Below are 55184 nucleotides of genomic sequence, written 5' to 3'. Positions count from 1 at the left end.
AGCGACGAAACCACATTCCTTCCGGATTGTGGCGGGAGATGCCGTCGAAGATCGTCGCGAGCTGCTGCGTCTGCTCGAGCCCCATGTTCAGCATCACCTGGTTGACGACCATCTTGTGCATGGCGAGGTGACTCTTCGGCACGCCGGCAATCCGGCCTGCGAGCTTCATGGTGGCGGCATCCAGCTCGGCCGCCGGCACCGACTGGTTGGCGAGGCCCCATTCGGCCGCGGTACGGCCATCGATCATGTCGCCGGTGAACATCAGCTGCTTGGCCCGCACCGGCCCGAGCTTGAATGTCCACATCGCCGGCGTCGGACAGCCCCACACGCGCGTCGGCATGTAGCCGATGCGCGCATCGTCGGCCATGACGATGAGATCGCAGCACAGCGCGATGTCGCTGCCGCCGGCAACCGCAGCGCCGTGGACCTTGGCGATGGTCGGCTTCGAGCAGCGCCACAGGCTCATGAAGTCTTCGGTGTTCCGCTTCATGCCGGCATAGTCGACCATCGGGTCCCAGGGAAAGCCTTCCTGGGTGTACTTGTTTTTCGCGGCTCCTTCCGCATAGCGGACGAGATCGTAGCCGCCGCAAAATCCCTTGCCGGCGCCCTCGACGACGATGACGTGAATGTCGTCGTTGCGCTCGGCCCACTCCACGGCGGCGCGGATCTCGCGCGGCGTCTCGTCGTTGATGGCGTTCAGCCGTTCCGGTCGGTTCAGCAGCAGGCGCGCCACGCGCGGTGCGGCCGGATCGGCCGATATCTTCAGGGTCGAAAAGTCCGGCATCTCGCGATCTCCCGTTTCACTACAGTCAGTATTGACTGTAGCGGGATTGCCGTTACAGTCAATGCTGACTGTTGGAGAAGAAAGTCATGGCACCGAGGCGAAAGGCCGGCGCGGCGAGGGCCGATCGGGACGGCGCCGCCATGCGGCAAAGGCTGCTGGATGCGGCGGTTGGCTGCCTGATCGAGCTCGGCGTCGCGGCCACCACCACGCTCGCGGTGCAGCGCCGCGCCGGCGCCAGCCGCGGCGCGCTGCTGCATCACTTTCCGACCCATGCCGACCTTCTGGCCGCCAGCGTCGCCGAACTCGTCAAGCAGAACGAGCAGGCGGTGGCGTCATCGCGCGCCGCGGCGAGTGCGTCGCACGATCCGCTGCGGACCGCGGTGAACGCCCTGGCCTTCGCCGGCCGGCAGCCCGCCTATCTGGCGGAGCTGGAGCTCTGGGCGGTGGCGCGGACCGACCGGCCGCTGAAGCAGGCGCTGCTCGCGGCCGAACGCGCCGCCAAGCGCGAGATCGACCGCGTCTCCGCCGAACTGTTCGAAAACTGGGCCGGCTCGGAGGCCTATGCCGACGCGGTCGCACTGACGCAGCACTTCGTGCGCGGGCTGGCGATCTCGGAAAACCTGCGAAGCTCGCCGGCGCGGCGCGAGCGCCTGATCGCCGCCTGGACCGGGGCGATGCGGCTGATGCTGCAGCAACGTCCGGCAAGGCCCGCCGCAGCGGCACGCTGCGCCCGGCGCGGCCCGCGCCCCGGCCGGGTCTAGACGGCCGCCGGAGGCCGCAAGGCCGTGAACACGCTTCTGACCAGCCGGCCGAGGCGGCCACCGGAAGACCTGCGCGGCCGGAACGCCTCGAGCTTATGCACGAGATGCAGGTGGTCGCTGGGAATGCTGGCGATCTCGGCCTCGAGCGAGACATCGACCTCCTCTATCAGCCGGTCGAGGCGTTTGCCCCATTCGGAGCCGTCGAGATCGATATACTCCTTCATCGTCTCGTCGATCGCGCGTATCTCGGTGAGCAGCTCTTTCGCCTTGGACAATCGATTGTGCTTGAGCGCCTCGATCAGCAGCAGGCGTCTTGCGTCGATCTGATCGAGCACCATCGACACGACAACCGCAAAGGGCGAGGCCGCGATCCTGGCGACGGCCCTGCTCCCGGCGGGCTTCGTTGCAAGGCGAATCAGTTGCCAGGGCACGTCGAGGCGCCTGGCGGCGGCGACCAGCGCGAACGGCACCAGCTCGGCGCGCCTGGCGCGAATCCCATTGAGCAGATCGAGCATCCTGGCGAAGCGGTCGCCGTCCAGTTCCTCGATCTTCGCCGGCAGCGCGCGGGCGAACTCGGCGAGCTGCTGGCGGCCGTGCATCACGCACATCATCTTCCTGAGGCCATCGAAGGTGGCGTGCGAGCTGGTGTAGAAGTCGAGCCCGGATCGCACGGTGGCAACGCCCGCCTCGGTCGACAAAACGCCGTCCAGATAGGTCACGACCTTGTTCTGGAATCCGTCCGCCAGGCGCCGCGCCTCGACCTGATTATTGGCGGAGATGGCCTTCTTGGCGCTGGCGACGTAGCCGTCTGCCATGCTGGGCAGAAGCCTCTCGGTCACCAGGCTCCAGATCGGCCCCAGCGATCCGCGTGCAATCTGCCCGGCGTTGGCGCGCTCCGGCGCGCCGTCCACCAGAACGGGTTCCAGCGGCTCGAAGAAGTGGCGCGACGGATTTCCAACCCGGTAATGGCTCTGCCCGGTGTTGCGGAACTCGGCGCGCAGCGCGGCAATCAGCGCCTCCGAATGTGGAATGTCCTCGCCAAGAAGATGCAGCCGTTCCAGCTCGGCGAGCAGCCGAGCGCGCACCTGCGGCGTCAGCTGCTGCAGATACTGCGAGAGGTGTTCACTGTTGCCAGCGGAACCGGGCATGATGCGAATGGGTCTCAATAAAATTGCCGCGACCTTGGCGCGGCAGCGGTCAATCGGGACGTGGGCAATTACGACGGAATATTGAAGCACCGGAACCTTAAGTTGAGGTTAGGGCGGCGATTGCAATTACCCGGGAATCTACGGGCGATTGCGGCGCCAATGAACGGGCGGTTCCGCGCGAACATCGCCGACGATGAGGATCGGCGCCGAACCATCGGCCGGCGATGATCAGGCGAGCAGGTCGACCAGCAGGAGAAGGATGCAGGAAACAAGGGCCGCAAACGGCACCCAGCGCGGACAAACGAACGTTCCCGGCGCCGCGGCTTCGTTCCTGCTCTTGATCCGCATCAGCGCGAGGTTCACGATCGCGAAAATCGTAAGCGTGAGGCCCGCCGTCAGATCGGCGACGCCGGCGAGCGGAACGGCCAACGCAAGCACGAGAATCGCGCCGACCGCGATCGCGGTTGCCAGCAGCGGCGTGCGCGTCATCGGGTTGAGCCGCGTGAGGGCCTTCGGCAGGCTGCCGCGATCGGCCAGGCCATAGATCACCCGCGCAATCATGATCATGTGCACGATGACACCGTTGAGCGTCGCAACGATGGCGATCGCGCTCACGGTGATCAGCGGCAAGCCGGTGAGCCGTTCGAAGACCAGCGCAAGGGGAGCCGGCGAGCGGGCGAGCTCCTGCGGAGGCACGGCCGTAACCGCGATCCAGACAACCAGCCCGTAAAGAAGCGCGGTCATGCCCAGCGTCAGGAACAATGCGCGCGGCAGCGTGCGGTTCGGCTCCTTCATCTCCTCCGCGACGTTGACAAGATGCTCGAAGCCGATGAAGGCGAATACGGCCGTGAGCGCCGTCCCCCCGATTCCGATCCAGGCGGCCGTGTCGCCGGCGGAAGGCCACATCTCTGGAAGGCGGGTGACGACGTCGGAGCCTTGGCCGAGTCCGGCAACGATGATGAGGACGAGGCCGCCGACTTCAACGAGGGTCATGACGCCGGCGAAGGTGACCGACTGAACCGTGGCGAGGCACGCCACGGCGCCCATCGCAAGGACCGTTCCGGTAATTATCCACGGCGCGGGGATGGGCAGAAACACCGCGACATAGCCGGCGCTGCCGACGCTGATCGTCGCGGCCGAGACCATTGCCGTCGCAACCACGAGAAGCCCGACGCCGAGACTGAGCCAATCGAGCGGGAACGCCGCATGCACGTAGGCCGCCTCGCTGGCGCTGACCGGCATGCGCGTTCCCAGCTCGGCGAACGAAGCCGCACTGAGGCCCATCACGATTGCGGCTGCGATGAAGGCAAGGGGCGCGTGCATGCCGCTGCGCCCGGCGGCAAGACCGACGAGAACGTAGATGCCGGCGCCGATGGTTACACCGAGCCCGTAGAGCACCGCGTGCGTAAGCGTGAGCGCGCGAACCAGGCGCTGCGGCGCCTCCGGCGTTGCCGCGGACTGGACCGACATTCAATGCTCCTCGTCCGCTGCGGCCGGGCTGCCGCTCGGAAGATATCCGGCAAAGTATGGCATAGTTCGGCGACGGAACGGCAAATGGCGGCTCGCCGTCGCGAGCGGTGCCTGAAGCAGCCCGACGGCAGGTGGCGAGGCAGGTCTTTCCACGACATTCTCGTTCGCGGACGCATTTGATTCGCGTCGGGGACCTCATCTTGATGAACCAACTCGAGGGCGGACCACAGACGCGCGGGAAGCTGCAGGAAGCCATCATCGGGATGGCCACGGCATGGCTCCCCAGCCTGATGCGGCCTGTCCTTGGCTTCCGACGGACCTACCTGCCGCTGCTGATGGTCTATTTTGCCTACGGCGCGCTCGGCATCATCGACGTCAGCCGCGACATGTGGATCAAGGAGAGTCTGACGCTCACCCCGGCGGAGCTCGCCGGCATAGGCGTCTGGCTCAGCCTGCCCTGGACCGTGAAAATGGTGTTCGGTCAGCTCGTCGACAGCCTTCCGCTCTTCGGTTCGCAGCGGCGGTCCTACATCCTGATCGGCGCCACCTTCACCGCCTGCGGCATGCTGACGTTGGCCGGCGCGGCCGGCGGATGGATCGCGTTCGGCCGGACCGATCACCTCTACATTCTCGGTGCCATGCTGATCGTGGTCGGGACCGTCATTCAGGACGTCGTGGCGGATGCGATGTCGACCGAGGTCGTATCCCGCGTGGACACGGCGGGGAATGCACGCCCGCAGGACGATATCCGCGCCGAGCTGGGCATGGTCCAGGTTCTCGGCCGGCTCGCGCTCGGCATTGGGATCCTCGCGGTGGCGGGACTTTCCGGATGGCTCGCCCGGTTCTTCGCCCGGGAAACGGTTTTCCTGTTCGGTCTCGTCATTCCGGCGCTCTCGGCCCTCGGCGTGCTGTTGATCGAAGCCGAAAGCGGCGAGCGGCGGCCGATCGACTGGCGCATCCTCGGCGGCGGCATCGGCTTCGGCCTCATCGTCCTTGCCGTTGCTCTCGGCAGCGTGCCGTTTGCGCAAGAGCTGGTCTTCGTCCTTTCGATGCTGGTGATTTGCCCGATGCTGTTCTTCGTGACGCGCGAGCTCGACGCGAGAACCCGGCGCGCCATTCTGTTCGCCAGCATCATCATCTTCGCATTCCGCGCCACGCCGTCGGTCGGAGACGGCTATTTCTGGTGGACGCTCGACGCGCTCAAGTTCGACGAGGCGTTCTACGGCAGCCTGCGCCAGACTGCCGCAATCATCGCCATCGTCGCGATGTGGGCCTTCAGCAAGCAGTTGACGGAGTATTCCGTGACCCGCGTGCTGTTCTGGCTTGCCGTTGCCGGCGCAATCCTGTCGCTGCCCAATATCGGCCTGTTCTTCGGGCTCCACCACTGGACGGAGCAGACGTTCGGGTTCGGCGCGCGCACGATTGCCGTGATCGACGCGGCGGCCGCCTCTCCGTTCGCGCAGCTCAGCATGATCCCCCTGCTCACGCTGATCGCATACTACGCGCCGGAAGGCCACCGCGCGACGTGGTTCGCCTTGATGGCCTCCCTGATGAACCTGGCGCTCGTCGCGGGCCAGCTGCAGACCAAATATCTCAATCAGATTTTCATCGTCCAGCGCGGCGACTATTCCGAGCTCGGGCCGCTGCTGATCACGGCGGCCGTGCTCGGCTTCGTCCTTCCGGTTGGCGCGATCCTGTGCTTCGGCCGGCGCGCGTGACCGCGATGCGGAGGAACCGCGACCGACGCAATCCGCGTTTGCTAAGTCTTAGATCCCCAGCCGGTCGCGAACGCGGCCGGCGAGCACCGCGCCGCTGACCGCGAGCGGCCAGAAGGCGTGCATCGCCATCGGCTTGATCCCGGTAACCGGCATGTCGATCTCCGCGCTCTTGCCACCGTTCAGGCGACGGGCGAGCTGTGCGCCCATCGCGGTCGAGAGCGCCACGCCGCGGCCGTTGCAGCCGAGCGAGACGAGCAGGCCCTCCGCGGGCTCGTGCACATGCGGATAGTGATCCGGCGTGATGGCAAGCCGGCTGTTCCAGCCGTGCGTCCAGGCGACGCCCTTCAGCTGCGGCCACAGCCGCTCGGCATAGCGGGTGAGATAGGCGATGTCGGAAGCGTCCTTGATCCAGCGCATCGGGCCGCGCCCGCCCATCAAGAGGCGATTGTGCTGGTCGATGCGGTAGTAGACGGTGATGTGGCCGCTCTCGTAGAGCACGGAGCGCGTCGGCATGATCTCACGCACGACCGCGTCGGGCAGCGGCGCGGTGGCGGCAATGGACGAGAACACCGGCACGATGGTGCGGCGCAGGCCGGGCCAGAGGTCGTCGGTAAATCCGTTGGTGGCGAGCAGCACCTTTTCCGCCTGCACGACCGCACGCGGCGTCTCGATGCGCCAGCGTCCGCCTTCGCGGCGGAGCGACAATGCCGGCGTCTGGCCGTGCACGGCGGCGCCGGCGGAGATCGCGGCCCGCGCCAGGCCCCGCGCGTAGCTCAACGGATGCAGGTCGCCACCGCGAGCGTCCAGCATCGCGCCGAGATAACGGCCGGTTCCGGTCATCTCGCGCACTTTCGCCTGGTCGAGCAGCGTCACCGGCATGCCGCGGGCGATGCATTGCGCCGCGGTTGCATGGATACCCGAGACACCTGCTTCATTGTAGGCGGCGCGCAGCGTGCCGTTCTGCCGCGCCTCGCAGGCGATCTGGTAGCGGCGGATCAGATCGAAGGTGAAATTGGTGGTGCCGTAGGCGAACGCGATCATGCGCCGGCCGAGGTCGGGGCCGAAGTCGGCCTCGATCTTGTCGGGATCGTGCTTGAGGCCGGGATTGACCTGGCCGCCATTGTTGCCGGAGGCGCCCCAGCCCGGCTCGCGCGCTTCCAGCACCAGGGCCTGAACGCCCTGCTCGGCCAGGTGCAGCGCGGTCGACAGGCCGGTAAAGCCGCCGCCGACGATCGCGACCTTGACGTTGCTGTCCGCCTCGAGCGCGGGCGTCGGCAGCGGTGCAACGGCGGTGTCGGCATAGAGCGAGGGCGGCAGGCGTTCGGGGGCACTCATCATTGTCACTCGAGCGGATGCAGCACGCGATGCAAGAAATCCTGCGTGCGCGGATGCTGCGGCTGGTTGAGCACGGATTTCGCCGGCCCCTGTTCGACAATCACCCCGCCGTCGATGAACAGCACGCGATCGGCGACGTCCTTGGCGAATGCCATCTCATGGGTGACGACGACCATGGTCATGCCGTCATCGGCGAGCTTGCGCATCACCGAAAGGACGTCGCCGACCAGCTCGGGATCGAGCGCCGATGTCGGCTCGTCGAACAGGATCGCCTTCGGCTGCATGGCGAGCGCCCGCGCAATCGCGACGCGCTGTTGCTGCCCGCCGGAGAGCTGCGGCGGATAGGCGTCGGCCTTCTCCGCAAGGCCCACCTGCCCGAGCAGCGCGCGACCGCGATCGAGCGCGGCAGCGCGCGGCTCCTTCTTCACGAACACCGGGCCTTCGATGACGTTCTCCAGCGCCGTGCGATGCGGAAACAAATTGAAGCGCTGGAACACCATGGAGACCTGGGTACGGATCGATACGATCGATGCCGTGCTGCGATCGACCTTCACGCCCTCGACCAGGATGTCGCCGGAATCGTAGCTCTCCAGCCCGTTGATGCAGCGCAGGATGGTGGACTTGCCGGAGCCCGAGGGACCGATGATGCAGACCACCTCGCCCTTTTGCACGGAAGCGCTGATGCCCTTGAGCACCTCGTTGCTGCCAAAGCTCTTGTGGACATCGGCGAGCTCGATCATCGCTTGCCCGCCCGCTTCTCGAAGTGACGCACCAGCAGGATCAGCGGGATGCTCATGGTCAGATACATCAGCGCCACCAGCGTGAACACGCTCATGTTCTTGAAGGTGGAGGAGGCGATCAGCTTGCCCTGCAGCGCGAGCTCGGCAACCGTGATGGTGGAAGCTTGCGAGGAGTCCTTCAGCAGCATGATCATGATGTTGCCGTAGGGCGGCAGCACGATGCGCACCGCCTGCGGCAGCACCACGCGGCGCATGGTCAGCCACCAGCCCATCCCGATCGCCTGCGCCGCCTCGATCTGGCCCTTGTCGATCGCCTCGATGCCGGCGCGGAAATTTTCCGCCTGGTAGGCCGAATAGGCGATGCCGAGCCCGAGGATCGCCGCCTGCAGCGCCGTCAGCGTGATGCCGAGATCGGGCATGACGAAATAGAGGTAGAACAGCAGCACGATGATCGGGATGCCGCGTATGACGTTGATGAGCCCTGCGGACAGCTTTGAGAGCACTGCGACGCCGGACACCCGCATCAAGGCCCAGACCAGGCCCAGCACTGTCGAGAGGATCAGCGAGCCCAGCGTGACGACGATCGTCAGCGCCACGCCGTTCATCAGGATCGGCAGGAACTCGACCGCGTCACGCCAGAACTTTTCCATCGGACGTCTTTTCCGTCAGGAGCCGTTTCAGGTCCCTTGCGCCTTCAGGCCCCACTTATCGAGGATCTTCGTGGTGGTGCCGTTGGCCTTCAGCTTGGCGAGAGAGGCGTTGATCTTCTTCAGGAGCTCGGCATCGCCCTTGCGCACGCCGATACCGACCGCGCCGACGGTCGATGGCTTATAGCTCTCGACGATGCGCGCCTCGGGAAAGCCGCCCTGCTTCAGGTTGTAGGCAAGGATCGGATAGTCGGCGAAGCCGGCCTTCAGCCGCCCCGTATTCACGTCGCGCAGGATGTCGGGAATGGTGTCGTAGGCCTTCACCTCGGAGAACAGGCCGGTCTTCTTCAGCGCGTCGACAAAGGCGGTGCCGACCTGGGCGCCGACCACCTCGCCCTTGAGGTCCTGCTGGCTCGTGTAGTTCTTGCTGTCGCTCTTCGGCACCAGCAGGCCTTCTCCATAGGCGTAGAACGGCTCGGAGAAATCGATCACCTCCTTGCGCGCCGGGGTAATGAACATGGCCGCCGAGATGATGTCGATCTTGTTGGAAGTCAGCGCGGCGATCAGGGTCGAGAACTGCATCGGCTCGATCTGCACGGCAAAGCCGGCGTCCTTGCCGATCTCGGTGATCAGATCGACCATGATGCCCTGGATGCTGTTGGTCTTGGTGTCGAGGAAGGTGAAGGGCACCCCGGTCGGGGTCGAGCCCACTTTCAGCACCTGTTGCGCCGACACCGGCGAGGCGACGAGGGCAAGCGCCGCGATCGCGGCCTGGACGAGACGTGTGAGCAGCATCGCAACACCTCCTGGCTTCAGGCCTCCGGCCCGGCCGCCCCGCCGCTTCGTGACGAAAAATGGCTGAGCAGCCGACCTGACCTATTTTCACGGATATGAAATTGTGGTCACATCTGCCGGAACATTGCAAGCGATTTTCATGTACGTGAAAGACGGAAGGGTGACGTGACCGGCCGCAGGCGGATCAGAAAGCCCTCGCTGAGGGCGCAGGCAAAGCCACGCGAAAAGGCGCGGGCAAGGGCGTCGCAGAAGGCCGCCGAGCCCGCGATGGACATCGCCGTGGGCCAGCGGATCCGCGAGCTGCGGCACGACCGCAAGCTGTCGCTGGAGACCATCGCCGCCCGGACCAGGCTTTCCGTGGGCTTCCTCAGCCAGATCGAGCGCGGGCTATCCTCGCCGTCGCTGCGCGTGCTGGCAACGCTCGCCGACGTGCTCGGCGTCGGCATCGCCGGGCTGTTCGGCGCCAAGGCCGGCGATGGTGCCGCTGCCGGAGGCGTGGTGACGCGTGCGCCGGAACGCGCCGAGCTGAAGCTGTGGCGCACCGGGATTTCCAAGCAATTGCTCAGTCCGGCCGGAACGGACGGCCGGCTCAATCTGTTCATGGTCCAGCTGGAGCCAGGCGGCAGCACCGGCGACGAGCTCTATACCCATGACGGCGAGGAAGCAGGCCTCGTGCTCGAAGGCGAGATGAGACTCACCGTCGATACCGAGACATGGACGCTGAAGACCGGAGACAGCTTCCGCTTCGCCAGCCGGCGGCCGCACCGCTTCTCCAATCCGGCACGCGACGCCAGGGCCGTCGTGCTGTGGGTGAATTGCCTGTCGGCTAACGGTTAGGCGCCCGCCCGCGCGAATACGAGATCTACTTCGTCGAGATCGAGGTTCAGGCGTTGCCGCGGTCGCCAACCGCCGGCGATGCCGATGCCCGCCGTGGAAGGCCGCGATCGACGATCAGATCCGTCAGGCCGGCCCCGAGCCACATGCCGACGAGGACAATCCAGGCCGTGAGCGCAAACACCGAAGCGCCCGTAATGCCCGCACCGACGGCGCATCCGCCCGCCAGCATGGCGCCGAATCCCATCAGCACGGCGCCGATGAGATAGCGACGCATGCCGAGCCCATCGGAGAACCCCTCCAGGCGCAGCTCGCGCGCCCATGCGGCGGCGACGAGAGAGCCGAGGAATACGCCGGGCACTATGCCCAGATCGAAGTCGAGGCGGACATGGGGGCTGTTCAACACCAGCATCAGCACGTCGGCGGACGGGCCGCTGAAGGTGAGGCTCTTCAGCGTGACGGGCGAAAACGATGCCTCGGCAAGTTGATAGGTGAAGACCCAGCCTGCGACGACGGCCACGCCGGTCAAAAGCGCGGACCACAAGAGCCGCGGCGGCAGACGGCTGTGAAAGGCGAAGGCGAACCCGGCCAGCAGCCAGACCGCGCTGAAGGCGAGCTTCTCCGGCGTCGCGCCGCCCAGCAGGCTCATGATGTCGCGCGACGGCCCGCCATCGACCAGCCACAACCCGGTCAGCCACTCCCGCGCCGGCGACAACAGGCCGCGCCAGGCGGCCTGGGCTGTGACGGCGAATACGAGTCCCGACAACAATGCCCGCAGATTGCCGTTAGCCGAAAGCACCAGCAGCCGGCTGGCGCAGCCGCGCGCCAGCACCATGCCGCAACCGAACATCACGCCGCCGATCAGGGCGCCGGAAATGCTGCCCTGCTGCGCGAGCTGACGCGCATTGGAAACATCGAGCCAGCCGAGAGCGACGAACAGCTGTGTGCCCGTCAGGGCGGCGGCAAAGGTCAGCAGCCAAACCGCCAGGCGTTGTCCGGATACGCCCCGGGAAAACTCGATCGCGGCGGCCCGCAGGCAGAAACGGCTGCGCTGCGCGAAGAATCCGAACAGGCTGCCGACCGCGAGCCCGCCCAGCCACGACAGCAGGTCTTCACCCACGAGGTCGACAACAGACGTCAGCACGGCCGCATAGGCTCCTTGAGGCGGCGCCAGTCTACCGGGCTGGCGGCCTCACACGATGAGCCAGATCAAGGAACGAGCCTTTCCCTGCCGCGAACCGGCTATCCGAAAATGTCGGTCGTGATTCCCGAATACCAGCCGATGTTTTCTTCCTGGGTCTGCTTGCGCAGCTCCGCCGTCTCTCCGGTCTTCGAGACGAAGGTTTCGGCCGCACTGATCTTGCCATCCTTCGGCTCGTAGCGGCCGCCGACCTTGACCGCATTATCGGTCTCGATCAGGCTCCAGCAGGTGTTGTTGTAGCGCGGCGGGAAGGCACGGCTTCCCGTCAGCTCGTTGCGGATGATCATCGCGGCAACCTTGGCCTGGCTGTTCGCGGAGAACGCCGACTTCGGCATGTCGCCCGGGATGCAGGCGTCGCCGACGATGAAGAGGTTCGGGTCCTTGGCGGATTTCATCGTCGCCGGATCGATCGGACAGAACCCCGAAGCGTCGGCCAGACCGGCATCGCGCGCGATCTTGCCGGCCATTTGCGCGGGAATGACGTTGACCAGCGCGCAGTCCTTGTAGGTCTCGAAGCCCGTCACCACGGTGCCGGTCTTCGGGTCGACGGACTTCAATCCGTCGTGGACCTTGGGCCCCAGCCACTCGACCATGCCCTTGTAGAACGTCTCCCAGCCGTCCTGGAAAAGACCCTGCTTGGAGTAGGTTTCCTTGGGATCGACGATGAAGATCTTGCAGTTCGTCCGGCCGGTGGCCTTGAGCACATGCGCCATCATCGATGCGCGCTCGTAAGGTCCCGGCGGACAGCGATAGGGATTTGGCGGCGCGATCATGACGATGACGCCGCCGTTCTTGACCTCGTCGAGGCGTTTCTTCAGCAGTTGCGTCTGCGGACCCGCCTTCCACGCGTGGGGCATCACCTGCTCGTGCTCCTGACCCCAGCCGGGTACGGAATCGTATTTCAGGTCGATGCCCGGAGCGACCACGAGCTTGTCGTACGACAGGATGGTGTTGTCGGTGGTCCGGACGCGCTTCTCGTCGCGGTCGATGAATGCGGCGGTCTGCCGGATGTGGTTGACGCCGTATTTCCTGGTCAGGGCTTCGTAGCTATGGGTAATCTGCTCGAACGTCTTGTATCCGCCCAGATACAGATTCGAATGGAAACAGGTCACGAAGTTGGCCGAAGGCTCCACCAGCGAGACGCTGACGGCACCGGCGCTGTCGCGGGCGACGTATTTGGCAACCGTTGCACCGCCGGGCCCACCCCCGACGACGACAACGCGCGGCCGCGCCTGGCCGATAACGGCCGGCGCCGTCACTGCGGACGCGACTACGGCTGCGCCGGCGCCAAGCAAGCTTCTTCGAGTCAATCCAGACATGGTTTCCTCCCCGCTAAGTACGATAATCTGCCGCTTCACAGTCACGTTGCCGAGTCCGCCGCCTGCAAGCGCCGCATTCGCGGCCCGACGTTGCGGCCCCGGCGGTCATTTCTGCGCCTGTCCGGCCGGCTTGATACTGCCGAAGTAGGCGGCAAGCGCAGCAATCTCTTCGAGCGAAAGGCTGTGCGAGATCGTTCGCATCGTCTCGTTGTCGCGTTGTCCCTCCTTGTAGGAGGTAATCACGGCGATGAACTGGTCCTCGGGCCAGGCTACGATCGAGGGCACGCCGCCGACGCTTCGACCGGAAATCTGATGACAGGTCGTACACTGGGCCGAGAGGTATTCTCCAAGTTCCCTGTCGCCCTTGATCTCGGCGGATGCAGCGGCCTGCGCGAAGCCGGGCGCCGCAAGCAGCGTTGCCGCCAGCGACCCGGCCCTGGCAAGCCGTCCACTTCCGCCAGCCATCATCAGTCGACCTTCGGGCCCTTCTTCCCGTCCTCCGGCGTGACATCGAGAACCGAGGCACGCCCGGTGATCTTAACCTCCGCCTTGCAGTTCGTCATGCACGGCTTCGGATTCCAGAACTGCTTTTCGACCTTCTCGCGGTCATCGTCGTAGAACCCGCCGGCGTTCGGCAGCTTCACGCTCGCCAAGTTCTCCCTCGACAGCGTGAAATCCTCCTTGACGACGTCGTTCATGAACATCAGGTAGGCGACGATAGCATATACTTCATTCGGCTCGAGCGAGCGGGCATTGCCATACGGCATCGCGCGCTGAATGTAGTCGAACGCCGTCGACGCATAGGGCCAGAACGACCCGACGGTCTTTTCCGGGCTTTCCTTCCTGAGGCTTCCGGCGCCGCCTGCCAGAACCGGCCAGCGGCCGGCACCCTCGCCGAATTCGCCGTGACAGGACGCACAGCGTTCGAGGTAGAGCGGCTCGCCCTCCTTCACGCTGCCCTTGCCCGCGGGAAGCCCCTGGCCATCGGGGCGAACATCGCTGTCCCAGGCCGCGACCTCGTCGGGATGCGCTTCACGCCCGAGGTTCAGCTTTCCGGCCTCGGCCGGAAACGTGACGAGAAACAATCCGGCAAGTGCCGCAGCGATCCTAGGATACTTCGACATTTTCGGTTTCGCCATTTTCCTTGACCAGCCAGGTCTGGATGCCGTTGTTGTGATAGATCGAGTTGGTGCCGCGAACCTGTCTCAGTTCCGATTTCGTCGGCTGCACGTAGCCCGTGTCATCGATTGCGCGCGACTGCACGAGAAGCTCTTGTCCGCCCCAGTCGAAATCCACGTAGAAGCGCGTCAGCGACAGCGGCGTCGACGCGCCGTCGATCCGCGCCGACCGCCAGTTGCGTCCGCCGTCCAGCGAGACGTCGACGCGCCTGATCGCGCCCCGCCCGCTCCACGCCAGTCCGGAAAGCGTGTTCGGTCCCTTGAACCGCAACGGCGCCTGCGGGCTCGGATTGGTGACCACGGACTTGGCGTCCATGATGAAGGTGAAGCGGCGCGCGCGCCCGTCGGAAAGCAGGTCCGTGTATTTGGAGGTTTCTTCACGGTGCTGCCAGGGCTGATCGCCGACCTCGATGCGACGCAGCCACTTGACCCACATGTTGCCTTCCCATCCGGGAACGACGATGCGCAGCGGATATCCCTGCTCCGGCCGCAGGGCCTCGCCGTTCATGCCCCAGACGAGCAGGCAGTCGCCCAGCGCCTTTTCGATCGGGATCGATCGCGTCATCGCCGCGGCGTCCGCACCCTCGACGAGCAGCCACTTGGCGTTGTTCTTCAATCCGGCCTGGTCGAGAACCGTCTTGAGCGGGATGCCGGTGTAGACGACGTTGTGGACCATGCCGTGCGTGAACTGGCAGCCGTTCAACTGTGCGCCGCGCCATTCCATGCCGGAGTTCGCCGCGCATTCGAGGAAGTAGGTGCGATTGACCCGGCCCGGGAAGCGCTTGAGGTCCGCGAGCGTGAAGACCATCGGCTTGTCGACGAGCCCGTTGATCATGAGACGGTGCTTGCCGGGGTCGATTTCGGCGATGCCGCCATGATGGCGCTCGAAGCAGACCCCGCTGGGAGTGATCGTTCCATCGAGCTCGTGCAGCGGCGTGAAGCTGACCGACGATTCCCTTGACGCGGTCAGCCATTCCACATCGCGGCGGATGACATGCTTCTCGAACTTCGACGGGTTGCCGTAAGGCCTGGTAGCCACTCCATCGCCCAAATACCGTGCGGTGTCCTGAATCTCGGTGATCAACGGATCCGGCTTCTCCGGCGACGCCGCGCGACCGGCAGATGCCCCCAGCGCCAAACCGCCAGCCGCCATTCCCGCAGCCCTGATCAATTGACGCCGGTTCACCGAACGAAGTTGTCCTTCATCGCTCATGTGCGTCTTCTTTCCCTGCTCTCTCGACCGTCAAGTTCCGGATACCCGGACCGCCGTATTCTGCTTGAGCTGGATCGTCTTTTGCGCGCTGACATGGCTGCGCAAGACATCCCAGATCGGCGGCCCCTGCGTGGCTTCGTTGATGCTCGCCCAGCCCGCAACGACATACGACTTCTTCGCGTCGATCGGCTGGCCCGTCTTCAGATGGGTGAGATTCGAGATTCGATCGCCGGCAGGCTTCGCGACGTCGATGGCGTAGCCCATGCCGCCAACGCGGACCATGTCGCCGCCGCCCTGGAAATAGGGATCGGGATGGAAGATGTTGTCGGCGACGTCCTCGAGGATGAGCTTCAGCTGCTCGCCGGTCATTTGCTGGCGGTAGCACGCCGGATAGGTCATCGCCGTCGCATTGGTGATGGCTTCCCAGGTGATCGCATCGCCGGGAAGCAGCGTACCGCCCCAGCGAAAACCCGGCGACAGCGAGATCTCGGCGTCGCGCTGCGTCAGCATTGCCTCGCAAATCAGGTCGTCGAACGTGCCGTTGAAATTGCCGCGCCGGAACAGCAGGGAATCCGTTCGCCCGATGACGGCGCCGAGTTCGGCGGCATATGGCGCCCGAATCTTCTCCACCATTGCTTTCATGGCCGGATCGGGCGCGATGGCGTCCGAGAACACGGGCATCAGCTTGAAACGGATGTCCGTCACGCGCTTGTCCTTCACGGCGAGGTCGAGCCGCGAAACGAACTTGCCATGCGATCCGGAGGCGACGAGAACGGTGTTGCCGACCTTCACGAGTTCGGGCAGCGCATCGTGCGTATGGGACGTCAGGATGACGTCGATGCCCTTCACCCGGCTCGCAAGCTTGCGGTCGACGTCGAATCCGTTGTGCGACAGCAGCACGACCACATCCGCCCCTTCCGCGCGGGACTGGTCGACCTGCTTCTGCATGTCGTCCTCACGAATCCCGAACTCCCATTTCGGGAACATCCATCGCGGATTGGCGACGGCGGTTCGCGGCAGCGCCTGACCGATCACGGCGATCTTCGCGCCGCCCCGCTCGAACATCTTGCGCGCCTCGAAGACCGGCTCCTGCCACTCGCTGTCGCGGACGTTCTGGGCGAGGAATGCGAACGAAGCCTTGTCGGCGATTTCCTTGACCCGCTCCGCGCCGAGGGTGAACTCCCAATGCGCCGTCATCGCGTCGGTCCCGAGCGCGGACATGACGTCGACCATGTCCTGGCCCTTCGTTTGCAACGCGCTCCAGGAGCCCTGCCAGGTGTCGCCGCCGTCGAGAAGCAGCACCTTGTCGGCGCCGCGCTCCGCACGGACAGCCGCGACCAGCGTCGCGATACGGTCGAGCCCGCCCATTCGGCCATAGGTCCTCGCCAACGACGCGAAGTCGTCGGCCGTCAGCGCGTAAGCGCCCGCCGAACCGTTGGCGATCTTGTAGTAGCTCCGGAATGCCTGGTCAGTCAGATGCGGCGGCTGCGCCTTGACGTCGCCGACTCCGAGATTGATCGTGGGCTCGCGGAAGTAGAGCGGAACGAGCTGGGCGTGGATATCCGTCACGTGGAGAAGCGTGACCGTTCCGACCGGATCGAACCTGAGAATATCGGCCTGGGTCAGCTTCTGTTGCGCAGCGACCCGCCCCAACGGTCCAAGCCCCGAAGCCGTAACGATCGCGGAGGCAGCAGCCGTCGCTTGCAGGAAATCCCGCCTGGAGATCATGCGTTCCATCCCGATGCGCTCCCGGGAGCGCGCTTGATTGTCAAAAGTGCCGGTTGTCCGGCCGTCGCTGCGGTCGAAAGAGCTAGCCGACCGCTATCTTGTTCTTCGCGACGTATTCCGAGCCGTCGTCATCCTTCCAGACGAGCGTGAATTCGCCGGACTCGGTCGCCTTGTAGAAGAACGACTGATAGGGATTGGCGGAGATGGCGGGATGCCAGCTCGCCTCGAAGATCACCTTGTCGTTGAACTTCGCCGTGAACGTATTGATGATCTTGCGCGGTATCGCCTTGCCGGAGGCGTCCTTGCGCTGCCCCGACTCCATGTCGTGGGAGATCAGCGTCTTGATTTCGATGATTTCCCCGGCCTTTGCCTGAGCCGGGATGCGAACGCGCGGTTGACTCGCCATCTCTTGATCCTTGTCTGGTTCAGGTTGATTTCGGTCCCGGTCAGCCGCCGCAGCCGCCGATCGTCACCTTGACCTGGGACTTCGTCATGTAGAGGGAACCATTGGACATCTCCGCGATGCAGACGATGTCCTGGGTCTGCGCGAGCCGCATTCGCGTTGCGGCGAACGCCTTGCCGCAAGCGGGCGTGAATTTGTAGCTGACGACGTTGGGAAGCGGATTGCCTTCGGCAAAGACGTGGACGGCCTTGACGTAGTCGGCGTCCGTCATCGGGCTTTCGACCTCGACATTGATGGGAACGACGAGGCCGTTCTCGGCGATCTCGGGAACGTCGAGCTTGATCTTGCCGCTTCCGGGCTTCTTCTCGCCGTAGAGCTTGGCGATGGCGGAGGCCACTTCATCCGGCGTCGCATCGGCGCGGCCGGGCAGCACGATCAAGGCAAGGCCCGCAAGCCCGGCAAGTCTCAGCGCCTCGCGACGCGAATGTTCTGCCGTCATGACGTTCATCGCCATCTCCTTGAGTTTCCCTGAGGCGGGCCTTGCCGCACCAATCATTTCTCTTGACGGCCGTAACCGCAATTGATCATTATCTGCATATATCATTATATTGTTTTTTTTGAATGTAAAGGCGTTAACAACAAGACTCAACGGAAAAAAGGTCGCGAAAAGACGACCCGAAGGTGGAGGAAACCGATGAAACGCCCCGGATTCGGGCTTGCAGCCTGCATGGCCCTACTCGCGGCCCTGTGGACAGGAAGCAGTCACGCCCAAGATGAAGCCGAGAAGGAGATCGAGAAGTACCGGGCGATGATCTCCGACCCGATGTCGAATCCCGGCTATCTCGCCGTCGATCGCGGCGAGGCGCTCTGGCAGGAGAAGCGCGGAGCCAAGGGCGTCTCGCTCGAGGGCTGCGATCTCGGCCTCGGTGCAGGCAAGCTCGAAGGCGCGTTCGCGAAATTGCCGCGCTACTTCAAGGATACCGACCGCGTGATGGATCTCGAGCAGCGGCTTCTGTGGTGCATGCAGAACCTGCAGGGGCTCGACACCAAGGACATCGTGGCGCGGCGCTTCTCCGGTCCCGGAAGGGCTTCCGACATGGAGGACCTCGTCGCCTTCATCGCCAACAAGTCCAACGGCATGAAGATCGACATCCCCCTGGGCCATCCTAAGGAACAGGAAGTCGCCGCCGTCGGCGAGGAATTGTTCTACCGACGCGCCGGCGTCAACGATTTCTCATGCGCCACCTGTCATGCCGACGATGGCAAGCGCATCCGCCTGCAGGGATTGCCGAACTTCTCGAAGCCGGGAAAGCCGGCGCAGGAGACGATGGCGAGCTGGCCCACCTATCGCGTATCGCAGGGCGCGCTGCGCACGATGCAGCACCGCCTGTGGGACTGCTTCCGGCAGCAGCGCTGGCCGGTCCCCGAATATGGCTCCGATGCCATTACCGCGCTGACGGTGTTTCTGCAGAAGCAGGCCGCAGGCGGCGACATCAACGTTCCCTCGATCAAGCGGTGAGGACATTACGATGACACGCATGATTGCCCCCGCTCTCCTCGTCGCCGCGCTTTCCATTGCCCACGTCGCGACCGCCACTGCCCAGACCGCGGCAAAACCCGTCGATCCCGCGCTGGTCGAGAAATATCTCGAATCCACCTTCGGCAAGGCGCCGGCCGAGTGGCAGGCGCGCATCAAGCCGGATGAGACGCTGCAGGCCTGCAACAAGTTTCGCAACAACGTCCCCGCGGCCGAGGCCGACAAGATCACCGCGCGCGAGACGGCGCGCGTGGTGTATCCGGCCGACGGCCAGCTGCTCGGCAACTGGAAGGAAGGCAGGAAGGTCGCCAACAACGGCCGCGGCGGCCAGTTCTCCGACAAACCGGGAATCGCCAGCGGCGGCAACTGCTATGCCTGTCATCAGATGGAGAAGAGCGAACTCAGCTTCGGCACCATCGGCCCCAGCCTGACCAACTATGGCAAGGACCGTAACTACGCGCCCGATGCGATCAAGCTCGCCTGGGCCAAAGTGTACGACTCGCAGTCGCAGGCAGCGTGCTCGAACATGCCGAGGTTCGGGGCGAACCAGGTGCTCACCGAAGCGCAGATCAAGGACGTCTTGGCCTTGCTGTTCGACCCGGAATCCCCGATCAACAAATAAGCGAAAGGGTCGGCCGCGGCGATTACGACTCGCGGCTGAACAGGCGGCTGACACTGCGCGAGATCAGCATGCGCGGCGCTTCGTCCATCAGGAACGCGATGCCGAGTCGCGCGCCGGCGATGATGCCGATCACGGAAACCGGCCATGACAACGCGAGCATCGAGCCCGCCGTGATACCCTGGCCGATCGTGCAGCCGCCGGCGAGGACGCCGCCGACACCCATCAACCCGGCACCAACCAGATGACGCCGCATTTCGCGGTCGTCGTCGAACGCCTCCCAGCGGAACTCACGGGCGAAGAGCGCCGCGAGATGCGCGCCGAGCACGGTCCCGATCACGCTGCCGACGCCGAAGTCGGCGAAGGCCTGCGCGTTCAATAGACCGGCGAACACGGTCTTGCCGACCGTCGATATGAAGGTGAGGCTTTGCGGACGGGCCGGGCCCGAGAACTCGTCATGCAGGAACGAGGTGAGCATCCATCCGGCCGTCACCAGCAGCCCGAGCACCACGCCTGCCGCCAGCAGCCGCGGCGTCCGCCGCAGCCTCGCGTCGCGCATCGCAAGCAGGCACAGCGCGATACCGAACACCGCGGCGACAATCGGTCTGGTCTCGGCGCCTGCCGCGCGCGACACCAGCGCGGCGATGTCGGTGCCGGCTTCGGGAAGGCTCACCGAAACCCGCTCGAGAAACATGATGCGAAAATCGGCGAAGATCCCGCGCAGCATGGCATAGGCCGCCGCCCCCAGGATGACGACCACGACCAGACCGCGCAGATCGCCCGTTCCGAGCCGCACCAGCGAGCCCATGCCGCAGGTGCCGACCAGCGCCATGCCGACACCGAACGCCACGCTTCCGATCGCGATCGAGAGCAGCGGCAGCGCCGCGGGGGCGTAGGTCGTGTCGGCCGGGCTGACGATCCCGGCGAGCACGAGGGCCTGCGTGCCCAGCAGCGCAATGCCGAGCGCCAGCGCGAACACGCGCAGGCGGCGGCTGTCGCCGCCGATGAGAAAATCCTCGATCGCACCGAAGCTGCACAGTCTCGACCGCTGGATGGCAAAGCCGAGAGCCGCGCCCACCGCAAGTCCGCTCAGTGCCTGCATCCAGGCAGACGTCAGCTGCACGGATTCCTCCATCGCGATGCAGAGGCAGCGGCGCGCCGCACCATGGCCGCGCTATTTCTTCTGCGGATCGGGATCGATCGCGCAGAAGATATCGTAGATCACGGCGATGAGCCGGCGAACATCGTCGTTGGCGAGGCTGTAATAGATCGTCTTGCCGTCGCGGCGGGTATCCACCATGCCGTCATAGCGAAGCCTTGCGAGCTGCTGCGACACCGCCGATTGCCGTAGCGACAGGATGTTCTCGAGCTCGGTGACACTCCGCTCGCGTTCGGCGAGCAGGCAAAGCAGCAGCAGCCGGCTTTCATGCGAGAGCGCCTTCAGGAAGTTGCTGGCCTTCCGCGCCTTGCGCATCAGCATATCGAGCTCGGCCGAATATTCGGCGCCCTCCCTCAGCTCCGTCTCGATTTCCGATGAGAGAATAGAGGTCATAGTGTCTCTTCGCGTTTGCGGGCCGGCAGGATTCCGCGCCCGGCAAACGCATATATACATGAATTCGCATATGTAAGAAAGGGGCTGTCCGGCGGGGCCCTCATTTCTCCGGACCGCGTCGCAACAGCTTGGCGAGGTCTTCCTTGGTCGTCAGGTCGCGCTCGGCGTCGAAGACGTCGTTCATCAGCGATTCCGCCGGCCGGTCGCGTCCCGACGTGTAGGTGTAGGACTTCGTGCCGTAGCGCAGGATGCCGAGCTTCGAAAGCAGGAGAAGCAGCGCATTCCACCAGGAGCCCTTGCCTTCATTGCCGGGTTGCATGGAAACCTCCTCCGTTGCCGGTCGGGATCGTTCATCGGGGATGGCTCGCCGTTCTCGACATTGGAGCCGCGGCGGGCCCGGAATCAACTCGGTGACATCTTTCCGAAAAGCCTTTCCGAAAAGCCAAGTGTGTTCGCTAGCCGGCACGATTGCGCGGTGCGGCGATCCGGGCCTTGACCCGCATCTACGTGTCCCCGATACAGCCAACCTACTTGCTGTATCGCAACGATCGGAAAGTCCGCGATGGCGACGTTTCAGTTGAGCCTGACCTCTCCGGAGAAACTGCTGTTCGAGGAGCAGGTCGATCAAGTCGACCTACCGGGCGCCGAGGGCGACCTTGGCGTGCTCGCGGGCCATGCGCCGATCGTCGCGCTGCTGCGCCCGGGGCTCGTCACTGCGAGCAGCGGCGCCGAGCGCGAGACATTCGTGGTGCTCGGCGGCATCGCGGAATTTTCCAACGAGAAACTGACCATCCTCGCCGAATTTGCCTCGCACATCGCGGAGTTCGACGTCGCCGAATTGCAGGCCCGGATCGCCGAGATGGAGGAAGGCCTCGCCGGGATGCCGGTCAGCGAAGAGCTCGATCGCGCGGTTGCCAGGCTCGATCACTTCAAGTCGATCGAGGCCAGCCTGGCCGCAGCCACGGCGTTCTAACTCGCCAGCTCTTCGAACCGTCATCGCCCTCCCACTTCTTAACGGGCTCTACTCCGGATGATGATGCCCGGAAGCAGGACGGCCGAGCCGCTTTCTCCCGCGCGCCAGTAGCGCGCGCGAACATCGCCAACGCGAACGAAGCGATCCTGATGCTCGCCCGTCATGCTCTGGAAAGCAGGATGTCCGCCATCCGCTCGCCGATAACGACTGTGGGCGCCATGGTATTTCCTGTCGACACCCGCGGCATGATCGAGGCGTCCGCGATCGACAGTCCTTCCACGCCGCGCACCCCGAGCTTGCCGTCGACGACCGACATTTCGTCGCGGCCCATTTTGCAAGTGCAGCTCTCGTGGAAATAGGTTCCGGCCGCGTTGCGCAGGAAATCGGTCATCGCCGCCTTGTCGAGCTTGCCCGGCATGATCTCGCGCTTGACGAACTCCTTCATCGCAGCGGCGTTGCCGATCTCCCGGCAGAGTTCGATGCCACGCAGCAGCGCCGTCACGTCGTCCGGGTGGGACAGGAAGGCGCCGTCGACCCTGGCCTTGTCGGCGGGATTGGCTGATGCAAGCATCACACGCCCGCGGCTCTTCGGCCGCACCAGCCCCGGCGCAATCGACCAGGCGCCCGGTACGACGTTGAACTGCTTGCCCGTTACCTCCGAAGCGTAGGGGACCTCGATCTGGAAGGGTTGCAGGTCGGGCGTGTCGAGCGCGCTGTCGCTCTTCCAGAAGAAGGTCGCTTCCGCGAGGTTGTTCGCAGGCGGCAGCGCATTGTTGTACTCCCAGATACAGCCGGCCACGAGCACATGGTCCTGGAAATTCCGCCCCACGCCGGGCAGCGCGACAACGGTCTTGATGCCGTGCCTGCCGAGGTCCTGCGGATCGCCGATGCCGGACAGCATGAGGATCTTCGGGCTGTTGATGGCGCCCGCGCAAAGGATCACCTGCTTGGCCGCCATCACCGTCTGCACCGCGCCGTCCCTGACGAGATCGACGCCGGTGACCTTGGAGCCGCTCATCACGAGGCGCGTGACTTCCGCGCCCGTCAGCAGCGTGACGTTGGGCTTGGCGAGAACGCCATGGAGATAGTCCGACGGCAGGTTGCGCCGCTGCCCGTCCTTGATGCGCAGATTGGCGATGGCGACCCCGCCTGCGCCTTCCATCATGACGCCGTTCTGATCGTCGAAGGCCGGGATGCCGACCGAGGCGGCGGCCTTCACCATCGCAGGCGCGATCGGATTGGGATTTTGCGCGGGCGTGACCCAGAGCCGTCCGCCCTTGCCACGGCGCTGCGGGTCCGCCGCGCCCTGCCAGTCCTCGATGCGGCGGTAGATATTCAGCACATTCCGGTAGTTCCAGCCGTCGTGGCCGGATTCCGACGCCCAGTAGTCGAAATCGTTCTTGTGCCCGCGCGCCCAGACGGTCGCGTTGATCGAGGAGCCGCCGCCAACCACCTTGCCCATCGGCAGGATCAGCGCGCGCCCGTTCACGTTCGGGCTCGGATCGGCGCTGTGGCCCCAATCGCGCTCGGAGCGGATGTTGGTCGGCCACATCGCGGGGACCTTGACGTTGTCGACCTGGTCGGAGCCGCCGGCTTCCAGCACCAGCACCTCGGCGTTGCTCTCGGCCGCAAGGCGTCCGGCCACCACGCTGCCGCCGCTGCCGCAACCGATCACGATGAAGTCATAGGACTTCTTCAGGTTCTTGTTGTTGTAGAGCTGGTTGGAGGCGGCCTGCGTGCCGGCCTGCGCCATCGCTTCGGCCGCGTAAGGCGCAAGCCCCGCGGCGATCGCCATCTTGATGAAGGCGCGGCGGCCGACGCGGCCGCGGTAGAGCGCATCTTCCAGACTGTTGATCTGGTCGCCTTTCTTGAGCTTATCGGATTCACCGTACATCTCGTTCCCCTTCCCTGCGTTGTTTGTTGTTCGGCGACGTTGCCCGATCAGAATGGGTATTGGCGCGCGGCGACTTGCGTCGAGATCCATTGCTGGTCGGTGAAGACCTCGATGGCTCCGGCGCCGCCCCACTTTCCGACCCAGCCGGAAGCCTTCATGCCGCCGAAGGGACAATGTGGCTCGTCATGTACGGGTGAATCGTTGACATGAACCATGCCGGCCTGAATGCGCGGCGCGATCGCCTGTCCGCGCATGGCATTACCGGTCACGATCGCAGCCGAAAGGCCGTATTGGGTATCGTTGGCGATGCGGATCGCCTCTTCCTCGCTCTCGGCTGGCATCACCAGCGCGACCGGACCGAAAATCTCTTCGCCGTAGATCGCCATGTCGGGCGTGACGCCGGTGACGACGGTGGGCTGGTAGAACGGTCCCTGCTTCCTGCCGCCGATATGAATCTTCGCGCCTTGCGCTGTCGCCTGCGACACCAGGCGGTCGATGCGATCGAGTTGGCGGTCGTTGATGATAGGCCCGATCACGCACATCTGGCTGTCGGGCTCGAGCGGCCGGAAATGCTCGACCTTGGCGACGAGCTTCTGCAAGAAGGTATCATACAGCGGACGGGCGACGATGATCTTGTCGGCCGACATGCAGATCTGGCCCTGATGCAGGAAGGCGCCGAAGAACGCGACATTGACGGCATAATCGACATCGGCGTCGTCGAGCACGAGGATCGGGTTCTTGCCGCCCATCTCCAGGATGACGCGCTTGAGCTGGGCGGCGCAGGCCTTGGCCACTTCCCGCCCCACCGCGGTCGATCCGGTGAAGCTGATGCGGGCGACGCGCGGATCGTTGATCAGCTTGCCGCCGACTTCGGCGGCGCCTTGTCGGTCGCAGGTCACCACATTGACCGTTCCGGCGGGGAAGCCGGCCTCGGCAAACAGGTCCGCGATCATCAGCCCGCCGGTCAGCGGCGAATCCTCCGAAGGCTTGATGACGGCGGTGTTGCCGAGCGCGAGCGCGTAGATGAAGCCACGCAGCGACAGATAAAGCGGGAAATTCCAGGGCGAGATCACGCCGACGACGCCGGCCGGCTTGCGCTTGATGGCGTTGACCTTGCCCGGCACGTTCGAAGGAAGAATTTCGCCCACTGCCTGGCTGGTGAGCGCCGCCGCCTCGCGAAGTGCCAACGGCACCAGGCTGCATTCGAACATTGCCTTGCCGAAGCCGGATCCGGTTTCCCGGATCAGCGCGTTGCAGAATTCCTGCTGACGTCGGTTGAATACCTCGACCGCCTTGTAGAAGAACTCGGCGCGCGCGGCGGGAGGCAATTGCGCCCAAGCCGGCTGCGCCGCATGGGCCGCCGCGATGGCGTCGTCCATGTCGGCGGCGGTGCCATTGGCAACGCGCGCCATCGGCTGGCGGGTGGTCGGGTCGAGGTCGTCAAACGTGGCGCCGTTCGACGCCGGCCGCCACTCGCCCGCAATGAAGAGATCGCGGCCCCGGCCCACCGCCGCGTTCTCCGCGGCGACCGCGCGCTTTTCTTCTGCCGTGTTCCGCATGCTTTCCTCCCAATGTGATTTTGGGAGGCAGGCTATGCCCAGGAACTCGGTTCAGGCTGACACGGCCCTATCAATCTCTTGCACGAAATTCTCAATCTTGCCGGCCGCCGGCCGCGTGTTGCGCCGCACATAATCGCCAGGCGTCTCTCCCGTCGCCTGTTTGAACACGCGGACAAAATGGCCGACGCTCTGGAAGCCGACCTCGAAGGCGACTTCGGTGACGCTCGCCTGGTTCGCAGCCAGCAGAGAGCGCGCCCGCTGGATGCGCGCCTGGTTGACGAACTTCGCCGGGGTCGTGCCGAACCTGGCGCGGAAATGCCGGAAGAACGTCGCCGTGCTCATGCCGGCGGACCGCGCCAATTGATCGGGGTCCAGGCGGCTTTCGAGCTTGTGCGCCAGCGTATGGGCGACGGCATCAAGCCCGGTGTCCGGGACATTCGCCCGGCTCTCGATCAAGAGCCGCTTGGCCTGCGACTGCAGCAGCCGGACTACCAGCTCGCTCAGATTAGCGTCGATCAGGGCATCGCGAAATTCCGAGCGCTCGTGGACGTACAAATCCATCAGCCGATCGAGCTGCGCGTCGATCGCGGCCTCGCCGCGATAAAGGGCGAACTGATTCCAGTTCAGGGAAATGTCCTTGCGGATTCCGGCCCTGCGGCGCGAATCGTTGATGCGTTCGACGATGCTGTCGACCTTGTCGCGGTCGATCTCGATGCACATGCAGGACGTCGGATGATCGACGTCGGCGAGCGGAAAATCGATCAGGAGATGCTTGCGCGGCGGGACCAGGATCGACTCGCCGGGAAGGAAGGCGAAGGGTTCCGATCGATCGACCTGCATCATCTTGTAGCCGGTGATCATCCGGCAAACGATCGGATTGTCGAACCGAAAGCTGACGCTGGCCCGCTGATTGGTGAAGTAAGTCGAGGCTTCCGATGCTGCACTATAGTGCGCGATCCGATACTCAATCAGCTTCTCGACTTCGTATCCCATCCTTGGATCATGCAAGATAATGCATAGTCCGTCAACCCGCTGGAAACGAGCCGAGGCACCCTGAAGTGCGAGTATACCGCCCGCCGCGATGAGGCAAATGCGCCGCGTCAGCCGAAGCGGTGATCGTACCTGTCCATCGCCAGCGCCCGCGTGTCGATGTCGGGCTTTCGTCCTGACAGCAAATCGGCCAGCACGCGCCCCGAACCGCAGGCCATGGTCCAGCCCAGCGTGCCGTGGCCGGTGTTGAGGTGGAGGTTGGCGTAGCGGGTGGCGCCGATGATCGGCGGGCCGTCCGGCGTCATCGGGCGCAGGCCGCACCAGAATTGGACGTCCGAAAGGTCGCCGCCGCGCGGGAAAAGCTCGGTCAGCGAATGGTCGAGCGTGGCGCGCCGCGCCGGATGCAGCGTGTTGGAATAGCCGGATAATTCGGCGGTGCCGCCGACGCGGATGCGGCTCCCCAGCCGGGTGATCGCGACCTTGTAGCTCTCGTCCATCACGGTCGACACCGGAGCGCCGGCTTCCTCGGCCACGTTCACCGTGATCGAATAGCCCTTCACCGCATAGACGGGAATGGAGATATCGACGCTGCGCAGGAAGCGTGACGACCAGCTGCCGAGCGCGGCGACGTAACTGTCGGCCTGCATCACGCCTTCACTGGTGGCGACGCCCGCGATGCGGCCGCCCTCGGCGACCAGCCCGTCGATGCCGACGTTGAACTTGAATTGCACGCCAAGCCCGGCGGCGTGCTCGGCCAGAACAGCGGTGAACATCTGGCAGTCGCCGGTCTCGTCCTGCGGCAGGCGCAAGCCACCCACGATCTTGTCCTTCACCTGCGCCAGCGCCGGCTCGGCCTTGATGCAGCCCTCGCGGTCGAGCACCTCGTACGGCACGCCGTATTGCTTCAGCACGGCGATGTCGTCGCCGGTATGGTCGAGCTGCGCCTGCTTGCGGAACAACTGCAACGTGCCCTGGCTGCGCTCGTCGTAGCGGATGCCGATTTCGGCGCGCAAGCTCCGAAGACAGTCGCGGCTGTACTCGGCAAGCGGAATCATGCGGCTCTTGTTGACGGCATAGCGCTCGGCGGTGCAGTTGCGCAGCATCTTGAGCAGCCACCACCACATCGCCGGATCCGGATTGGGGCGGATCACCAGCGGGCCGTGCTTCATCAACAGCCACTTGATCGCCTTCACCGGCACGCCGGGGCCGGCCCATGGCGAGGAGTAGCCGGGCGAGACTTCGCCGGCATTGGCAAAGCTCGTCTCCAGCGCCGGCCCGGGCTGGCGGTCGATGACCGTCACCTCGTGGCCGGCTCGGGCGAGATAATAGGCGGAGGTGACGCCGATGACGCCGCTGCCGAGGATCAGGACTTTCACTTGGAGGCTCCCACGCGCGGCGTCCGGCCGCTGCAGAGATCAAGGACTCTGCAGCGGCAAGAGCAATAATCAGGCCACGCGCTTGATGGCGTCGGACAGGATCGACATCATCTCGTCGATATGGTTGCGCTCGACGATGAGGGGCGGCGACATCGCAATGGCATCGCCGCTGGTGCGGAAGTAAAGGCCACTGTTGAAGCAGTCCACCATCACCTCGTAGCCGCGCGCGCCGGGTGCGTCCTTGCGCGGCGCGAGCTCCACGGCGCCCATCAGGCCGACATTGCGGATGTCGATGACGTTGGGCAGGCCCTTCAGCGCATGCAGCGCGTCGCGCCAGTAATCGGTGAACTGCGCGCCGCGCGTCAAGAGCCCCTCGTCCCTGTAGATGTCGAGCGTGGCAAGGCCCGCCGCGCAGGCCACCGGATGCGCCGAATAGGTGTAGCCGTGGAACAATTCGATCTGGCTGTCCGGGCCGGTCATCAATCCGTCATGCACCTTGCGGCTGGCGAACACCGCGCCGCAGGGCACGGCGCCGTTGGTGATTCCCTTGGCGGTCGTCATCAGGTCCGGCGTGACGCCGAAGAAATTGGCGGCGAACGGCGTGCCGAGCCGGCCGAAGCCGGTGATGACTTCGTCGAAGATCAGGAGGATGCCGTGCTTGTCGCAGAGCTGGCGCAGCCGCTGCAGGTAGCCTTGCGGCGGCGGCAGCACGCCGGTCGAGCCCGGCACCGGCTCGACGATCACTGCGGCGATGGTGTCGGCGCCGTGCAGCGCGACCAGCCGCTCGACGTCGTCGGCAAGCTCCGCGCCGTGCTTCGGCAAATCCCTGGAGAAGGCGTTGCGCTCGAGATCGTAGGTATGGCGGATGTGATCGACGCCGGGCAGATGGGTGGCGAAGGCGCGGCGGTTGTTGACCATGCCGCCGACCGACATGCCGCCGAAGCCGACGCCGTGATAGCCGCGCTCGCGGCCGATCAGGCGGGTACGGGTCGGCTGGCCCGTGGCGCGGTGATAGGCCAGCGCGATCTTCAGCGCGGTATCGACCGACTCCGAGCCGGAATTGGTGAAGAAAACGCGGTCGAGGCCCTTGGGCGCGATCTCGGCGAGGCGCCGCGCGAAATCGAAGGCGATGGGATGGCCCATCTGGAACGACGGCGCGAAATCGAGATTCATCAGCTGGCGCTCGACGGCTGCCGCAATCTGCTTGCGGCCGTGGCCGGCGTTGACGCACCAGAGGCCGGCGGAGCTGTCGATCACCTTGCGGCCGTCGACGCTGGTGTAATACATGCCCTCGGCGGAGGCGAACAGGCGCGGCGTCTCCTTGAACTGCCGGTTCGCCGTGAACGGCATCCAGAAGGCCTGGAGTTCGAGGGTATTGGGAATCTGGTGGACCGTCACGGCGCGACTCCTTCTATGAGGGGTAGGTAGCCGTCCCATGCGTATAGATATGCAACAAGTCCTTTTCTGTCAGCCCTTAAGGCATTGATTTTACTGGATCGACCAAGGCATATTTGTCCGATCCGCAACACCTGCAACACGGGAATCCGATGAGCGTCGATATCGGCGGGCGACTCCGCTTCGTTCGCAGTCACCACAAGCTCTCCCAGCGCGAACTGGCAAAACGCTCCGGCGTCACCAATTCGACGATCTCGCTGATCGAGTCCAACCAGATGAACCCGTCGGTCGGCGCGCTCAAGCGCATCCTCGACGGCATCCCGATGGGGCTCGCGGAATTCTTCGCCATCGAGCCGGAGCGGCCGCGCAAGGCGTTCTACCGCGCCGACGAGCTGACCGAGATCGGCAAGAAGCCGATCTCCTATTTGCAGGTCGGCGACACCATGTTCGGCCGCGCCCTGCAGATCCTGCGCGAGCATTACGGCCCTGGCGGCGACACCGGCCGCGTGCCGCTGGTGCATGACGGCGAGGAAGGGGGCATCGTCATCTCGGGCCGGCTGGAGGTCACCGTCGATGCCGAGCGGCGCATCCTGGGGCCCGGCGACGCCTATTATTTCGAGAGCCGCCGTCCGCACCGCTTCCGCTGCATCGGCAACAAGCCGTGCGAGGTGATCAGCGCCTGCACGCCGCCGACGTTCTAGCGGCCCGTCCGGCAGGATGTGAGCAACCTGCGATCTGCACGTTTGGGTTGCGATCAATCCTTTGCTCGATTACTCTCGATTGAGTGCGGGTCGGGGAGGAGCGGTTCATGCCTATTATTTATATGCACGGCGTCAACACCCGCGATCCAAAGCACTTCGAGCCCGTCAAGGAATATCTGAGAAATATCGTCGCGCCGGCAATATCGCGCAATCCGGACAAGGTCTCGATCCAGGCCGCTGACTGGTTTCAACTGTGTGCGGCTCCGAAATGGGATGGCGTCGCGCGCCCGCGGACCAAGCTGACCGGTCAGGGGGCGGTGGCGCCGGACGACGAGATGCTCGACGCACTGGTCGCCAAGGCGCCGCGCGTAGAAGCGCAGCCGAGCGCCTTCACGAGTGGCTCGGCCGGCGCAGCCTCAAGCAAGATAGCACTGAACGGCCTGTCCGCAGAGGCAATGACGGATCTGATAACCCTCGCCGCCAGCAAGCCGACGATGACGCCGGTGCAACGCGCGCGAATTGGCGTCATCGCGGACAAGATTGCACACGATGCGAACATGCAGGCGAAGCTCAGCCAGACCGGTGCGCCCGACCAGCAATGGGCGATCGTCGCGGCGGAAATTCAGCGTGGCATCGAGGCGCAATCGACCTTCGCCAGCGCAGGCGCTCTCGACGTGTTGCGCGACATCAAGGAACGCATTCAGGAAAGCGCCTCGCGGCTGATCAACACGCCCGCGGTCGGGCTTTCGGTCGCAGCGGGCGAGCTGCGTCCGGCATTGAACGATTTCGTCACGCGGTTTCTCGGCGACGTGCTCTATTATGTCTCGGGCCGCGGCACGGCTGCCGCCCCCGGTCCGATCCCCGCCGTCCTGATCAAGGCGCTCGAAACCGCACAGACGAACAAGCAGCAGAACAACAACGAGCCGATCGTGTTGCTCACGCACAGCATGGGTGGGCAGATCGCATACGACACTGTCACGTCGTTCCTGCCGACAGCCCGCAGCCCCATCAAGGTGGACTATTGGTGCGCTGCCGCCAGCCAGGTCGGCTATTTCGAGGAGCTCAACATGTTCCTCGCCAGCGACCCCAGGAATTCCAAGGCAACCGGGCGCCCGACACCGGTCCCTACGGCGAATCTCGGCAAGTGGTGGAATGTCTGGGACACCAACGACATTCTCAGCTTTACGACAAAGGACATCTTTGCACCGGGCATCGACGACGAGGAATACAAGACCGGCATGTCGAGCGCTGCGGCGCATGGCGGTTATCTCGAACGTCCCAGCTTCTATCGTCAATTTGCCGAAAAGATCAAAGCCAATTCCTCAAGGTGAATTCATTGCATGGCACTTCAGCCCGACGACAACGAACAGGGTCTTTGGATCAACCGGGAGTGGACGCCGGGCACACCGGGTGTGTTTGCGCTCATCATCGGCGTTAGCCGCTACCCTCACCTCGAGGGAGGCGAGACACCAGCCGCCGAGACCTATGGCCTGAAGCAGCTTCCGGCCTCGGCGTTGACTGCCTATCGCTTCTTCGACTGGCTCCGCGACGGTTACACCCTGGCTGGCCTGCCCGTTGCGCGGGCCAGACTCCTCCTTTCACCGCAAAAAGCCGGCAACGGCAGTGCCGTCGACGAACTCGCGGGTTGCGACGCCGCTGTTTGCGCATGGGCGCAGGAGGCAACCTACCTTAACTGCAAGACCGCGATCGAGCGGTGGTATGCGGAGATGCAACAGCAGCCGGCGTCAACCGCGTCTGGCCGAAGCCTTTTCTTCTTCAGCGGACACGGCATGGAACTTCGACAGTTGCACCAGTTCCTGCTGCCGAGCGATTATCTTCGGCCGCCGGTCCAACCGCTGAACGAGTCCATCGGTACGCGCAATTTGATCGACAGCCTTCCCTACCTTGCCGGAGTACGTTCACACGTCCTTCTCTTCGATGGCTGTCGCAACGACGTCGACAAATTGCGCGGACGAAACGTCGTGGGTGCGCCGATCCTGAACGACAATCTCCCCAGCGCGATCAACCCGCATCACGAACAGGGCGTGTTATCCGCGACGGCCTCCGGCCTTCAGGCCTATTCGCCCATCAGGCCGGGCAGTCTTTCCCTGTTCGGCCAGGCCCTGCTCGAGGGATTGCGTGTCAAGCCCGATCCGCCGCTCGACGAAGCGCCAATCGCGGTTCGCCGCAAAGGAACGGTCGATGCGATCGCGATCAACCCGCTTGCAAGTTACATCAAGGGCCGCGTTGCCGCGCTGATCAAGAACGCGAACGAAAGCCTCATCCAGATCGTGCGGGCCGATGTGTCTTCGCCGGATGCCGGCAATCCCATCGACCTGGCCGAAGTCGCGAGAGCGCCGCCACTGCCGCCGGCGAGTCCGATGATCGAGGAGATATTCATCGAATCGACGTCCGATGCCGGTGAGCCTGGAGGCGGGACAAGCCGCGCGAGCAGGGTTTGGGTCGAATCGTCGGCACGCCCCGCAACCGGGACGAAGCCGGTCGTGCCTCGGGGCGCCTGGTTCGATGCACGCTCACGCTACGGAGCACCGGTTCGCCCCGTTGCTCCGCTTCCGTCCGGCGCCACGAAGGACGAGAATTACCAGCGCCTCCATGACGATGTTTTCGGGTCCGAAGCCATTACCATTCCATGGATGGACAGGCTTCGTGTGAGCAGGCTCTCGGGCGGTGAAACCCAGGGCTGGCGGGCAATCGAAATCAAGCAGTCCGCTCATCAGGATGCGGCGATTCATCGGGTTCAGCTTCACGTTCGTATCAAGCCACCACACGACCGCATCGGCCATCTGCTGACCGTCGTCGATCTGACCGGGCGAAAGCTGGGTTGCGTCCTGCCGTTTGACAGCAACGACACATTGTACCAATTGGAAATCGACAGTGAGAAGAACGGCGGGCGGTTCATTCGCTTCGCAGCCTATATTTCCCCTGCCAGCCCCGGCCCCGCCGGCGATGTCGCGATCGCTTGGGACCGATTGCGTGCGCTTGACGCCACGGAGGCTGCAACCTCGCTGGACAAAGGCGTTCTGAACGCAAAGCGCCGCGCCGAACTCGTGCTGTCGCAAAAATCGCTCTCCCCAATGGGAGCCGCGGTAGCGTCGGTCCTGTTGCTGAAGGGCAACCGGTTCAGCATGATGCACGACTGGACCCGAAACGTCGCAAACTGGTTCAAGTGGATTCCCGACGGGATCGTATTGTGGACAGAGCAATGTCGGCGCATGGCTCGAGGTGCGCCGCTCGAACGAGACCTAATCCCATGGTTCGTTCGCGAATTGTCGCAGCGCAGCCTTCCCTTCACGGCAGACGCCATGGGATTCGCCGCCAACATAACTGACGATATCCTGCAGGGCCGCATCAAGACCGACGCTGCTACGCGGCAGACGGCCGAACGGCTGGCCGCGCGGATCGATGCCGTCACCCCCTATTTCCGCGACGACGGCATGTTCTGCGCCTATGCCGCGTGGCCCGACGACAAGGAGCTTGCTTCGATGATCGGCCCGCCATCGGCGGCAGCCGCGCCAGCCAATCGGCAGACCCGTGTCCCGAAGCTCATCAAGACGACGAAGTCAGGCGAGAAGAAAGGTGCGAAAAAGAAAGCCGCAAGGAAGAAAGCTTCAAGGAAGAAGGCAACTCCACGGAAGGAGAAAGCCGCCTCGAAGGCCGCCAAACGGCGGACGTCGAAGCCGGCCAGGAAAAGGTCGCGACAATGACGGACGAGGAATTTCGCAACTGGCTTTCTTCCGAGGTCGCCAAGAACCGTATGACCGACAAGCAGATGTCCGACCTGCTGCAGCAGAAGGTGCTGTTCGATCAGGAAATCGGCAGCGGCGAATCTCCGGCCCGGCAGGAGTACCGCCTTCAGATCGTCGGGTATGTCGCCGAGCGGCGTCGCGTCTCAAACAGCATTCATAAATTGCTGCGGCGCGCCAAGGAGGAGTTTCCGGGCCGGATGGTCTATTTCGAGCCGATCGGCTTCGACCTTTTCTAGGACTCTGCGCATGCCGGACAATCTCGGACCGCCCAGCTGGAACACCGCTGAACGCAGGCCGCATCAAAGCGGGCAAGCCAAGGGCATGAAGCACGGCAATCCCGTAGCGGTGAACGTTGAATGGATGGTCGATACCGGAGCTGAACTTTCAGTGGTCACCAACAGCGTGGAATCGAATTTCGACCTGACGCCCGTCGGCGGATCCGCTTCCGGCACTACAGGCGGCGGCGGAATCATCATCAAGTCGGGCATGGAGGTCGAATTCGAGGTCTTCGATCCCTCAGGCAACAAGGTTTCAATCACCTCCAACCTCGATGTCGGAGTGAAGCCGAACAATGCCGGCAGCGAAATCCTCGGCGTCGACCAGATCGACCATGCCGGCGCGATCATCGAATGGGATCCGGGCACGCTCGCGGGCCGCTTGCGTCAGCCCTGATTTTGCGTGGCCGCCGGCGACACCGGCCGCGTGCCGCTGGCGCATATCGACGAGGTAGGCGGCATCGCCATCTGGGCCGGCTGACCGTCGACGGCGAGCGCATCCTCGGCCCTGCTGCCCGCACCGCTTCCGCTGTATGGGCAACAGCCCTGCAAGGTGATCTGACTTGATCTGGCGCAGCGACCGGCCGGCAGCGATCGGATAGGCTGCCGAGACGCCGAAAAACATCCGAAGGAAATGCCACATGAATTTCGAGTTCACGCCGCAGCAGGAACAGGTGCGCGAGACCATCGCACGCTTCGCCACTGAAGAGATGGCGCCACTGGTCAAGGACGCCGAGGAGAACGAGGCGTTTCCCAGGGAGCTGTTTCGCAAATGGGCGGAGCTCGGCCTGCTCGGCGTACGCTATCCGGAGGCGGACGGCGGCTCCGGCTTCGACAAGGTCAGCGACTGCATCGTGCGCGAGGAGATGAGCCGGGTGTGCCAGTCCTTCTCCGCCTCCTGGTCGGCGCACACGCATCTGGCGCTGTGGCCGATCTGGCGCGCCGGCACGCCGCAGCAGAAGGCGCGGTTCTTCGTCCCCGGCCTTGCCGGCGAGAAGATCGGCGGCTTCGGCCTGTCCGAGCCCGACGGCGGCTCGGATATCCGCAACATGCGGACGCGGGCGGACAAGGTGAGCGGCGGCTGGCGCCTCAACGGCTCGAAGCTCTACATCACCAACGCGCCGATGGCCGACTTCCTGATGCTCGCCGCGCGCACCAAGCCCGACCATTCGGCCGACGCGATCAGCCTGTTCATCGTCGAGCTGCCCAATCCGGGTTTCCTTATCAGCAAGCTCGACAAGGAAGGCATCCGCTCCTCGGAGACCGGCCTGATCTACATCGAGGATGCCTTCGTGCCCGACGACTGCCTGCTCGGCGGCGAGACCGGAACCTACCGCATCGTGCGGGAGTCGCTGGCCGAGAACCGCGTCGGCGTTTCCGCCAACTGCATCGGCATGGCGCGCGGCGCGTTCGACGCGGCGCTGGATTTTGCCAGGACGCGGATCGTGCGCGGCAAGCCGATCCTGGAATATCAGGCGATCGCCCACAAGCTCGCCGACATGGCCGCGGAGATCGAGGCGGCGAAATGGTTCGTCTATTACGGCGCCTGGCGCGTCGATCAGGGCACGATCGATCTGGCTACCGCCTCCAAGGTCAAGCTGATCGCGAGCGAGATGGCGGTGCGGGTGACCGAGCAGGCGATCCGCATCCTCGGCGGCGCCGGCATCATGCGGGAGTATCCGGCCGGCCGCTTCCATCGCGACGCGCTGGTCTACCTCATCGGCGAAGGCACCTCGGAGATCCAGCGCAACATCATCGCGCGCTCGCTGGGGGCGGGCTGAACGTAGTCATTTGCTGCGTCATGGCCGGGCTTGTCCCGGCCATCCACGTTCTTTTCTTTCTGCTGTCAGCAAGGACGTGGATGCCCGGGAGAAGCCCGGGCATGACGAGTTGAGGGATCAGTTTCGCCTTACTCGCGTGCGAAACTCAAATCTCCATCCCGACCACGACGTGCAGCAGGCAGCCTGCGGCCGTGGTACCGATCGGATGATGCGTGCCGGCCCTTGCGAGGTGATAGTCGCCGGCGCGCAGCACGAAGTCGCCGTAGCTGAGGTCGCCCTCGATGACGAGGCACTCTTCCTCGACGTCATGCGCATGCGACTTGTAGACCGCGCCCGGCTGCATCTTGACCAGCAGCGTCTGCCGCCGGCGAGCTTCGTCCACCTTCAGCACGCGGAAGACGATGCCTTCGGAATGCTGCTGCCATTCGGCATCGGTGGCGCGCTGCGTCGCGGTGCCCGGCAGCTGCATGCCCGCCTCGTCGATGCGGGCGAGGATCTTTTCGAACGAACCCTCCGGCACCGGCTCGCTGTCGGCGGCATCGAGCGCCACGAGTTTCGCCTGCCAGCCTTCGGCGTCCTTGCGCAATCCGCGATCGGCTTCCACGGCGGCACGCTGGCCGCCACGGAGCAGTCCGAGCGCATATTCCGCCGGCAGTGAGGGATCCCGCTTGTCGTCCGACATGAGCGGAATGTAGCGAACGACCGGCAATAAGGACAGCGGATAAGCCGGGGCTTTTTGCATCCGGGCCGGGCATGGTCCGCGCACGCCCCGCATTGGCGCGGGCTTTTCGCTCGCCGCGAAAGCGAGGTCAGGCCGAGAGGCTGGTCGTCACCAGGACGACGCAGCCGCCGGTGGTGCGCCCCGGCGGATGGCGCGTCTGCGCAGCCGCGATGTGATAGTCGCCGGGTCCGAGCTCGAGATCGCCGAAGGCAAGATCGCCCTCGACGACGAAGGTCGTTTCCTCGACGTCATGGGCGTGCGCCTTGTAGTCCGCGCCCGGCGACATCCGGATCAGCAGCGACTGCCGGTTGGAAGCGCGATCGGTGTGCAGCACGCGCGCCACGAGGCCCGGCCCGAGGCTGAACCAGCTCGCACCCTCGGCGCGCCGGGTGCGCGTGCCCGGCAGTTGCAGCCCCTCGGCGTCGATGCGTGCCAGGATGCCGTCGAACGTGCCGGCTGCCGGCGCGTCATCGGCCTGCCCGGCCGCATCGAGGCCGGCGAACACTTCCTGCCAGTAGGCGACGGACGTGCGCAGGCCGTCCTCGGATTCGAGCCGCGCGGAAAACTGCACGCGAGCTTCGCCGCGCAGCAGGCCCAGCGCGTACTCGGCTGCGATGGTGTCGTCGGGCTCTACTGGTTCAGACATGCCTGCAACTGCCCGATCGCGCGGTGTATCCAGGTCTTCACCGTTCCAAGAGGTACGGCGGAAAGCGCCGAAAGTTCTTCGTAACTCAGCCCATAATGATAGGCCATCACGATGCAGCGGCGATGCTGGTCGTTGAGGCCGCCGAGACAGCGCCGCAAATCGGGCGCCAGCGACGGGTCTCCGCCTGCCGACAGCCGTCCGACGATGCCGGCGACCTCCGGCTCGCTCAGCGACAGCGCCGGCGCCGGCTTTCTGGCGAGGCGATTGAAGATCACGCTGCGCGCCAGGGCGACCATCCAGGCCATGGCGTCCCCTCTGGTCCGGTCGAACAGGGGAGACTTCTCCCAGATCCGCACCATGACGTCCTGCAGGGCATCCTCGGCGCTCGCGTGGTCCCTCATCAACCGCTTGCAGATGCTGAATAATCTCGGTCCGACCGCCAGATACAGGCTTCGGAACGCAACCCGGTCTCCACCTGCGACCTTCTCGAGCGTGGTTGCGAGTTCGCCGTTCAACACCTGCCGCCCCGATCCCCGGAAGCCCCGGTCCGGGTATAGGGGCCCCGTAGATACGGATCAATCCGGAAAAGTTTCAGGAAAATCCCGCGATCGCCTTCACGAAGAAATATCCGGCCGCGCTGAAACAATTCTGCGGCCCGGCCTGTACTTGGCCGCAGAGCTTGAAGCCCGTCGCGGGCAATCGAGCGTGAAAGCCGGGGGCAAATCATGAAGCCAGCGATCCGCGGAGACCGTGACAAGGACGGCCTTGCCACACTGCTTGCCGAAGTCGCATCCGGCGACAAGGCCGCCTTCGCCAGGCTGTACGGCCTCACCAGCCGCAAGCTGTTCGGCGTTGCCTTGCGCATCCTGCGCGACCGCGCCGCCGCCGAAGACATCGTGCAGGAGGTCTATGTCCGCATCTGGCGCAACGCCGCCTCCTACGATGTCCGGCTCGCCTCGCCGATCTCCTGGATGGCGAGCATCGTCCGGCACTGCGCCATCGACAGCTTGCGCAAGCAGAAGCTCGAAACGGTGGAATTCTGCGACGAGAGCGCGCGCATCGAAGCCTCGACGCCCGATCCGGCCGAGGAGATCGACATGGCGCAGCGCCGCGCCATCGCGTTTGCCGCCATCCGAAGAATGGATCCGGCCAAGCGCGACTTGATCCTGCTCGCCTATTTCCGCGAGCAGAGCCGCGACAACCTCGGCAGGGCTCTGGGTATGCCGACCGGCACCGTCAAGACCAATTTGCGCCGATCGCTGATCGAGCTCCGGCAGTCGATGGAGACCGAGCAGACGCGCGCGCATAGGCAACGTGCCGTCGCAGCCGCTTGACGAATCGGTGGATCGCAAGGCAGGCGCGGATGCGATTGTGCTGACGGTAAGGGGGTTGAGGTAGCGATCCACCACCGCTGTCGTCCCGGCGAAGCAGGCCGTGTAAAAACTCAAAGACCGCGAGCTTCGATAGAACAGAATGCTATGCGAGCGATTTTGTCTGGCGTTCGCGATGTATTCGATCTTCTCTTCCCACTCGCGATAGAATTAGATTCTAGCGCGAATCGCGATGCGCGGGTTTTTACACGGCCTGGAACGCCGGATCCATAACCACAGGGCGCAATTGTTGGAGCAGGCTGGAGCTCCAGCCTTCGCAAAATGACTTCCTGTGGTTATGGGTCCCGGCTCGGCGCTCGCGGAGCCTGTCATCGGGCGCGCATTCGCGCGACCCGTTGGCTCGCTTGTCCGGGACGACAGTGAATTTGCGGCTATAGTCCGGTTTACCTCCCGCTGAAGCTCGCCTTCCGCTTCTCCACGAATGCCGCCCGCCCTTCCAGCGCATCGGCGCTCTGGCGCACCTCGGACTGCACCTCGATCTCGCGCCGAAACTGCGCGGCGTAGCTGGCGTGCTCGCTCTCTTCCAGAAGCCCGCGGGTGGCGACCAATGCGCGGGTCGGGCCATGCGCGAGGCGCTGGGCGAGCTTCATTGCCGCATCCATCAGCGCGCCGTCGTCGACGACCTCGCGCACCAGGCCCCATTCTTTCGCGCGTTCCGCGGACAGCGGCTCATTGAACAGCATCAGCTCGAGCGCGCGCTGGCGGCCGATCAGGCGCGGCAGCAGCCAGGTCGAGCCGAGATCGGGGACGAGGCCGATGCGGCTGAACACCTGGATGAAGCTCGCCGAGCGCGCCGCGACGATCATGTCGCCGGCCATGGCGAGGCTGAAGCCGCCGCCGGCCGCAACGCCATTGACGGCGACCACGATCGGCACGCGGCATTCCCGCAGCGCCTTGAAGGTCGGCCAATAGAACTTCATCACCCCGGTGACGATGTCCTGGCCGAGCGCTTCCGCAGCTTTCAAATTCTGCCCCGAACAGAAGCCGCGTCCCTCGCCGGTGAGCACCAGCGCGCGGACCGCGGGATCGGCCGTCATCCCGGCAATGGCGGATGCGAGCGCACCCAGCAGATCGGGCGTCATCGCATTCAGGCTCTCGGGCTCGTTCAGCGTGAGGATGCCGACGGCGCCGTCCCTGCCCTGCTTCACTCCGGCCATGTTCTTCTCCCTTGCGGCGTCATTTGCGCGACTGTGCCATTCCCTGCGCGCAAGCGCCAATGCGCCATTTTGCGCGGGCTTTGACTTCATTTCCGGGCATACTAGTGTTCGATCAAACACAAGACTTGCGTCAAGCTCCGATGGGAGGAGCTATTCGGAGCAATTGCCCAATGCTTCTGCTGAGCGAAACCCTGCCTGCCCCGCCGCCGCCCGGCCCCGTTTTCCCGAAAGTGTATCCCGAGATCGACCAGGACATCCTCACGGAGTCCGAAAATTTCACCGGCGGCCAGCCCTATGAGATGTTCGCGCGCTTGCGCGCGCAGGCGCCGATGTCGTGGCAGCGCGAGGGAAGCAACGGCCCCGGCTTCTGGGCGCTGACGCGCTACGAGGACGTGATGCGCGTCGACGGCGACCCCAAAACCTTCTCGTCACAGAAGGGCGGCATCCTCATGACCTACGGCCCGAAGGAAAGCCGGCATCCGCTGCTGTTCCGCGCCTCGGTCGATGCCATGATCAACATGGATGCGCCCTGGCATTTGCAGCTGCGCAAGGAGCACATGCCCCACTTCACGCCGGCCTACCTCGCCGCCCTGAGGGAGAAGGTCGCGGCCGAGACCACGCGGCTGATCGACGACATGGCGCATTTGGGTGAATGCGACCTGGTCGAGAGGCTCTCCGCGCAGCTGCCGCTGTTCACGCTGTGCGAGATCCTCGGCGTGCCGCAATCCGACCGGCCGAAATTCATCACCTGGATGCATTATCTGGAAGTCGCCGGCTACATCACGGCCAAGCAGCGCAAGGAGCCACAGCTGACGCCGGAGCTGATGAAGTTCGTCAAGGCCTTCAACGAGAACGTCGCCGAGATGTTCGAATACGGCCAGCACATGCTGCAGAAGCGCCGCGCCGATCCGAAGCCCGACCTGATGAGCGCGATCGCGCGCGCCACGCTCGACGGCGAGCTATTGCGCAACGAATATCTCGACGGCTCGTGGCTGCTGATCGTGTTCGCCGGCAACGACACCACGCGCAACACGATCTCCGGCTCGATGAAGCTGCTGACCGAATTTCCCGACCAGAGACGGTCGTTGATGGCGGACATGTCGCTGCTGCCGAACGCCGTGGACGAATTGATCCGCATGGTCAGCCCCGTGATCTACATGCGGCGCACCGCGACGGCGGATACCGAGGTCGGCGGCCAGAAGATCGCCGAAGGCGAAAAGGTGATCATGTATTTCTCCGCGGCCAACCGCGACCCCGCCGTGTTCCCCGACCCCGATCGCCTCGACATCCGCCGCGCCAATGCCGCGAAGAACATCGCCTTCGGCTTCGGCCCGCATGTCTGCATCGGCAAGCGCGTGGCGCAGCTGCAGCTGGAAGAAGTCTACCGGCAATTGCTGTCGCGACTGCCGGACATCGAATACGCCGGCGGCATCGACGTCGCGCCGAACAATTTCGTGCACGCGATCCGCAAGCTGCCGGTTCGGTTTACGCCGGAGCGGCGGGCGGCAGCGCAATAACAAGAAACCAGCAAGGAACCACCATGGCCGACCAGTTCTCCAACTCGCAACAGATCCGCAAACCCGCGGTCAGCTCCAGGGGCGGCATCGTCGCCTCGCAGTCGCGGCGCGCGGCGGAGGTCGGCGCGGCCGTGCTCGCGGCCGGCGGCGATTGCGTCGATGCCGTCGTCGCCACCACCTTTGCGCTCGGCACGCTGGAGCCCTGGATGAGCGGCATCGGCGGCGGCGGCGCCATGGTGCTCTATCGCGCCAGGGAAAACCGCTACGAGGTGATCGACTACGGCATGCGCTCGCCGAACAGCCTGCGCGTAGAAGATTATCCGCTCACGGGAGGTGCGGCCTCCGACATCTTCCCCTGGCCGCGGGTAAAGGACGACCGCAATTTGCACGGCCCCGGCTCGATCGCGGTGCCCGGCGTCGTCGCCGGCATGGAGGAGGCGCATCGCCGCCATGCCAGGATGCCGTGGAAAGAGCTGGTCGCACCCGGCGCCAGGCTCGCGGGCGAAGGCCTGCTTGTGGATTGGTGGACCACGCTGATGATCGCGAGTTGCGCGGTCGACCTGCGGCGCTATCCCGCAAGCGCCGCCGCCTATTTGCAGGACGGCCTGCCGCCGAACGCGCAATGGGGCATCAAGTCCGTCGTGCGGTTGCCGCAGGACAAGTTGCAGGCGACGCTGGAGCAGCTTGCCGCACGCGGCCCGCGCGATTTCTACGAAGGCGAGATCGCGCGCAGCATGGCCGCCGACATCAAGGCGGCGGGTGGCGCGCTCTCGGTCGAGGACCTCGCCGCGTTCCGTGCCTACCATCGCGAGCCGCTCGCCATCCCCTATCGCGGCGGCAAGGTGTTTGCGACGCCGGAGCTCACCGCAGGTCCCACGCTGGCCTCCACCCTGCGCCGTCTGGAGAAGTGGTCGCCCGGCCGCGCGCCGGATGCAGCGGCCTACACCGAATACGCGCTGGCGCTGCAGGCGGCCTATCGCGAACGCCTCTCTGACATGGGCGATACCGACGGCCGCCGCGCGCTCGGCGCCGAGCATCTGGCACCGGCCTGCACTACGCATTTCTCGGTCGTCGACAAGGAGGGCAACATGGCCGCGGTGACGCAGACCTTGCTCTCGACCTTCGGCTCGAAGTTCGTCACGCCCTCGACCGGCATCACCATGAACAACGGCGTCATGTGGTTCGATCCGACGCCTGGCGTGCCGAACTCGCTTGCCGCCGGCAAGCGCTGCCTGACCAACTACACGCCGGTGGTGGCGGAAACCTCCGACGGACGGCGCCTCGCGGTCGGCGCCTCCGGCGGCCGCCGCATCCTGCCGGCGGTGACGCAGCTCATCTCCTTCGCCATGGATTTCGGCATGGACCTCGACGCCGCGATCCACCATCCGCGCATCGATGCCAGCGAAGGCGCGACCGTGATCGGCGACGTGCGCCTGCCCGCGCCGGTGCACGAAGGCTTGCGCTCGCGCTTCGATTACGAACAGGCGCGCATTCAGACCTTCCCGATGAAGTTCGCCTGCCCGAGCGTGACGATGCGGCAGGGCGAGCAAAATTCCGGCGCGACCGAAAGCGCGCAGCCCTGGGGCGATGCGGTGGCGGAAGGTTAGGCTCGCGCGCTCGCCGCCACCGGCGGAGCCTTGGCGCGCGCGCCGAAGCTGAACTCGATCTCCTGATACCCCTTGGCGGCGACGTCGTTGATGATGCCGACATATTTTGGCGTGCCGCCGTTGTAGACGAAGTAGCGCACCTTGCCGGCCTCGTGGCCGTCGACGTTGGAATTGTAGCCTGTGAACCAGCCCCTGGCTTTTCGCATCAGCATGATCTCGTACATCTTGGTGACATGCGCGGTCCACCGTTCCTCCGCCGCGCGGGTCGGATCGGCGCGGGTGGCGCCCCGCGACCACATGTAGCGCATCAACTCCGTGCACCAGTTGACGCCGGTCTCGATGCCGCGAGGGAAATTCGTCGTCGCGGATGCGCTTTGCGGGCCGGTCGGCATCAACAGGTTCGGAAAACCCTGCGCGAGCATGCCGAGGAAGGTCGACGGGCCATCCCTCCATTTGTCGAACAGCCTTTCGCCGCCGATGCCGCGGATATCGATGCGGTCGTAGGCGCCGGTGATGGCATCGAAGCCGGTGGCGTAGACAATGATGTCGAACTCGTAGTCGCGCGCCGAGGTGCGTATGCCCTTTTCGGTGATCTCCTCGATCGGCGTCTTGCTGATGTCGACGAGATGCACGTTGTGGCGGTTATAGGCTTCGAGATAATTGGTCTCGAGCGGCACGCGCTGAATACCAAAACCGTGGTCGCGCGGGATCAGCGTCTCCGCCACTTCAGGGTCCTTGACCCGGCGCCGGATGCGATCGGCGATATATTCGGAGAATTCGGCATTAGCCGCCTCGTCCATGAAGATCTCGCGGAAATTGGCGAGCCAGATGCCAAAGCCAGGCTCGTCGTAGAGCTTGTCCCACAGCTTCAGCCGGTCCTCGCGCGAGACCTCGTAGAAGCCGCGACGGTCGGGCTCATGCTCGAAACCTCCCGGCGTGCGGGCGCAGGCCGCAAAAATCTCATCATAGCGCGCGCGGATGTCGGCCATCTCCTTTTCCGAGATCGGGCTGTTGTTGAGCGGCGCGCTCCAGTTCGGCCGGCGCTGGAACACAGTCAGCTCATCGACCTTGTCGGCGATCTCGCCGATGATCTGGATCGCCGTGGCGCCAGTGCCGATCACGGCGACCTTCTTGCCCTTGATCTCCACCGGCTCGTGCGGCCAGTAATAGGTGTGGAAAGAACGACCCTTGAAGCGGTCGAGGCCCGGAAGTCTCGGCATGGTTGGCGCCGAGAGCAGGCCGATGGCGAGCACGACGAAGCGACAGGTCAGCTCGCGGCCGTCGCTGATGTTCAACCGCCAAAGATCGTTCGCCTCGTCGAAATGCGCCGATTCGACCGCGCAGTTGAACTGCATGTGCCGGCGCAGGTCGAACTTGTCGGCGACGTAATTGAGATAGCGCAAATTCTCCGGCTGGCTGGAGAAGCGCTCCTTCCAGTGCCATTCGTCGAGCAATTCCCGCGAGAACGAATAGCCGTAGGTGTAGCTCTCTGAATCGAAGCGGCAACCGGGATAGCGGTTCCAGTACCAGGTTCCGCCGAGATCGGCGGCGGAATCGAGCACGGTGGCGTCGATGCCGAGCTCGACCAGCCGCTTGATCTGATAGATGCCGGCGACACCGGCGCCGACCACGATCGCCTCGTAATGAGTCCTGGCTTCCTCGGTCATTCCCTGCTCCGGAATTTCGTTTGTTGAGCTTCCCGGCTGATTGGCCCGATTACAATCCCATTTGCCGGCGCAAGCAACCGGCCGCGACCGAATGACCGCCCGCGCTGAATGCGGATCGGCCACACAACTTGCGTCAATGCGCTACGCGCCTGCTTTGGCGGGGTGCTCAGGTAGCGCTTACCCCGTCAGGATCGATTTGAGCGCTTCACGCTGCTCGACGATGTAGTCGAAGAATGCGGCGATGCGCGGCACGCGGCGGATGTCGGGATGAGTGAGCAGACGCCAGCTTCGCGCCAGCTCCGGTACGGGCCCGAGCACGCGAACCAGCTCCGGCTCGGCATCGCCGAGCGCGGTCGGCAGCGGACCAATGCCGGCGCCGGATTTCACCGCCGAGACCAGCCCGAGCACGCTGTTGCTGCGCACCGACATCTTGCCGTCCGGTGCGACCTCCTTGAGCCATTTGGCCGCGCGGTGATTAGCAAGCGACTCGTCAAAGCCTACGAGCGGATGGCGCGGAAGATCCTCGACGCGCTCCGGCCTGCCGTGGCGCTCGACATAGGCCTTGCTCGCATAGACCGCCCAGATCGAATCGGCGATCTTGCGGCCGATCAGTTCGTCATCGGTATCGCCGGAGCGGAAGGCGACGTCCACCTCGCCCTTCGACAAGTCGAGATAGCGGTCGCTGGTGACGAACTCGACCCGCAGATGCGGGTGGCGCGGATGGAAGCGCTCGATCAGGCCCGACTGCGTCATGCGCGCGATGATCGGCTCCGGACAGGTGACACGGATCACGCCCTTCATGTCCTGCTCGATGTCGGTGGCGCGCCGCGAAAAGTCCTCGACGGCAGCCTCGATCCGTTCGGCAAAGGGCTGCAGCGTGGTGCCGTATTCGGTGAGGCGATAGCCGCTCGCCTGCCGTGTCACCAGCGCCTGGCCGATCTTGCGCTCGAGTTCCTCGAGCCGGCGGTGCACCGTGGACTGGCTGATGCCGAGCGCCTTGCCGGCGGCGATGGTGCTGCCATGGCGGGCGACGGCCAGAAAGTATTTCAGGTCGTTCCAGTCGAACATGGAGCCATTATGCACATCTGTGGCCGGGAGCAGCAATCCTGCGGCTCCCGCAACATTGCCGCGGCGCCTAGGCTTTTTCGTGCCGAATCCAGCGCGGCACGTCTTTGAGGAGAAGAACAATGCGAAACCATCTCGCCCGCGGCGCAGCACTTTTCGTCAGCCTGGCCGCAGCGTGCCCGGCGGCAGCGCAGCCCCACAATGCCGCCGCACCTAATATTGCAAAGCCCCATATGGTGCTGCAGCAGGTCGTCGAGGGATTGCCCCGGGACGAGAAGCAGACCGTGCGGGTGATGACGGCGACCTTCAAGCCGGGCGACAAGACCGTGTATCACACCCACCGTTTTCCGGTGACGGTCTACGTGCTCGAAGGCGCCTTCACCCTCGAGCTCGATGGCCGCGCGCCGATCACGGTGAAGGCGGGCGAAGCCATGGTCGAGCCGCCGCAGGTGGCGATGACCGGCCATAACCGCAGCACGACCGAAATGACGAAGGTTCTCATCTTCTACGTCAGCGCCAACGACACGCCGTTCCTCGACCTCCTGCACTGACGGTTCAACGGGAAGGCATGGCGGAATTTGCCGGTAAGGCGGCGGCGGTGTAGTTTGCAAGGCTCGATCTGCCGGGACAAACACATCGGGAGCACTCGCCATGCGCACCGTCGTCCTGCTTACCGCCCTCCTGTTTTCGCTGGCGCTGCCCGCCCGCGCCGCCGAGGTCGCGGCCGCGCAAAGCGTGATCCGCGCCCAGGAGCAGGCCTTTGCCCGCGGTGATGCGGCCGCCGCCTACTCCCATGCCGCGCCCGCGATCCGCGAGATATTCCCGCACGCCGAGATCTTCATGCAGATGGTGCGGCAGGCCTATCCGCCGGTCTACCGCCACCGCAGCTTCGATTTCGGCGAGGCCAGGGTGTCCGACGGACATGTCGCGCAGCGCGTCCAGATCGTCGACGACGAGGGCCAGGCGTGGGAAGCGCTCTACACGCTGGAGCAGCAGCCGGACGGCAGCCTGAAGATCACGGGGTGTTCGCTGGTGAAGGCCGGGCAGGCGGCCTGACGCGCCCGATCCTCACGCCATCGCCAGCCGCTGCCGGCCGCGCAACAACAGCATCAGCACGATCGCGATGTTGAGCAGGTTCCAGGCAAAGCCGTTGGCGAAGGCCGCAGCATACGAGCCGGTGAGATCGAAGATGACGCCGGACACCCAGCCGCCGAACGACATCCCGAGCACGGAAGCGAAGATCACGATGCCGACACGGGTTGCCGCCTCGCCCGCCGGCATGGTCTCGCGCACGATGATGGCATAGCTCGGCACGATGCCGCCCTGGAACAGGCCGAACATCGCCGAGATCAGATAAAGCGACGGCAGGCTGGTGAAGAACAGGTAGAAGAACAGCGCGACGGCCTGCGCCACCGATCCGATCATCAGCGTGACCATGCCGCCGAACCTGTCGGCGATGAACCCCGAGCCGATGCGGCTGACGATGCCGAACGCCATCATCAGCGACAGCATTTCGGCGCCGCGCGCCACGCCGTAGCCGAGGTCGCCGCAATAGGACACGATGTGGACCTGCGGCATCGACATCGCCACGCAGCAGGAGATGCTGGCGATGCTGAGCAGCACCGTCAGCGTGTTGGTGGAGAGATTGAGATCCACCCGCGGCGGCGGCGCGTTGGCGTGATCGTGCGCGGCGCTGCGGCCCATGACCTGGCGCAGCACCAGCAGCAGCACCGTCATCGACACGGCGCAGATGGCGGCGATCGCGAAATGGGTTGAGCGCCAGCCGAAAGCTTGCGTGCCCCAGTTGATCAGCGGCGGCCAGATGGCGCCGGCGATGTAGTTGCCGCTGGCGACGATGGTCACCGCAAGGCCGCGATAGCGCTCGAACCAGTGCGAGGCCTCCGCCATCAGGGGCGCGAAGGTGGCCGACGTGCCGAGCCCCATCAGGAACGAGACGGCGATGAACTGCCACAGCGCCGTCGACAGTCCCGCCAGCACGTAGGACGCCGCCAGGAACACGATGCTGACCGCCATCGCCCTGACGATGCCGAAACGGTCGGTGATCCGGCCGGTGATCACGCCGCCGAGGCCGAAGCCGAAGAAGATCATGGTGGCGGCGAGCGAGATCGCGCCGCGGGTGGCGGCGAACTCGGCCTGCACCACCGGCATCACCACCATCACCGACCACATGCCGACCGCGCCGATCGAGGCGATCAGCACGGCCAGCACCAGCCGCGCCCACGCATGGCGCGAGTCGGGAACGAAGCGGTCGGTGACTTGGGAGAAGTGCGAAGAGATTACCACGGCTCGCGGAACTTGAGCGGATAGCCGCCCGCGGTCAACCCACAATGCCGCGATATTGGGCATGCAGATGCGGCGGAGGTGTCGGAGCAATTTGCTCCGACCCCGCAGTGCAATGCTGCGGCAAACGTGAAAGGCTGCAGCAAACCGGCAGTCCGCGAGCGCCATCATTCCGGCGTGCAACGACACCAACTATGCTATGCACACCCGCAAACGACCGGCGAGAATCCGAGATGGCCGTGCGAAAGATCGAACATCAGGCTTTCCTGTTGCTGCTCGTCGGCGTCACCCTGGCTTTTGCCTGGGTGCTGTGGCCGTTCTACGCGGCCGTGCTCTGGGCCGTCGTGATCGCGGTCATTTTCGCGCCGGTGCAGCGAAGCCTGCTGGCGCCGATGCGCGGCCGGCGCGGGCTTGCCGCCGCCGTCACCGTGCTGATCATCATTGCGATCGTCATCCTGCCGCTGGCGTTGGTCACAGCTTCGCTGATCCAGGAAGCCTCAGGCCTCGTCGCGAAGGTCCAGTCCGGGGAATACGATCTCGGCAGCTACCTGCAGCGGATGCTGGACGCGCTGCCGGCATGGGCGACCGGACTGATCGAGCGGTTCAACCTCACCGATCTCGCCACGCTGCGCGAGCGCCTCGCATCGGGTCTGTTGAAAGGCGGACAGGCCCTGGCCCCGCAGGCGCTCAGCTTCGGCCTCAACACGTTCGACTTCGTGATCGGCCTCGGCATCATGCTGTACCTGCTGTTCTTCCTGTTGCGCGACGGCGGCGCGTTGGCCGAGCGCATCAAGGAGGCGATCCCGCTGCACGCCAATCAGAAGACCGCGCTGTTCGCAACCTTCGCCACCATCGTCCGCGCCACCGTCAAGGGCGGCATCCTGGTCGCCATCGCACAGGGCGCGCTGGGCGGCATCGCGTTCTGGCTGCTCGGAATTCACGCCGCGATGCTGTGGGCCGTGCTGATGATGTTCCTGTCGCTGGTGCCGGCCGTCGGCGCCGGCCTCGTATGGGCACCGGTTGCGATCTACCTGCTGAGCAGCGGCGCGGTCTGGCAGGGCGTCGCGCTGATCCTGTACGGCGTGCTCGTCATCGGCCTCGTGGACAATCTGCTGCGCCCGTTCCTGGTCGGCAAGGACACCAAGCTGCCGGACTACGTGGTGCTGATCTCCACGCTCGGCGGCCTCAAGGTGTTCGGTCCCAACGGGTTCGTCATCGGCCCGCTGATCGCGGCGATGTTCATGGCGAGCTGGCAAATCTTCTCCGGGTCCCGGCCGGAGGACCAGACGGGCAGCTGATGCGCGCCGGCTCGCGCACGGTCCACCGCTCATTTCTTCGTGTCTCGAAAATGACGGGACACCGCCGCATTCGGTCTTGGCGGAACACGGGATCGGCGCTAAATTCATATCGATGTTCGCGCGATTGGCAGGGAAAACACGGGCCAGAGCGGGGTGGTTTGTCGCCCTGCTCTATTTGTTTTGCGTGGTCGCGCCCGGTGTGGCGCTGGCGCTGGGCAGCGTTGCGCCGTGGCTTTCCGGCGACCTGAAGCCGGCCGTCGCCGCGCATAACCACGATCATGCTGCGCACCAGCACGGCGATGCGCATGCAGATCATCGGTCCGGAGCCGGCGGTTCCCACCATCACGAGCACGACGGCACGGCGTCGACAGGACCCTGCTGCGCCATGCTTTGCCTGTCGACGATCGCCGCCGACCTGCCGTCGATCGGAAAGTCCGTGCAGCCGCAATCGCTTCGCGTTGCCGAGAATTACCGGCGCCTGCCGGACAAGGCGCCTTCCCGACTCTATCGACCTCCCATCGCCTGACCTGACGTAACGACGCGGTGCGGCGCGCGGGGAGCGCGTATGTACCTGTGGTTCATTGGCAAATCAGGGACCGATAATGTCTACGCAACTAGGGGTAGGTTTCACCTCCGCGCATGCCGCGAAGGGGCGCCGCGGCGCGCGTTGCGCCACACTGGGCGCAATCATGGCCGCCGCCATTTGGCTGGCGGGCTGCAATCCGACGACGACGCAGCTCGCTGCGCGGGATCCGGCCGATGCAGCCGCGCCGGTGCCCGGTGTCGGCTACCGCTCGACGATTGCACCCTACACGAGCCTGCGGCCGGTAGCGCCAACGCTTTGGCGGGAGCGCAATGAAGAGGTCACGCCGAAACCGCGCGGCGGACGGGAATCGCGATGAGCATCCGCTATGCACCGCGCGGGCTGCTGCTCGCGGCCGCGCTCGCCCTGTCGGGCTGCGCGGCGTTCTCGCCCGACGCCGGAATGTCCGTCGTCGCCGACGTCACGGGACAGACCCTCGGCAAGGACGTCGCCTTTATCCGCACCGGCGAGGATGCCGAGCGGGCGCAGGCCACCATACGCCAGCTGCTGGCCCGCACCCTGAGCGCGGACGCCGCCGTGCAGGTCGCGCTGTTGAACAACAGGGGACTGCAGGCGGCCTACAACGTGCTGGCGCTGGCCGAAACCGAGCTGGTCGAGCAGAGCCTGCCGCCGAATCCGACCTTCGCCATCTCGCGCATTACCGGCGGTGGCGCCGTCGAGATCGAACGCCAGGTGGTCGGCGACATCCTGGCGCTGGCGACCTTGCCGCTGCGCTCCGACATCGCGCGCGAGCGTTTCCGCCAGGCACAATTGCGCGCGGCGCTCGAGACCTTGCGGGTCGCCGCCGAGGTACGGCGCGCCTATTTCCGCAGCGTCGCCGCCAATGACATGGTCGGCCTTCTTACCGATGCCAAGTCGACGGCCGAATCGACCGCACAGCTCGCCAAACAACTTGGCGAGACCGGCTCGATGAACAAGCTCGACCAGGCGCGCGAGCAGGTGTTCTACGCCGAGATCACGGCCGACCTTGCCAGCGCACGTCAGGAGGCGGCGAGCGCGCGCGAGCGGCTCGCGCGGCTGATGGGACTGTGGGACGAGGGCCTCGCCTTCCGCCTGCCGAGCCGGCTTCCCGAACTGCCGCGGCGCCCGCTGACCCTGCCCGGCATCGAGGTCGACGCCGTCGGTCACCGCGTCGACCTGCAGATCGCGCGCATGGAGCTGGTGGCGCTGGCGAAGGCGCTCAATCTGGCCGAGGCCACGCGTTTCGTCACCTTGCTGGACCTCGCCGGCATCAGCAAGCGCACCACCGAACCGGAAGCCCCGCCGTTCCGCGAGCGCGGCTTCGACGTAGCGTTCCAGATTCCGATATTCGACGGCGGCGAGGTGCGGGTCCGCCAGGCGACGGAAACCTACAACCACGCCTTCAACCGCCTCACCGAGAGGGCCGTCAACGTTCGCTCGGAAGCGCGCGACGCCTATCGCGTCTACCGCTCGACCTGGGACATCGCCAGCCACTTCCAGCGCGAGATCCTGCCGCTGCGCAAGATCATCACCGAGGAGATGCAGCTGCGCTTCTCCAGCATGCAGATCGACGTCTTCGCGCTGCTGACGGAGGCGCGGCAGCGCATCGCCTCGTTGCGCGCGGCGATCGACGCCAAGCGCGAATTCTTCCTGGCGCAATCCGACCTCAAGGCCGCCGTCATCGGCGGCGAAACGGGTGCGCGGGTAGCTACGGGAACTTCGGTCACCGCCGCGCCGGCGAGCGGCGGCGGACACTAGAGCACGATCCGGAAAAGTGTGAAGCGGTTTTCCGAAAAGTTCGTGCTCAAACAAATACGGAGAGACATCGATGTATTCACGCAGAGGATTTCTCGGTACCGCGGCGCTGCTCGGTGCCAGCGCGGTCAGCGGGAGAGTGCAGGCCGCCGCCATTCCGGAAGCTCCCACCATGGACAAGGCAGTGATGCAGCCGCCGCTGCATCCGACGAGCGGACCCGACTATCGGCCCGTCGTGACGCTCAACGGCTGGACGCTGCCGTGGCGGATGAACGGCGACTGGAAGGAATTCCATCTCGTCGCCGAGCCCGTGGTGCGCGAATTCGCCGAGGGCATGAAGGTGAACCTGTGGGGCTACAACGGCCAGTCGCCGGGGCCGACCATCGAGGCGGTCGAGGGTGACAAGCTCCGCATCTTCGTCACCAACAAGCTGCCCGAATACACCACCGTGCACTGGCACGGCGTGCTCCTGCCGTCCGGCATGGACGGCGTCGGCGGACTGACCCAGCCGCACATCAAGCCCGGCAAGACCTTCGTCTACGAGTTCGAGATGAAGCACAGCGGAACTTTCATGTACCACCCGCATTCCGACGAGATGGTGCAGATGGCTATGGGCATGATGGGCATGATCGTCGTGCACCCGCGCGACCCGTCGTTCCGGCCGGTGGATCGCGACTTCGTCTTCATCATGAGTACCTACCTCATCGACCCCGGCACCTACCTGCCAAAGGTCAACGAGATGACAGACTTCAACATGTGGACCTGGAACAGCCGGGTCTTCCCCGGCATCGACCCCCTGGCCGTGCGGCTCAACGACCGCGTGCGCGTGCGCATCGGCAACCTCACCATGACCAACCATCCGATCCACCTGCACGGCCACAAATTTGCGGTGACCTCGACCGACGGCGGCTGGATCCCGGAATCCGCGCAATACCCGGAGACGACCACCGATGTGCCGGTTGGCGCGGTCCGGGTCTTCGACGTTCTCGCCGACAACCCCGGCGACTGGGCGTTTCACTGCCACAAGTCGCACCACACCATGAATGCGATGGGCCACGAGGTTCGCAACTTCATCGGCGTGTCGCGCAAGGATCTGGCGAAAGCAGTCGGGCGGCTCGCGCCCGACGCGATGGTGATGGGCGAGACCGGCATGGCGATGGGCGACATGGAGATGCCGGCGCCCGACAACACGCTGCCGATGATGACGGGCACAGGCCAGTTCGGGCCGATCGAGATGGGCGGCATGTTCACGGTGATGAAGATCCGCGAAGGGTTGGCGCGCGACGATTACCGCGACCCCGGCCCCTATCAGTTTCCGAAGGGTACGGTGGCCTGGGAAGTCGAGGCGCCGGCGGCAGAGCCCGTCCGCCGTGGCGGACCTGCAGGTCCTCCGAAAGCCGGCGACATGAAGGCCGTGCCTGGAATGAAGGGCATGAAAGGCATGAAGCACTGACACGACCGCAAACGCGACAATGAATCCACATCAGCAAAGGATTGAATGATGAAGCTCTTCAAATCGAGCGTACTGGTTTTCGCCGCCGCAGGCCTCATTTCGGCTGCTGCATGGGCCGGCTCCGGTCCGGCCGGGCACAGTCACAGCCACGACGAAGCATTCTCGGCCGGCGAACCGGGCAACCCGAAGAAGCCGGCGAGGGTCGTGCAGGTAACGATGACCGAGAAGGACGGCAAGATGCTGTTCACGCCGAACCGGGTCGAGGTGAAGAAGGGCGAGCAGGTCAAGTTCGTGCTTCGCAACAATGGCGAGCTGGATCACGAATTCTTGCTTGCCACGACGGCGGAAAATCTCAAGCACGCCGAGGCCATGAAGAAGAATCCCGACATGGAGCACGACGATCCGAACGGCAAGCGGCTCGCACCGAAGAAGACCGCCGAGATCGTCTGGAAGTTCAGCAAGGCCGGCGAATTCGAGTTCGCATGCCTGATTCCGGGACACCGGGAGTCCGGCATGCTCGGCACGGTGGTCGTGAAGTGACCGCCCAACATCAGTGCACGGAAGGAAAGCCGATGAAGAAGCAGACGATTGCCGCCGCATTCGCCTTGGTCATGACCGGTACGCTCGCATTCGCGCAAGACGCGGCGATGGTGGATGGCGAGGTCAGGAAGATCGACGAGGCTGCGGGAAAAATCACGCTCAAGCACGCTCCGATCAAGAGCCTCGACATGGACGAGCCGATGACGATGGTGTTTCGCGTCAAGGATCCGGCCATGCTGAAGCAGGTGAAGGTGGGCGACAAGGTGAAATTCGAGGCCGAACGCGCTCCGGCCGGCATCACGGTCACGAAGATGCAAATGGCCAAGTAGCAGCGTCGATTGGCCCGGCACCGTTGCGGCCCTGGTCCGTCCGTTGCGCCGCCGGGCCAGTCCGACCGATATGATCGTCGGCCGCACGCGAGGTCGGATGTGAGCCGCGCCGATTCCGCCGTGACGGGCGGCGCCTGCGGCCGCATGAAGGGTTGCGCAGCCGGCGACGCACCAGAACCAAGACTATCCGGGATACACCAAATTGAGGATACGGGCCGATCTTCCGCCCCCGGCGCGCGATTTGCGCCTTGATCTGTTCAGGGGCGTCGCCAACTGGGCGATCTTTCTGGGTCACATCCCGAACAACGCGATGGCATGGATCACGATCAAGAACTACGGGTTCAGCGACGGAGCCGATCTATTCGTGTTCATTTCCGGCTACACCGCGGCGCTTGTCTACGCGAAGATCATGGTCGACAACGGCTTCATTGTCGGAGCCACCAGACTTTTTCGGCGAGTCTGGCAACTCTATGTCGCTCACGTCTTTCTGTTCGTCGTTTATCTCGCATCCGTCCATTATTTCGCTCACAACTTTGACATCCCCCATCTCATGGATCAGTTCAACGTTGCCGGGCTGATGGATCGTCCCGTCGAAATCCTGACACACGGGCTGGTGTTGACGTTCAAGCCGCTCAATCTGGACGTCTTGCCGCTTTACATCGTACTGATGGCGTCATTCCCTCTCGTTCTTCGGCTGATGCTTGGCTATCCCGACTGGATCATGTCGGGATCCGTACTGCTCTACTTCCTGGCGCGGCAGTTTCACTGGAACTTGCCGTCATATCCCTCCGGGGATTGGTACTTCAACCCCTTCACATGGCAGCTCCTGTTCGTCCTGGGCGGCTGGCTGGCGCTTGGAGGGGCCGCGAGGCTCGCTCCGATCGTACGGTCGAGACTCGTTCTCGTTCTGAGTGGAGCGTACCTGGTGTTTGCGCTCGTGATGACCGTGTCCGGTTTGATCCCAGGCGCAGGCGCCATCTTCCCGCGCTGGCTGCTCGACCTGTTCAACCCGAACGACAAGACCAACCTGGCACCTTACCGAGTGCTGGATTTGGCCGCTCTGGCGTTGTTGGTGGTTCGCTTTCTTCCGATGGATTGGCCGGGATTGAAATCGCGCATCGCGGCGCCTCTGATAAAATGCGGCCAACAGTCGCTTGAAGTATTCTGCGTCGGCGTCTTCCTGTCCTTCATTGCTCATTTCGTGCTGGAAATGACGTCGGAGACGCTGCTTTCCCAATTTCTCGTGAGTGCGGCAGGTCTCGCGATCATGACCGCCGTCGCCTACTACCGTTCCTGGTCGAAGCAGTTCGAGACGTTCCGGCTGAAGGCTCCAGCCAAGCGATCGAGTTGAGGTGCCGGCGCGTTTTAGGGCGCGATGGTGATTGGTTGAATCGATCGTCCGGCGGGCTCGGGTGACCTCTCCCCTGGGTGAGGTGGACCCCCATGCCGCGTCAGTTAAAACAAAACACAAATAGGGGT

55 protein-coding genes (1 of these 55 running past the window's edge) are annotated in these 55184 nt (G+C 64.7%); 25 read left to right on the top strand and 30 right to left on the bottom strand.

What is annotated here, in order from left to right; genetic code table 11:
* A protein-coding gene (locus ACT4OC_RS06795; RefSeq protein WP_444838198.1) for a crotonase/enoyl-CoA hydratase family protein crosses the window boundary here: on the bottom strand, positions 1–784 show its 5' portion. It extends 113 nt beyond the left edge of the window; the window shows 784 of its 897 coding nt (coding positions 1–784); it begins with the start codon at positions 782–784; the stop codon falls past the left edge of the window.
* 86 nt (positions 785–870) lie between these two features.
* On the opposite strand from ACT4OC_RS06795, the gene ACT4OC_RS06790 reads away from it, so the two are divergent.
* Positions 871–1545, top strand: a complete 675-nt coding sequence (locus ACT4OC_RS06790) for a TetR/AcrR family transcriptional regulator (RefSeq protein ID WP_444838197.1) — start codon at positions 871–873, stop codon at positions 1543–1545.
* Here ACT4OC_RS06790 and ACT4OC_RS06785 read toward each other — a convergent pair.
* Together ACT4OC_RS06785 and ACT4OC_RS06780 are read right to left on the bottom strand one after the other, a co-directional pair.
* Complete coding sequence (locus ACT4OC_RS06785; RefSeq protein ID WP_444838196.1) at positions 1542–2693, bottom strand: hypothetical protein; 1152 nt, start codon at positions 2691–2693, stop codon at positions 1542–1544. The two genes, ACT4OC_RS06790 and ACT4OC_RS06785, sit on opposite strands and share 4 nt — an antisense overlap.
* Positions 2694–2921: 228 nt before the next feature.
* On the bottom strand, positions 2922–4163 hold the full coding sequence (locus ACT4OC_RS06780) for an APC family permease (RefSeq protein ID WP_444838195.1): 1242 nt from the start codon (positions 4161–4163) through the stop codon (positions 2922–2924).
* A 203-nt stretch (positions 4164–4366) separates the two neighbouring features.
* On the opposite strand from ACT4OC_RS06780, the gene ACT4OC_RS06775 reads away from it, so the two are divergent.
* A complete protein-coding gene (locus ACT4OC_RS06775) occupies positions 4367–5881 on the top strand; it encodes a hypothetical protein (RefSeq protein ID WP_444838194.1) in 1515 nt (504 codons plus the stop codon).
* A gap of 48 nt (positions 5882–5929) precedes the next feature.
* On the opposite strand, the gene ACT4OC_RS06770 is transcribed toward ACT4OC_RS06775, so the two are convergent.
* The 4 genes from ACT4OC_RS06770 to ACT4OC_RS06755 are packed head-to-tail and all read right to left on the bottom strand — an operon-like array spanning position 5930 to position 9398.
* Positions 5930–7216 carry an NAD(P)/FAD-dependent oxidoreductase gene (locus ACT4OC_RS06770; RefSeq protein ID WP_444838193.1) on the bottom strand — a complete coding sequence of 429 codons (1287 nt, stop codon included), beginning with the start codon at positions 7214–7216 and terminating at the stop codon, positions 5930–5932.
* Positions 7217–7221: 5 nt separating this feature from the next.
* On the bottom strand, positions 7222–7956 hold the full coding sequence (locus tag ACT4OC_RS06765; RefSeq protein WP_444838192.1) for an amino acid ABC transporter ATP-binding protein: 735 nt from the start codon (positions 7954–7956) through the stop codon (positions 7222–7224).
* Positions 7953–8606, bottom strand: a complete 654-nt coding sequence (locus ACT4OC_RS06760; RefSeq protein WP_444838191.1) for an amino acid ABC transporter permease — start codon at positions 8604–8606, stop codon at positions 7953–7955. The genes ACT4OC_RS06765 and ACT4OC_RS06760 overlap by 4 nt, the downstream gene beginning before the upstream one ends.
* Positions 8607–8633: 27 nt before the next feature.
* Positions 8634–9398 (bottom strand): ABC transporter substrate-binding protein, encoded by a 765-nt coding sequence (locus ACT4OC_RS06755; RefSeq protein WP_444838190.1) that lies wholly within the window; start codon positions 9396–9398, stop codon positions 8634–8636.
* 165 nt (positions 9399–9563) lie between these two features.
* Here ACT4OC_RS06755 and ACT4OC_RS06750 point away from each other — a divergent pair, with 165 nt between their 5' ends.
* On the top strand, positions 9564–10235 hold the full coding sequence (locus ACT4OC_RS06750) for a cupin domain-containing protein (protein ID WP_444838189.1): 672 nt from the start codon (positions 9564–9566) through the stop codon (positions 10233–10235).
* Positions 10236–10281: 46 nt separating this feature from the next.
* Here the strand turns inward: ACT4OC_RS06750 and ACT4OC_RS06745 are convergent, their stop codons facing one another.
* The 8 genes from ACT4OC_RS06745 to soxY form a co-directional block, all read right to left on the bottom strand.
* Entirely contained in the window at positions 10282–11376 is a 1095-nt protein-coding gene (locus ACT4OC_RS06745) for a YeeE/YedE family protein (protein ID WP_444838188.1), read from the bottom strand.
* Positions 11377–11474: 98 nt separating this feature from the next.
* A complete protein-coding gene (locus ACT4OC_RS06740) occupies positions 11475–12752 on the bottom strand; it encodes an FCSD flavin-binding domain-containing protein (protein WP_444838187.1) in 1278 nt (425 codons plus the stop codon).
* Positions 12753–12857: 105 nt separating this feature from the next.
* Positions 12858–13220 (bottom strand): c-type cytochrome, encoded by a 363-nt coding sequence (locus tag ACT4OC_RS06735; RefSeq protein ID WP_444838186.1) that lies wholly within the window; start codon positions 13218–13220, stop codon positions 12858–12860.
* The gene (locus ACT4OC_RS06730; RefSeq protein WP_444838185.1) at positions 13220–13876 is read right to left on the bottom strand and encodes a c-type cytochrome; all 657 of its coding nucleotides are present in this window, start codon (positions 13874–13876) and stop codon (positions 13220–13222) included. Before ACT4OC_RS06730 ends, ACT4OC_RS06735 begins: the two co-directional genes overlap by 1 nt.
* A complete protein-coding gene (gene soxC, locus ACT4OC_RS06725; RefSeq protein ID WP_444838184.1) occupies positions 13860–15143 on the bottom strand; it encodes a sulfite dehydrogenase in 1284 nt (427 codons plus the stop codon). The genes ACT4OC_RS06730 and soxC overlap by 17 nt, the downstream gene beginning before the upstream one ends.
* Before the next feature lie 30 nt (positions 15144–15173).
* Positions 15174–16871, bottom strand: a complete 1698-nt coding sequence (gene soxB, locus ACT4OC_RS06720) for a thiosulfohydrolase SoxB (protein WP_444838183.1) — start codon at positions 16869–16871, stop codon at positions 15174–15176.
* 82 nt (positions 16872–16953) lie between these two features.
* Positions 16954–17277: a thiosulfate oxidation carrier complex protein SoxZ gene (soxZ, locus tag ACT4OC_RS06715; protein WP_444838182.1), complete on the bottom strand. Its 324-nt coding sequence runs from the start codon at positions 17275–17277 to the stop codon at positions 16954–16956.
* Positions 17278–17317: 40 nt separating this feature from the next.
* Complete coding sequence (gene soxY / locus ACT4OC_RS06710; protein ID WP_444838181.1) at positions 17318–17782, bottom strand: thiosulfate oxidation carrier protein SoxY; 465 nt, start codon at positions 17780–17782, stop codon at positions 17318–17320.
* A gap of 219 nt (positions 17783–18001) precedes the next feature.
* On the opposite strand from soxY, the gene soxA reads away from it, so the two are divergent.
* Complete coding sequence (gene soxA, locus ACT4OC_RS06705; RefSeq protein ID WP_444838284.1) at positions 18002–18793, top strand: sulfur oxidation c-type cytochrome SoxA; 792 nt, start codon at positions 18002–18004, stop codon at positions 18791–18793.
* Between the two features lie 10 nt (positions 18794–18803).
* Positions 18804–19433, top strand: coding sequence for a sulfur oxidation c-type cytochrome SoxX (soxX, locus tag ACT4OC_RS06700; RefSeq protein WP_444838180.1), 630 nt, complete (start codon positions 18804–18806; stop codon positions 19431–19433).
* Between the two features lie 22 nt (positions 19434–19455).
* On the opposite strand, the gene ACT4OC_RS06695 is transcribed toward soxX, so the two are convergent.
* From ACT4OC_RS06695 to ACT4OC_RS06685, 3 genes are all read right to left on the bottom strand, one after another.
* Positions 19456–20553 (bottom strand): YeeE/YedE family protein, encoded by a 1098-nt coding sequence (locus tag ACT4OC_RS06695; protein ID WP_444838179.1) that lies wholly within the window; start codon positions 20551–20553, stop codon positions 19456–19458.
* Positions 20554–20604: 51 nt separating this feature from the next.
* Positions 20605–20982: a metalloregulator ArsR/SmtB family transcription factor gene (locus tag ACT4OC_RS06690; protein WP_444838178.1), complete on the bottom strand. Its 378-nt coding sequence runs from the start codon at positions 20980–20982 to the stop codon at positions 20605–20607.
* A gap of 100 nt (positions 20983–21082) precedes the next feature.
* Positions 21083–21301, bottom strand: coding sequence for a hypothetical protein (locus ACT4OC_RS06685; RefSeq protein ID WP_444838177.1), 219 nt, complete (start codon positions 21299–21301; stop codon positions 21083–21085).
* 243 nt (positions 21302–21544) lie between these two features.
* Between ACT4OC_RS06685 and ACT4OC_RS06680 the strand changes: the two genes are divergently transcribed.
* Positions 21545–21955, top strand: coding sequence for a F0F1 ATP synthase subunit epsilon (locus ACT4OC_RS06680; RefSeq protein ID WP_444838176.1), 411 nt, complete (start codon positions 21545–21547; stop codon positions 21953–21955).
* 160 nt (positions 21956–22115) lie between these two features.
* Here the strand turns inward: ACT4OC_RS06680 and ACT4OC_RS06675 are convergent, their stop codons facing one another.
* The 5 genes from ACT4OC_RS06675 to ACT4OC_RS06655 form a co-directional block, all read right to left on the bottom strand.
* A complete protein-coding gene (locus ACT4OC_RS06675) occupies positions 22116–23849 on the bottom strand; it encodes a GMC family oxidoreductase (RefSeq protein ID WP_444838175.1) in 1734 nt (577 codons plus the stop codon).
* A gap of 47 nt (positions 23850–23896) precedes the next feature.
* Entirely contained in the window at positions 23897–25408 is a 1512-nt protein-coding gene (locus tag ACT4OC_RS06670) for an aldehyde dehydrogenase family protein (protein ID WP_444838174.1), read from the bottom strand.
* A 51-nt stretch (positions 25409–25459) separates the two neighbouring features.
* Complete coding sequence (locus ACT4OC_RS06665) at positions 25460–26401, bottom strand: helix-turn-helix domain-containing protein (RefSeq protein ID WP_444838173.1); 942 nt, start codon at positions 26399–26401, stop codon at positions 25460–25462.
* Between the two features lie 107 nt (positions 26402–26508).
* A complete protein-coding gene (locus ACT4OC_RS06660; protein WP_444838172.1) occupies positions 26509–27774 on the bottom strand; it encodes a D-amino acid dehydrogenase in 1266 nt (421 codons plus the stop codon).
* A 69-nt stretch (positions 27775–27843) separates the two neighbouring features.
* Complete coding sequence (locus tag ACT4OC_RS06655; protein WP_444838171.1) at positions 27844–29172, bottom strand: aspartate aminotransferase family protein; 1329 nt, start codon at positions 29170–29172, stop codon at positions 27844–27846.
* A 149-nt stretch (positions 29173–29321) separates the two neighbouring features.
* Between ACT4OC_RS06655 and ACT4OC_RS06650 the strand changes: the two genes are divergently transcribed.
* From ACT4OC_RS06650 to ACT4OC_RS06625, 6 genes are all read left to right on the top strand, one after another.
* Positions 29322–29870, top strand: a complete 549-nt coding sequence (locus ACT4OC_RS06650; protein WP_444838170.1) for a cupin domain-containing protein — start codon at positions 29322–29324, stop codon at positions 29868–29870.
* A 107-nt stretch (positions 29871–29977) separates the two neighbouring features.
* Entirely contained in the window at positions 29978–31201 is a 1224-nt protein-coding gene (locus ACT4OC_RS06645) for a hypothetical protein (RefSeq protein WP_444838169.1), read from the top strand.
* Positions 31202–31210: 9 nt separating this feature from the next.
* Entirely contained in the window at positions 31211–33595 is a 2385-nt protein-coding gene (locus tag ACT4OC_RS06640; protein WP_444838168.1) for a caspase family protein, read from the top strand.
* Positions 33592–33873 (top strand): hypothetical protein, encoded by a 282-nt coding sequence (locus tag ACT4OC_RS06635; protein WP_444838167.1) that lies wholly within the window; start codon positions 33592–33594, stop codon positions 33871–33873. Before ACT4OC_RS06640 ends, ACT4OC_RS06635 begins: the two co-directional genes overlap by 4 nt.
* Before the next feature lie 10 nt (positions 33874–33883).
* Positions 33884–34309 (top strand): hypothetical protein, encoded by a 426-nt coding sequence (locus ACT4OC_RS06630; RefSeq protein ID WP_444838166.1) that lies wholly within the window; start codon positions 33884–33886, stop codon positions 34307–34309.
* Between the two features lie 244 nt (positions 34310–34553).
* The gene (locus tag ACT4OC_RS06625; RefSeq protein WP_444838165.1) at positions 34554–35693 is read left to right on the top strand and encodes an acyl-CoA dehydrogenase family protein; all 1140 of its coding nucleotides are present in this window, start codon (positions 34554–34556) and stop codon (positions 35691–35693) included.
* Positions 35694–35838: 145 nt separating this feature from the next.
* Here ACT4OC_RS06625 and ACT4OC_RS06620 read toward each other — a convergent pair whose 3' ends face one another.
* From ACT4OC_RS06620 to ACT4OC_RS06610, 3 genes are all read right to left on the bottom strand, one after another.
* Positions 35839–36375 (bottom strand): cupin domain-containing protein, encoded by a 537-nt coding sequence (locus ACT4OC_RS06620; protein ID WP_444838164.1) that lies wholly within the window; start codon positions 36373–36375, stop codon positions 35839–35841.
* A 127-nt stretch (positions 36376–36502) separates the two neighbouring features.
* On the bottom strand, positions 36503–37060 hold the full coding sequence (locus tag ACT4OC_RS06615; RefSeq protein ID WP_444838163.1) for a cupin domain-containing protein: 558 nt from the start codon (positions 37058–37060) through the stop codon (positions 36503–36505).
* Positions 37045–37575, bottom strand: coding sequence for a sigma-70 family RNA polymerase sigma factor (locus ACT4OC_RS06610; RefSeq protein WP_444838162.1), 531 nt, complete (start codon positions 37573–37575; stop codon positions 37045–37047). Before ACT4OC_RS06610 ends, ACT4OC_RS06615 begins: the two co-directional genes overlap by 16 nt.
* A gap of 210 nt (positions 37576–37785) precedes the next feature.
* Here ACT4OC_RS06610 and ACT4OC_RS06605 point away from each other — a divergent pair, with 210 nt between their 5' ends.
* Positions 37786–38394 carry an RNA polymerase sigma factor gene (locus ACT4OC_RS06605; protein ID WP_444838161.1) on the top strand — a complete coding sequence of 203 codons (609 nt, stop codon included), beginning with the start codon at positions 37786–37788 and terminating at the stop codon, positions 38392–38394.
* A gap of 440 nt (positions 38395–38834) precedes the next feature.
* Here the strand turns inward: ACT4OC_RS06605 and ACT4OC_RS06600 are convergent, their stop codons facing one another.
* Positions 38835–39608, bottom strand: a complete 774-nt coding sequence (locus tag ACT4OC_RS06600; protein WP_444838160.1) for an enoyl-CoA hydratase-related protein — start codon at positions 39606–39608, stop codon at positions 38835–38837.
* Between the two features lie 170 nt (positions 39609–39778).
* Here ACT4OC_RS06600 and ACT4OC_RS06595 point away from each other — a divergent pair, with 170 nt between their 5' ends.
* Together ACT4OC_RS06595 and ACT4OC_RS06590 are read left to right on the top strand one after the other, a co-directional pair.
* Positions 39779–41125 carry a cytochrome P450 gene (locus ACT4OC_RS06595; protein ID WP_444838159.1) on the top strand — a complete coding sequence of 449 codons (1347 nt, stop codon included), beginning with the start codon at positions 39779–39781 and terminating at the stop codon, positions 41123–41125.
* A gap of 23 nt (positions 41126–41148) precedes the next feature.
* Positions 41149–42732 carry a gamma-glutamyltransferase family protein gene (locus tag ACT4OC_RS06590; protein ID WP_444838158.1) on the top strand — a complete coding sequence of 528 codons (1584 nt, stop codon included), beginning with the start codon at positions 41149–41151 and terminating at the stop codon, positions 42730–42732.
* Here the strand turns inward: ACT4OC_RS06590 and ACT4OC_RS06585 are convergent.
* Both ACT4OC_RS06585 and ACT4OC_RS06580 read right to left on the bottom strand, forming a co-directional pair.
* Positions 42729–44399 (bottom strand): flavin-containing monooxygenase, encoded by a 1671-nt coding sequence (locus tag ACT4OC_RS06585; RefSeq protein WP_444838157.1) that lies wholly within the window; start codon positions 44397–44399, stop codon positions 42729–42731. The genes ACT4OC_RS06590 and ACT4OC_RS06585 overlap by 4 nt on opposite strands.
* Before the next feature lie 177 nt (positions 44400–44576).
* A complete protein-coding gene (locus ACT4OC_RS06580; RefSeq protein WP_444838156.1) occupies positions 44577–45467 on the bottom strand; it encodes a LysR family transcriptional regulator in 891 nt (296 codons plus the stop codon).
* Positions 45468–45586: 119 nt separating this feature from the next.
* On the opposite strand from ACT4OC_RS06580, the gene ACT4OC_RS06575 reads away from it, so the two are divergent.
* Together ACT4OC_RS06575 and ACT4OC_RS06570 are read left to right on the top strand one after the other, a co-directional pair.
* Complete coding sequence (locus ACT4OC_RS06575) at positions 45587–46015, top strand: cupin domain-containing protein (protein ID WP_444838155.1); 429 nt, start codon at positions 45587–45589, stop codon at positions 46013–46015.
* A gap of 100 nt (positions 46016–46115) precedes the next feature.
* Positions 46116–46520 (top strand): DUF4864 domain-containing protein, encoded by a 405-nt coding sequence (locus ACT4OC_RS06570; RefSeq protein WP_444838154.1) that lies wholly within the window; start codon positions 46116–46118, stop codon positions 46518–46520.
* A gap of 12 nt (positions 46521–46532) precedes the next feature.
* Here ACT4OC_RS06570 and ACT4OC_RS06565 read toward each other — a convergent pair whose 3' ends face one another.
* On the bottom strand, positions 46533–47831 hold the full coding sequence (locus ACT4OC_RS06565) for an MFS transporter (RefSeq protein ID WP_444838283.1): 1299 nt from the start codon (positions 47829–47831) through the stop codon (positions 46533–46535).
* Between the two features lie 173 nt (positions 47832–48004).
* Between ACT4OC_RS06565 and ACT4OC_RS06560 the strand changes: the two genes are divergently transcribed.
* The 8 genes from ACT4OC_RS06560 to ACT4OC_RS06525 all read left to right on the top strand — a co-directional run bounded on the left by ACT4OC_RS06560 (position 48005) and on the right by ACT4OC_RS06525 (position 55056).
* A complete protein-coding gene (locus ACT4OC_RS06560) occupies positions 48005–49063 on the top strand; it encodes an AI-2E family transporter (protein ID WP_444838153.1) in 1059 nt (352 codons plus the stop codon).
* A gap of 124 nt (positions 49064–49187) precedes the next feature.
* Entirely contained in the window at positions 49188–49589 is a 402-nt protein-coding gene (locus ACT4OC_RS06555) for a hypothetical protein (RefSeq protein WP_444838152.1), read from the top strand.
* Positions 49590–49752: 163 nt separating this feature from the next.
* Positions 49753–49965, top strand: a complete 213-nt coding sequence (locus ACT4OC_RS06550) for a hypothetical protein (protein WP_444838151.1) — start codon at positions 49753–49755, stop codon at positions 49963–49965.
* Positions 49962–51386: a TolC family protein gene (locus tag ACT4OC_RS06545; RefSeq protein WP_444838150.1), complete on the top strand. Its 1425-nt coding sequence runs from the start codon at positions 49962–49964 to the stop codon at positions 51384–51386. The genes ACT4OC_RS06550 and ACT4OC_RS06545 overlap by 4 nt, the downstream gene beginning before the upstream one ends.
* Before the next feature lie 70 nt (positions 51387–51456).
* Positions 51457–52836, top strand: a complete 1380-nt coding sequence (locus tag ACT4OC_RS06540; protein WP_444838149.1) for a multicopper oxidase domain-containing protein — start codon at positions 51457–51459, stop codon at positions 52834–52836.
* Between the two features lie 48 nt (positions 52837–52884).
* Positions 52885–53376 (top strand): cupredoxin domain-containing protein, encoded by a 492-nt coding sequence (locus ACT4OC_RS06535; RefSeq protein ID WP_444838148.1) that lies wholly within the window; start codon positions 52885–52887, stop codon positions 53374–53376.
* Between the two features lie 32 nt (positions 53377–53408).
* The gene (locus tag ACT4OC_RS06530; protein WP_444838147.1) at positions 53409–53705 is read left to right on the top strand and encodes a copper-binding protein; all 297 of its coding nucleotides are present in this window, start codon (positions 53409–53411) and stop codon (positions 53703–53705) included.
* A 202-nt stretch (positions 53706–53907) separates the two neighbouring features.
* Entirely contained in the window at positions 53908–55056 is a 1149-nt protein-coding gene (locus ACT4OC_RS06525) for an OpgC domain-containing protein (RefSeq protein WP_444838146.1), read from the top strand.
* Positions 55057–55184: the final 128 nt, after the last annotated feature.

It is taken from the genome of Bradyrhizobium sp., from assembly GCF_052389815.1.
In the GTDB taxonomy this organism is placed as follows: Bacteria; Pseudomonadota; Alphaproteobacteria; order Rhizobiales; family Xanthobacteraceae; genus Bradyrhizobium.
Note: the sequence above shows the minus strand (reverse complement) of the source record. Positions and strands in the feature narration are given on the sequence as shown.

Excerpts from the sequence above, each read along its gene's own strand:
- ACT4OC_RS06790 (WP_444838197.1), top strand. The coding sequence starts at position 871 with ATGGCACCGAGGCGAAAGGCCGGCGCGGCGAGGGCCGATCGGGACGGC.
- ACT4OC_RS06785 (WP_444838196.1), bottom strand. The coding sequence starts at position 2,693 with ATGCCCGGTTCCGCTGGCAACAGTGAACACCTCTCGCAGTATCTGCAG.
- ACT4OC_RS06780 (WP_444838195.1), bottom strand. The coding sequence starts at position 4,163 with ATGTCGGTCCAGTCCGCGGCAACGCCGGAGGCGCCGCAGCGCCTGGTT.
- ACT4OC_RS06775 (WP_444838194.1), top strand. The coding sequence starts at position 4,367 with ATGAACCAACTCGAGGGCGGACCACAGACGCGCGGGAAGCTGCAGGAA.
- ACT4OC_RS06770 (WP_444838193.1), bottom strand. The coding sequence starts at position 7,216 with ATGAGTGCCCCCGAACGCCTGCCGCCCTCGCTCTATGCCGACACCGCC.
- ACT4OC_RS06765 (WP_444838192.1), bottom strand. The coding sequence starts at position 7,956 with ATGATCGAGCTCGCCGATGTCCACAAGAGCTTTGGCAGCAACGAGGTG.
- ACT4OC_RS06760 (WP_444838191.1), bottom strand. The coding sequence starts at position 8,606 with ATGGAAAAGTTCTGGCGTGACGCGGTCGAGTTCCTGCCGATCCTGATG.
- ACT4OC_RS06755 (WP_444838190.1), bottom strand. The coding sequence starts at position 9,398 with ATGCTGCTCACACGTCTCGTCCAGGCCGCGATCGCGGCGCTTGCCCTC.
- ACT4OC_RS06740 (WP_444838187.1), bottom strand. The coding sequence starts at position 12,752 with ATGTCTGGATTGACTCGAAGAAGCTTGCTTGGCGCCGGCGCAGCCGTA.
- ACT4OC_RS06735 (WP_444838186.1), bottom strand. The coding sequence starts at position 13,220 with ATGATGGCTGGCGGAAGTGGACGGCTTGCCAGGGCCGGGTCGCTGGCG.
- ACT4OC_RS06730 (WP_444838185.1), bottom strand. The coding sequence starts at position 13,876 with ATGTCGAAGTATCCTAGGATCGCTGCGGCACTTGCCGGATTGTTTCTC.
- soxC (WP_444838184.1), bottom strand. The coding sequence starts at position 15,143 with ATGAGCGATGAAGGACAACTTCGTTCGGTGAACCGGCGTCAATTGATC.
- soxB (WP_444838183.1), bottom strand. The coding sequence starts at position 16,871 with ATGATCTCCAGGCGGGATTTCCTGCAAGCGACGGCTGCTGCCTCCGCG.
- soxZ (WP_444838182.1), bottom strand. The coding sequence starts at position 17,277 with ATGGCGAGTCAACCGCGCGTTCGCATCCCGGCTCAGGCAAAGGCCGGG.
- soxY (WP_444838181.1), bottom strand. The coding sequence starts at position 17,782 with ATGAACGTCATGACGGCAGAACATTCGCGTCGCGAGGCGCTGAGACTT.
- soxA (WP_444838284.1), top strand. The coding sequence starts at position 18,002 with ATGGCCCTACTCGCGGCCCTGTGGACAGGAAGCAGTCACGCCCAAGAT.
- soxX (WP_444838180.1), top strand. The coding sequence starts at position 18,804 with ATGACACGCATGATTGCCCCCGCTCTCCTCGTCGCCGCGCTTTCCATT.
- ACT4OC_RS06690 (WP_444838178.1), bottom strand. The coding sequence starts at position 20,982 with ATGACCTCTATTCTCTCATCGGAAATCGAGACGGAGCTGAGGGAGGGC.
- ACT4OC_RS06685 (WP_444838177.1), bottom strand. The coding sequence starts at position 21,301 with ATGCAACCCGGCAATGAAGGCAAGGGCTCCTGGTGGAATGCGCTGCTT.
- ACT4OC_RS06680 (WP_444838176.1), top strand. The coding sequence starts at position 21,545 with ATGGCGACGTTTCAGTTGAGCCTGACCTCTCCGGAGAAACTGCTGTTC.
- ACT4OC_RS06675 (WP_444838175.1), bottom strand. The coding sequence starts at position 23,849 with ATGTACGGTGAATCCGATAAGCTCAAGAAAGGCGACCAGATCAACAGT.
- ACT4OC_RS06670 (WP_444838174.1), bottom strand. The coding sequence starts at position 25,408 with ATGCGGAACACGGCAGAAGAAAAGCGCGCGGTCGCCGCGGAGAACGCG.
- ACT4OC_RS06665 (WP_444838173.1), bottom strand. The coding sequence starts at position 26,401 with ATGGGATACGAAGTCGAGAAGCTGATTGAGTATCGGATCGCGCACTAT.
- ACT4OC_RS06650 (WP_444838170.1), top strand. The coding sequence starts at position 29,322 with ATGAGCGTCGATATCGGCGGGCGACTCCGCTTCGTTCGCAGTCACCAC.
- ACT4OC_RS06645 (WP_444838169.1), top strand. The coding sequence starts at position 29,978 with ATGCCTATTATTTATATGCACGGCGTCAACACCCGCGATCCAAAGCAC.
- ACT4OC_RS06640 (WP_444838168.1), top strand. The coding sequence starts at position 31,211 with ATGGCACTTCAGCCCGACGACAACGAACAGGGTCTTTGGATCAACCGG.
- ACT4OC_RS06635 (WP_444838167.1), top strand. The coding sequence starts at position 33,592 with ATGACGGACGAGGAATTTCGCAACTGGCTTTCTTCCGAGGTCGCCAAG.
- ACT4OC_RS06630 (WP_444838166.1), top strand. The coding sequence starts at position 33,884 with ATGCCGGACAATCTCGGACCGCCCAGCTGGAACACCGCTGAACGCAGG.
- ACT4OC_RS06625 (WP_444838165.1), top strand. The coding sequence starts at position 34,554 with ATGAATTTCGAGTTCACGCCGCAGCAGGAACAGGTGCGCGAGACCATC.
- ACT4OC_RS06620 (WP_444838164.1), bottom strand. The coding sequence starts at position 36,375 with ATGTCGGACGACAAGCGGGATCCCTCACTGCCGGCGGAATATGCGCTC.
- ACT4OC_RS06615 (WP_444838163.1), bottom strand. The coding sequence starts at position 37,060 with ATGTCTGAACCAGTAGAGCCCGACGACACCATCGCAGCCGAGTACGCG.
- ACT4OC_RS06605 (WP_444838161.1), top strand. The coding sequence starts at position 37,786 with ATGAAGCCAGCGATCCGCGGAGACCGTGACAAGGACGGCCTTGCCACA.
- ACT4OC_RS06600 (WP_444838160.1), bottom strand. The coding sequence starts at position 39,608 with ATGGCCGGAGTGAAGCAGGGCAGGGACGGCGCCGTCGGCATCCTCACG.
- ACT4OC_RS06595 (WP_444838159.1), top strand. The coding sequence starts at position 39,779 with ATGCTTCTGCTGAGCGAAACCCTGCCTGCCCCGCCGCCGCCCGGCCCC.
- ACT4OC_RS06590 (WP_444838158.1), top strand. The coding sequence starts at position 41,149 with ATGGCCGACCAGTTCTCCAACTCGCAACAGATCCGCAAACCCGCGGTC.
- ACT4OC_RS06585 (WP_444838157.1), bottom strand. The coding sequence starts at position 44,399 with ATGACCGAGGAAGCCAGGACTCATTACGAGGCGATCGTGGTCGGCGCC.
- ACT4OC_RS06580 (WP_444838156.1), bottom strand. The coding sequence starts at position 45,467 with ATGTTCGACTGGAACGACCTGAAATACTTTCTGGCCGTCGCCCGCCAT.
- ACT4OC_RS06575 (WP_444838155.1), top strand. The coding sequence starts at position 45,587 with ATGCGAAACCATCTCGCCCGCGGCGCAGCACTTTTCGTCAGCCTGGCC.
- ACT4OC_RS06570 (WP_444838154.1), top strand. The coding sequence starts at position 46,116 with ATGCGCACCGTCGTCCTGCTTACCGCCCTCCTGTTTTCGCTGGCGCTG.
- ACT4OC_RS06565 (WP_444838283.1), bottom strand. The coding sequence starts at position 47,831 with ATGCCCAATATCGCGGCATTGTGGGTTGACCGCGGGCGGCTATCCGCT.
- ACT4OC_RS06550 (WP_444838151.1), top strand. The coding sequence starts at position 49,753 with ATGGCCGCCGCCATTTGGCTGGCGGGCTGCAATCCGACGACGACGCAG.
- ACT4OC_RS06545 (WP_444838150.1), top strand. The coding sequence starts at position 49,962 with ATGAGCATCCGCTATGCACCGCGCGGGCTGCTGCTCGCGGCCGCGCTC.
- ACT4OC_RS06540 (WP_444838149.1), top strand. The coding sequence starts at position 51,457 with ATGTATTCACGCAGAGGATTTCTCGGTACCGCGGCGCTGCTCGGTGCC.
- ACT4OC_RS06535 (WP_444838148.1), top strand. The coding sequence starts at position 52,885 with ATGAAGCTCTTCAAATCGAGCGTACTGGTTTTCGCCGCCGCAGGCCTC.
- ACT4OC_RS06530 (WP_444838147.1), top strand. The coding sequence starts at position 53,409 with ATGAAGAAGCAGACGATTGCCGCCGCATTCGCCTTGGTCATGACCGGT.